Source organism: Carboxydocella sp. JDF658, from assembly GCF_002049395.1.
Classification (GTDB): Bacteria; Bacillota.
The window spans coordinates 1-57,671 of the sequence record NZ_BDLR01000004.1 but is presented as its reverse complement, the minus strand read 5'-3'; the positions used below and the strand labels follow the sequence as shown (position 1 = coordinate 57,671).

The 57,671-nt window shown below is 48.7% G+C and carries 47 protein-coding genes, 4 tRNA genes and 1 pseudogene (1 of these 52 running past the window's edge); 47 read left to right on the top strand and 5 right to left on the bottom strand.

Translation table 11 applies throughout. The features are described 5' to 3' along the window. From JDF658_RS01030 to JDF658_RS00910, 26 genes are all read left to right on the top strand, one after another. Positions 1-26 carry the end of a cytochrome c biogenesis protein ResB gene (locus tag JDF658_RS01030; RefSeq protein ID WP_079906191.1) on the top strand. It extends 709 nt beyond the left edge of the window, so 26 of the gene's 735 nt are visible here — the last part of the coding sequence; its start codon lies off the left edge, out of view; its stop codon occupies positions 24-26. Positions 27-30: 4 nt separating this feature from the next. Beyond that, a complete protein-coding gene (gene ccsA, locus JDF658_RS01025) occupies positions 31-834 on the top strand; it encodes a cytochrome c biogenesis protein CcsA (protein WP_242946577.1) in 804 nt (267 codons plus the stop codon). Between the two features lie 18 nt (positions 835-852). Continuing rightward, positions 853-2,049 (top strand): hypothetical protein, encoded by a 1,197-nt coding sequence (locus JDF658_RS01020; RefSeq protein WP_078666563.1) that lies wholly within the window; start codon positions 853-855, stop codon positions 2,047-2,049. Positions 2,050-2,147: 98 nt separating this feature from the next. Further along, complete coding sequence (locus JDF658_RS01015) at positions 2,148-3,101, top strand: 6-bladed beta-propeller (protein ID WP_079906236.1); 954 nt, start codon at positions 2,148-2,150, stop codon at positions 3,099-3,101. A gap of 17 nt (positions 3,102-3,118) precedes the next feature. Continuing rightward, positions 3,119-4,363, top strand: a complete 1,245-nt coding sequence (locus JDF658_RS01010) for a cytochrome c3 family protein (RefSeq protein WP_079906189.1) — start codon at positions 3,119-3,121, stop codon at positions 4,361-4,363. A 27-nt stretch (positions 4,364-4,390) separates the two neighbouring features. Next, positions 4,391-12,769 carry a cytochrome c3 family protein gene (locus JDF658_RS01005; RefSeq protein WP_079906188.1) on the top strand — a complete coding sequence of 2,793 codons (8,379 nt, stop codon included), beginning with the start codon at positions 4,391-4,393 and terminating at the stop codon, positions 12,767-12,769. A 58-nt stretch (positions 12,770-12,827) separates the two neighbouring features. Next, positions 12,828-14,039, top strand: coding sequence for a cytochrome c biogenesis protein ResB (locus JDF658_RS01000; protein ID WP_143311919.1), 1,212 nt, complete (start codon positions 12,828-12,830; stop codon positions 14,037-14,039). After that, entirely contained in the window at positions 14,029-14,853 is an 825-nt protein-coding gene (gene ccsA, locus JDF658_RS00995; RefSeq protein ID WP_078666064.1) for a cytochrome c biogenesis protein CcsA, read from the top strand. Before JDF658_RS01000 ends, ccsA (JDF658_RS00995) begins: the two co-directional genes overlap by 11 nt. An 8-nt stretch (positions 14,854-14,861) precedes the next feature. Next, entirely contained in the window at positions 14,862-16,046 is a 1,185-nt protein-coding gene (locus tag JDF658_RS00990) for a cytochrome c biogenesis protein ResB (RefSeq protein ID WP_078666065.1), read from the top strand. Continuing rightward, complete coding sequence (gene ccsA, locus JDF658_RS00985) at positions 16,039-16,830, top strand: cytochrome c biogenesis protein CcsA (protein WP_078666066.1); 792 nt, start codon at positions 16,039-16,041, stop codon at positions 16,828-16,830. Before JDF658_RS00990 ends, ccsA (JDF658_RS00985) begins: the two co-directional genes overlap by 8 nt. Positions 16,831-16,838: 8 nt before the next feature. After that, positions 16,839-17,156 (top strand): hypothetical protein, encoded by a 318-nt coding sequence (locus tag JDF658_RS00980; protein ID WP_079906186.1) that lies wholly within the window; start codon positions 16,839-16,841, stop codon positions 17,154-17,156. A 19-nt stretch (positions 17,157-17,175) separates the two neighbouring features. Beyond that, positions 17,176-18,630, top strand: coding sequence for a B12-binding domain-containing radical SAM protein (locus JDF658_RS00975; RefSeq protein WP_079906185.1), 1,455 nt, complete (start codon positions 17,176-17,178; stop codon positions 18,628-18,630). Positions 18,631-18,745: 115 nt separating this feature from the next. Next, a complete protein-coding gene (locus JDF658_RS00970; RefSeq protein ID WP_078666069.1) occupies positions 18,746-19,936 on the top strand; it encodes an Ig-like domain-containing protein in 1,191 nt (396 codons plus the stop codon). 134 nt (positions 19,937-20,070) lie between these two features. Beyond that, on the top strand, positions 20,071-21,405 hold the full coding sequence (locus tag JDF658_RS14190) for a cytochrome c biogenesis protein ResB (RefSeq protein WP_200805623.1): 1,335 nt from the start codon (positions 20,071-20,073) through the stop codon (positions 21,403-21,405). Positions 21,406-21,408: 3 nt separating this feature from the next. Beyond that, positions 21,409-22,242, top strand: coding sequence for a c-type cytochrome biogenesis protein CcsB (gene ccsB / locus JDF658_RS14185; protein ID WP_107753548.1), 834 nt, complete (start codon positions 21,409-21,411; stop codon positions 22,240-22,242). Between the two features lie 77 nt (positions 22,243-22,319). Next, positions 22,320-22,961 (top strand): bifunctional precorrin-2 dehydrogenase/sirohydrochlorin ferrochelatase, encoded by a 642-nt coding sequence (locus tag JDF658_RS00960; protein WP_078666070.1) that lies wholly within the window; start codon positions 22,320-22,322, stop codon positions 22,959-22,961. Next, positions 22,930-24,255, top strand: coding sequence for a glutamyl-tRNA reductase (gene hemA, locus JDF658_RS00955; protein ID WP_079906184.1), 1,326 nt, complete (start codon positions 22,930-22,932; stop codon positions 24,253-24,255). Before JDF658_RS00960 ends, hemA begins: the two co-directional genes overlap by 32 nt. Continuing rightward, a complete protein-coding gene (gene hemC / locus JDF658_RS00950; protein ID WP_079906183.1) occupies positions 24,252-25,181 on the top strand; it encodes a hydroxymethylbilane synthase in 930 nt (309 codons plus the stop codon). Before hemA ends, hemC begins: the two co-directional genes overlap by 4 nt. Then, on the top strand, positions 25,182-26,696 hold the full coding sequence (cobA, locus tag JDF658_RS00945; RefSeq protein WP_079906182.1) for a uroporphyrinogen-III C-methyltransferase: 1,515 nt from the start codon (positions 25,182-25,184) through the stop codon (positions 26,694-26,696). A gap of 20 nt (positions 26,697-26,716) precedes the next feature. Further along, positions 26,717-27,697: a porphobilinogen synthase gene (hemB, locus tag JDF658_RS00940; RefSeq protein WP_079906181.1), complete on the top strand. Its 981-nt coding sequence runs from the start codon at positions 26,717-26,719 to the stop codon at positions 27,695-27,697. Continuing rightward, entirely contained in the window at positions 27,697-28,692 is a 996-nt protein-coding gene (gene nirJ2, locus JDF658_RS00935) for a putative heme d1 biosynthesis radical SAM protein NirJ2 (protein ID WP_078666075.1), read from the top strand. The genes hemB and nirJ2 overlap by 1 nt, the downstream gene beginning before the upstream one ends. A gap of 92 nt (positions 28,693-28,784) precedes the next feature. Further along, a complete protein-coding gene (hemL, locus tag JDF658_RS00930) occupies positions 28,785-30,092 on the top strand; it encodes a glutamate-1-semialdehyde 2,1-aminomutase (protein WP_078666076.1) in 1,308 nt (435 codons plus the stop codon). 4 nt (positions 30,093-30,096) lie between these two features. Beyond that, entirely contained in the window at positions 30,097-30,363 is a 267-nt protein-coding gene (locus JDF658_RS00925; protein ID WP_078666077.1) for a hypothetical protein, read from the top strand. A gap of 17 nt (positions 30,364-30,380) precedes the next feature. Next, positions 30,381-31,157: a protein-glutamate O-methyltransferase CheR gene (locus JDF658_RS00920; RefSeq protein WP_242946576.1), complete on the top strand. Its 777-nt coding sequence runs from the start codon at positions 30,381-30,383 to the stop codon at positions 31,155-31,157. Positions 31,158-31,193: 36 nt separating this feature from the next. Continuing rightward, positions 31,194-32,252 carry a calcium/proton exchanger gene (cax, locus tag JDF658_RS00915; protein WP_079906180.1) on the top strand — a complete coding sequence of 353 codons (1,059 nt, stop codon included), beginning with the start codon at positions 31,194-31,196 and terminating at the stop codon, positions 32,250-32,252. 36 nt (positions 32,253-32,288) lie between these two features. Further along, positions 32,289-34,241, top strand: a complete 1,953-nt coding sequence (locus JDF658_RS00910; RefSeq protein ID WP_200805622.1) for a cell division protein FtsA — start codon at positions 32,289-32,291, stop codon at positions 34,239-34,241. A gap of 40 nt (positions 34,242-34,281) precedes the next feature. Here JDF658_RS00910 and JDF658_RS00905 read toward each other — a convergent pair. From JDF658_RS00905 to JDF658_RS00895, 3 genes are all read right to left on the bottom strand, one after another. Beyond that, positions 34,282-34,368 (bottom strand) — tRNA-Leu (locus tag JDF658_RS00905). A gap of 9 nt (positions 34,369-34,377) precedes the next feature. Further along, a tRNA-Pro gene (locus JDF658_RS00900) sits at positions 34,378-34,454 on the bottom strand. A 51-nt stretch (positions 34,455-34,505) separates the two neighbouring features. Beyond that, on the bottom strand, positions 34,506-35,681 hold the full coding sequence (locus tag JDF658_RS00895) for a class I SAM-dependent rRNA methyltransferase (protein ID WP_079906178.1): 1,176 nt from the start codon (positions 35,679-35,681) through the stop codon (positions 34,506-34,508). Positions 35,682-35,781: 100 nt separating this feature from the next. Between JDF658_RS00895 and JDF658_RS00890 the strand changes: the two genes are divergently transcribed. Together JDF658_RS00890 and JDF658_RS00885 are read left to right on the top strand one after the other, a co-directional pair. Further along, the gene (locus JDF658_RS00890) at positions 35,782-36,783 is read left to right on the top strand and encodes an asparaginase (RefSeq protein ID WP_079906177.1); all 1,002 of its coding nucleotides are present in this window, start codon (positions 35,782-35,784) and stop codon (positions 36,781-36,783) included. A gap of 25 nt (positions 36,784-36,808) precedes the next feature. Beyond that, positions 36,809-37,003: a hypothetical protein gene (locus JDF658_RS00885; RefSeq protein WP_079906176.1), complete on the top strand. Its 195-nt coding sequence runs from the start codon at positions 36,809-36,811 to the stop codon at positions 37,001-37,003. An 88-nt stretch (positions 37,004-37,091) separates the two neighbouring features. Here the strand turns inward: JDF658_RS00885 and JDF658_RS00880 are convergent. After that, positions 37,092-37,178, bottom strand: a tRNA-Leu gene (locus tag JDF658_RS00880). A gap of 15 nt (positions 37,179-37,193) precedes the next feature. Next, positions 37,194-37,279, bottom strand: a tRNA-Tyr gene (locus JDF658_RS00875). A gap of 91 nt (positions 37,280-37,370) precedes the next feature. Here JDF658_RS00875 and JDF658_RS00870 point away from each other — a divergent pair. The 19 genes and pseudogenes from JDF658_RS00870 to JDF658_RS00780 form a co-directional block, all read left to right on the top strand. Beyond that, on the top strand, positions 37,371-37,943 hold the full coding sequence (locus JDF658_RS00870; protein ID WP_078666682.1) for a hypothetical protein: 573 nt from the start codon (positions 37,371-37,373) through the stop codon (positions 37,941-37,943). A gap of 75 nt (positions 37,944-38,018) precedes the next feature. Beyond that, a complete protein-coding gene (locus tag JDF658_RS00865) occupies positions 38,019-38,999 on the top strand; it encodes a hypothetical protein (RefSeq protein ID WP_079906175.1) in 981 nt (326 codons plus the stop codon). A gap of 236 nt (positions 39,000-39,235) precedes the next feature. Continuing rightward, positions 39,236-40,012 (top strand): AAA family ATPase, encoded by a 777-nt coding sequence (locus tag JDF658_RS00860; RefSeq protein ID WP_078665806.1) that lies wholly within the window; start codon positions 39,236-39,238, stop codon positions 40,010-40,012. Between the two features lie 49 nt (positions 40,013-40,061). Then, positions 40,062-42,017: an anaerobic carbon-monoxide dehydrogenase catalytic subunit gene (cooS, locus tag JDF658_RS00855; RefSeq protein ID WP_079906174.1), complete on the top strand. Its 1,956-nt coding sequence runs from the start codon at positions 40,062-40,064 to the stop codon at positions 42,015-42,017. A gap of 40 nt (positions 42,018-42,057) precedes the next feature. Continuing rightward, on the top strand, positions 42,058-44,190 hold the full coding sequence (gene acsB, locus JDF658_RS00850; RefSeq protein ID WP_078665808.1) for an acetyl-CoA decarbonylase/synthase complex subunit alpha/beta: 2,133 nt from the start codon (positions 42,058-42,060) through the stop codon (positions 44,188-44,190). A gap of 80 nt (positions 44,191-44,270) precedes the next feature. Beyond that, positions 44,271-45,611, top strand: a complete 1,341-nt coding sequence (acsC, locus tag JDF658_RS00845; RefSeq protein WP_078665809.1) for an acetyl-CoA decarbonylase/synthase complex subunit gamma — start codon at positions 44,271-44,273, stop codon at positions 45,609-45,611. 15 nt (positions 45,612-45,626) lie between these two features. Then, positions 45,627-47,534 (top strand): ASKHA domain-containing protein, encoded by a 1,908-nt coding sequence (locus JDF658_RS00840; RefSeq protein WP_079906173.1) that lies wholly within the window; start codon positions 45,627-45,629, stop codon positions 47,532-47,534. 20 nt (positions 47,535-47,554) lie between these two features. Beyond that, positions 47,555-48,508: an acetyl-CoA decarbonylase/synthase complex subunit delta gene (locus JDF658_RS00835; protein WP_078665811.1), complete on the top strand. Its 954-nt coding sequence runs from the start codon at positions 47,555-47,557 to the stop codon at positions 48,506-48,508. Between the two features lie 41 nt (positions 48,509-48,549). Further along, positions 48,550-49,347, top strand: coding sequence for a methyltetrahydrofolate cobalamin methyltransferase (locus JDF658_RS00830; protein WP_078665812.1), 798 nt, complete (start codon positions 48,550-48,552; stop codon positions 49,345-49,347). 95 nt (positions 49,348-49,442) lie between these two features. Continuing rightward, on the top strand, positions 49,443-50,720 hold the full coding sequence (locus JDF658_RS00825; RefSeq protein WP_079906172.1) for an FAD-dependent oxidoreductase: 1,278 nt from the start codon (positions 49,443-49,445) through the stop codon (positions 50,718-50,720). Next, entirely contained in the window at positions 50,720-51,121 is a 402-nt protein-coding gene (locus JDF658_RS00820) for a hydrogenase iron-sulfur subunit (RefSeq protein WP_078665814.1), read from the top strand. The genes JDF658_RS00825 and JDF658_RS00820 overlap by 1 nt, the downstream gene beginning before the upstream one ends. Next, entirely contained in the window at positions 51,118-51,798 is a 681-nt protein-coding gene (locus tag JDF658_RS00815; protein ID WP_078665815.1) for a methylenetetrahydrofolate reductase C-terminal domain-containing protein, read from the top strand. Before JDF658_RS00820 ends, JDF658_RS00815 begins: the two co-directional genes overlap by 4 nt. Next, the gene (locus JDF658_RS00810; RefSeq protein ID WP_078665816.1) at positions 51,782-52,699 is read left to right on the top strand and encodes a methylenetetrahydrofolate reductase; all 918 of its coding nucleotides are present in this window, start codon (positions 51,782-51,784) and stop codon (positions 52,697-52,699) included. The genes JDF658_RS00815 and JDF658_RS00810 overlap by 17 nt, the downstream gene beginning before the upstream one ends. Before the next feature lie 21 nt (positions 52,700-52,720). Next, complete coding sequence (locus JDF658_RS00805) at positions 52,721-53,758, top strand: FAD-dependent oxidoreductase (protein ID WP_079906171.1); 1,038 nt, start codon at positions 52,721-52,723, stop codon at positions 53,756-53,758. Positions 53,759-53,857: 99 nt separating this feature from the next. Then, positions 53,858-54,238, top strand: a complete 381-nt coding sequence (locus JDF658_RS00800; protein WP_078665818.1) for a hypothetical protein — start codon at positions 53,858-53,860, stop codon at positions 54,236-54,238. Positions 54,239-54,342: 104 nt separating this feature from the next. Then, positions 54,343-55,401 carry an HD-GYP domain-containing protein gene (locus JDF658_RS00795; RefSeq protein WP_079906170.1) on the top strand — a complete coding sequence of 353 codons (1,059 nt, stop codon included), beginning with the start codon at positions 54,343-54,345 and terminating at the stop codon, positions 55,399-55,401. A gap of 11 nt (positions 55,402-55,412) precedes the next feature. Continuing rightward, on the top strand, positions 55,413-56,159 hold the full coding sequence (locus JDF658_RS00790; RefSeq protein WP_078665820.1) for a DnaD domain protein: 747 nt from the start codon (positions 55,413-55,415) through the stop codon (positions 56,157-56,159). 12 nt (positions 56,160-56,171) lie between these two features. Continuing rightward, a complete protein-coding gene (locus tag JDF658_RS00785) occupies positions 56,172-56,978 on the top strand; it encodes an ATP-binding protein (RefSeq protein ID WP_079906169.1) in 807 nt (268 codons plus the stop codon). A 32-nt stretch (positions 56,979-57,010) separates the two neighbouring features. Next, positions 57,011-57,671 (top strand): annotated as a pseudogene (locus JDF658_RS00780) (phosphoglucomutase/phosphomannomutase family protein); the annotation flags it as partial.

Below are 57,671 nucleotides of genomic sequence, written 5' to 3'. Positions count from 1 at the left end.
TTACTGGCAAAAATCGAAGGAGGTGAGCTGGTGCTCAAGACACAACTGATTTTGCTCTGGGTAAGTGTTTTCTTTTATGTTGTAGCAGCTTCACTGACAATAGCAGGCTCATGGTTTAGCAAACCAAACTGGCGGCAATGGAGCTATGTTGTAGCCTGGCTGGGATTGGTTCCTCAGACGGCGGCATTGTTGTTGCGCTGGTATCAAACCGGGCATTTTCCTTACTGGGGCACTTATGAAGTATATACCTCTTATGCCTGGGGGGCTGCACTATTAATTCAATTATTTTCGATGCTGGTACCGGCGGCGAGAAGTATAGTGGGCTGGTTATGGCCAGTGGTGTTTTTGATGATAGGCCTGGGCGCAATGGGGACCAAAGAAATTGAGGAAATACCCAGAACTTTTTATACTTTCTGGCTGGGAGTACACATTTTTTTCGCTAAACTATCATACGGTTCTGCCCTGATTGCTGCCGGACTTGGTGGGGCATTTCTCTGGCGAAGGAAAACAGCGGATCCGGCGGAGCTGGAAAGATTGGATCGTTTAAATTATAGCGTTTCCGGGTTTGCTTTTATTATGCTGGGAATTATGATTCTTTCCGGATCCATCTGGGCCTATAAGGCCTGGGGAGCTTACTGGCGCTGGGATCCGATTGAAACCTGGGCCCTCATTTCCTGGCTGGTTTATGGCATAGCCTTGCACCTTCGTTTTTACTGGGGATGGCGGGGAGTCAGGGCAGCCTGGCTCAGTATTGCGGCTTTACTTTTAATCCTCTTTGCCTTTTTCGGCATTCCGCTGTTTTATCCCACTGCTCATGAGCATTTAACCTATTAAAATAAGGGGGAGAGCAAGATGGAATTAACAAAATGGGCTGAAGAGCTGGATGCGAAGGTGGCGGCATTTATTGCCCGCAGCTGGGAGCAGGAAACTAATGAGGCTGAGTTTAATGCCCTGGCGCTGGAAATCTTCGCTTACCAGTTTGAGGCAAACGACTATTACCGCAACTTATGTGAACAATTGGGCAAATATCCTGGTCAAATCAGCCACTGGAGCCAGATTCCGGCGATTCCTACCCAGGCTTTTAAGGAGTCGGTAGTAGCCAGCATCCCGGTAGAGAAGAGTGAATTGGCCCTGTTGACCAGTGGCACTTCCGATCCCAATTTGCGGGGAAAAATTTTCCGGGACCGGTCCAGTCTGGCCAATATCATCCAGGCTAATGCGTTGCTGACGAAAAAGTACTGTTTTCCTGATCGGGATAAAATGACCATGGCCATGTTGATCCCACCGCCGGAACAGGCCCCAGGGATGGCGATGGCTTTTGGTCTGGCCCAGTTGGTGAAAAATTATGGCAAGGAAGACAGTCGCTATTTTATTTCTACGCAAGGGCTGGATGTGGATGGGTTACTGACCTTTTTGCAAGATGCGGTAAAAGGTCAAGAACCTGTAGCCCTGGTGGGTGCTACATCGGGCTTTGTCCTCTTCTTTAACCACTTGCGCCAGCTGAATCTGCGGCTGGAGCTGCCCGCTGGTTCCAGGGTTCTTGATGGGGGTGGTTATCAGGGCACCTTTGGGGCTATGACCAGAGAAGAGTTTTATCAGAACTGTCAGGAATTCCTGAGCGTGCCTGCATATATGTGTGTGAATGTCCTGGGTATGAGTGAAAGTGGTACCAATTATATCGACAATGTCCTGGCGGAAGTATTGCAGGGACGGACAAATGTGGAAAGACAAAAAATTACTCCTCCCTGGACCAGGACAGTTGTGGTTGGATTGCGTACCGGGCAGCCTTTACCGCCAGGGGAGATCGGGCTAATCCGCCACTATGATTTGACCAACCGGGCCACTGTACTGGCTGTACAGACTGATAATCTGGGCTATTTGACTGCAAATGGATTTGAAATAATAGGGCGTGCTGAACAGGTCACCTCAGTGAAGGATTTTGCTCTCGGGTTAGGACACCGTTGTTCCACGGTAGTAGATGGAATGCTGGCCCACTCCCATGCCTGTTCGACAGTAATGGACCAGATCTTGAAAAAAGCCGGAGTTTAATCCGGCTTTTTTGTTTTTGTGGCAGGAAAAGTAAAGTTTATGTCGAATAATGTAGTAAGGTAAATTGTGAACTAAATTACATCCTCGAGGTGGCAATTATGACTAAAACTATCAGCCGTGATAAACTAGTGATCATCATACTAACGCTGATTATAATCAGCATGAGCATATTCTTTTATTTCTACCTGACTAAACAAAACCCACTGGAATCGATTACGCAGCCAGTGCATTCATTGCCCCAGGGATTGTTTGCCTTTGGCAATGATAAACAAACCGGACTGTTAAAACCCCTGGGAGTGGGGGTTGATGGCAATAAAATTATTGTTGCTGATTCTGCCAAACACAGGCTAGTTTGGTTTGATCGCAATGGAAAAAAGTTAAAAAGCGTTGGCAGTTTTGGTAACGGCCCCGATAAATTTAATTATCCAGTAGCTGTTGCTGCTGGTGCTGGTAAAATTTTTGTTGCTGATTTGAATAATAATCGGATTGTAGTACTTGATAAGGAAGGGAAATACCTGGAGTCCTGGCCCAGGGATAGTAAAAACAATCTTCGTCCGGTGGCCCTTGCATTAAACAGTAAAGGTTTATTATATGTATCAGATCTATTAAGTCAGCAAGTACTGGTTTTAGATGAACAGGGCAGGGTGGTTAAAAGAATCGGAGAACCAGGTTCGGGTGAGCGAGGTTTATCCTATGCTAACGGGATAGCCCTAAATGAAGATGAGAGCTTGCTGATAGTGGCAGATTCCAACAATGGACGCTTGCAAGTTTTCAATGCGGATAACGGTAAACATGTAAAGACCATTAAGGAAGGAATAGGGTTTGTACTACCGCGGGGAATTACCTTTGACCGGGAAAGAAATGCCTGGATTGTAGTGGATACGATGCAACAGGCTGTGATAGTTTTGGATGCTAATTTTAAACTGGTCGGACAGATTGCTGGCTTTAAGGAAGGAGATCCTTTTCGCTTTCCCAATGGGGTAGCGACTGATGGCACAGGCAGAATTTATATAACTGACCGGGAAAATGACCGGATTGTAGTCTTGAAATAGAAAAAGGAGGGGTTGTTATGGTCAAGATAATTAAATATAGTACAATCACGGCCATAACAATCCTGTTGCTTCTGTTCCATACTATTCAGGCCTGGGCGGCAATTGACCCGGAAGCAACAATCCGGTTCACCGGGATGGTAGGAGGCAATAACCAGGAAACAGTCTACTGGACCAGTGTAACTGGGGCTACCAGCTACACTTTGAGCCGGACTGCCGACGGGACCACCTGGACTACTTTGTATACTGGTCCGGCAACACAATATGCGGATACTGGAGTGGAGAATTATCGCAATTACTATTACAAGGTGACAGCGACGGATGGTACTACTACTATTGAGTCTCCTATCGGGAAGGCATTTCCCCCTAATACCAGTCCCCATGACTACTATGATCAAAACTTAGGGGCATGTGCCAGTTGTCATGTTACCCACGCAGCCGAAGGCCCCAAACTTTTGACACAAAAAACAGGAACCCGTACCTGTCTGGTTTGTCATGATGGCACTCAGAGTAAGTATAATGTCTTAAATGGCACAGTTACCCTGCCAGGTTCTGTACTTGCTCCTACATCCAGTGGGCCTTTTGGTACTCTGCCACCTGCCAGCAATACTACTGCTGAGGTTTATGCTGCGGTATATTACGATTACAATGGCAGTGCTGCTATCACTGCGGTACCCACTTCGGTCCACAATGTCGGGACCCCCCATGGGGAGGCACCAGGGGAAATGATTTATGACTCATTTTTCATGGCCAGGCAGCTGGATTGCACTAGTTGTCACAACCCTCATGATAATGGTAATTATCGGTTGTTAAAAAGCTTGGTAGGGTCAAGTAGTGGAGAACAAACTAACGCTATTATTGGCTACGCCGTAACCGATACTGGTACCAATCAGGAAATACCAAAATATGTGAGTGGTACTGTATATTTCTGTGGTACCTGTCACAGTGACTTTAACCAGAAAGCCGGGAGTGGACATCGTTTGGCCAAATTTACCGAGCAAACAGGCTATGACTTGAATGCAAATTCCATAGATTTTGTTATGCATGCCGTAAATATTCCTAACAGTTACAATGGTTTGACACCGCGAGGAAATTATCCGTATGAAAATGGCAATCTGGTGGTCTGCCTGACCTGTCATCGCGCTCATGGCACTACTGTGGTTGAACAAAATATTACCAGAAGTGGGCGTTTATCTACCGCTTTAAAACGCGCCCCTGGTATGGTGATCTGTGAGGATTGCCATCAGAAAACTGATAATCCCTAAACCTGAGCGGAGAAGGAGGGGGACGGAATGAAAAAAACAGTCTTGTCTACTGGAAAATTTAATATATTCCTCCTGACCGTCGGGTGCTGGCTCGCCTTTATCAGCTGGGCCTGGGCCTGGCCGAATGGCAAACTGGATACCGCCAGTGAGAAGAATTATTGTAATTCCTGTCATGATACCAGGGGCGGGGGAACTGTGACGCTCCTGGATGTATCTGTCAACGGAACAAGTAAGGGAGCAGTGTCTGAAGTCAGCCTTACTGCTGGTCAGGCGCTTGAGATTACTTATCGGGTCACAGGATTGGGCTACGGATTAAACGGAACTGTAGCAGGTGCCGTCCAGGTACCTGCTACTTACCAGTGGCAAGTGGCTAATCCTGATACTCCCTGGAGTGATAATGGCCAATCTGATCTGACCCCCTGGGCTGTTGCCAAACAGGATACAGCCAAAAATGCGCCTTTGTATAGTCCTTTTATGTTTGTTACTGATTTTCCTGCTAATTCTACTCCGGTTAATCAGCAGGGGGTTACATTGGATGATGGTAGCAATGGAACTCCCGGAGACCGTAACCGTAAACTTCATGATGAAGTATTTAAGGTTAAACTGATTCCCCCGGCTACTCAAGGGGTTTATACTATTTATGTGCAGGGGATAGGCCGCGATAGTACCGGCAATCTGGCTTATGCTCAACAGGCAGTTACTGTGAAGGTTGTCGCTACACCAACTCTGCAGCCCCATGGCAAGTTTACTGACCCGGGGCGGCAGGACCTTTGCAAACTGTGTCATTCTACCCATTCAGCCCATGGTTATCAGCTGGTCTTGAAAGACACTGTTGCTGAGACCTGTTATGTCTGCCATGACGGTACAGCTTCAATTTATGATGTCAAAAGCCAGTTTGATGTTCAGGTTAATACCTCCCACCATAAGGTGCCGGAGGGCAAAACCTTTTGTCAGGATTGTCACAATCCCCACTTCAGCAACACAGACTCTACCAGTGCAGTAACGGGAAAGAAAAACGGCTCCATTCGCTTGCTGGCAGCCCAGCGCAATGTTAACGGGACGCTCAAAGGCCCTAATTATAGTGGCAATGATGTCTGCTGGACCTGTCACGGAGCTCCTTCGGATCTACCCAGGCCTTTTGGGATTGATCATCAGACTTTTTTTGCTAATTCCGTTCATAATATTGGCAATGACCCCAATAGTTTAATGCAATATGCCAGCGTTGATGCTAACCTGAATCCGGTGGCACCGACCAGCAGCCCCCAGACTGATGGGATCGCCATGGTGGAGCGAGAGCCCATTACTGGCGAATCTGCAACCGGAACCATGATCGCCTGTCTGAATTGCCATAAACCTCATGGTTCCTCTAATTACCCGCTTTTGCGCTGGGAGAATAAGGCCAATCTTTGTATTAACTGTCATGTTAGTAAAGGTTTTAATTATTATAAATACAGTGCCCAAAATAAAATCAACAACTCCAGCAATACCTTCATTGGTTCAATCCATGATCAGAAGTTTGCGGCCTGGAATGGCTGTATGATGTGCCATGAGCCCCATGGCTCAAAATATCAGTTCATGATTACAGCACCTTTTGTTAACAAACCTTATCCGACGGCAGTAACTCATAACCGTAATGAGTTGTGTTTTAAATGCCATGACTACCGTTATTACTGGAATAATGGTAGTAACCCCATTGTAGGGAGTCGTTTTGGAAATGGCAATGGTCGCAACTATCACTGGCACGTGAATAGTTATAAACTCTCTTGTCGCACCTGTCATGATCCCCATGGCGGGAATAACCAGTATTTTGATAAAAGCAACACCAATGCTTATAAAGATGGGGTGAAGGTTACCAACAGTAACTGGGATTTGAATAACCCGGTAATGGTCAGCTTTGACTGGTCCTATCTTTTAAATGCCGTTGGTCCAACTAATGGTAGATTGGCTTTTTATGCAACTGGTACCGATTCACAGGGGAATGCAACTGGTTATGCCTGCTACCTTAACTGTAAAGCTAGCCATAGACCCAAGGGATATTTGCGTAATCCTTATGCAGGTCCTGCCCTGAACTGTGCTGCCTGTCATGACCAGAATGAATTCGACAAAAACTCATCCCATCCCATTATTTATGCGGGTACATCCAGTGGCAAAAAGGTATCCTGTGATACCTGCCACGAACCGGATCATACCAAACATACGGGTTCTAACCCCTATGGTTTGAAAAACCCGGTCGCCTGGACCGACCCTGTCTCAGGGACAGCGGTTACGCCGGACCCGGTCAGTGTGCCCAATTTTGCTACAACCGAGTATCGCGACTGGTGTTTTACCTGTCATGGTACTACCAGGCATATTACCGAGGATTATCAGGCCAACTTTACCGGCAAGCCCCATGCCAGCTTGAGCCGGAGCAACAGTAAATATGGCACTACTGCTGATGGGGTAAGCAAGGATCAACCCTGTCTGGTCTGCCATGAACACCATGCTTCGACTAACGTGCGTTTGCTGCGGCGGGATATTGATACTACCGATACTCATGCGATTGATGCTGATACTGATGTTGGTAAGGTAAATGCCTGTCTGGATTGCCATGATGGTTATCCGGCCAAACAGGATATTCGGAAGCTCTATTATGCTGAGACTTCTGCCGGCCATTTTATCAAGTCTGTAGATTCTACCAAAAAACTGCTATGTACCGAATGTCATAGCCCTCATGGTACGACCAACGCCAAGTATCTCTGGGATCGGGACAAATACGGTACCTTGCAGTTTGCCGGAACGGCCTGGCCGACCAATAAGACCGGCAGTAGTTTTAACGTCAGGGAGTTTTGCCTGGTCTGTCACCCGACTTCAGACCAGCCCAGCCGTGTCTACTATACCGGTAATACTATCAAAGTGACTTCCAGTGACCAGCCGGCTAACAGCTATAAAATCACTATCAAACCGTTGCCGGCCAGCATTGCTTCTCATAGCAGTACATCAACGGATAAATGCGATATCTGTCATGATCCTCATAAGCCCTGGCCGGCTACAGGCTCTAATGCCGATTGCTATCTCTGCCATGGCAAACGGGGTGAGGCCTATAATATCGAGGCATTGATGGGGCAAGAAGGAACTTTGAGTGCAGGGAAAATCAGCCGTCATAAGATTTATGATCCCAACACAGCTGATACCAATGATTGTATGACCAAATGTCACCTGGCTCACCCGCATAATCCGCGTTCCAATAATATCAAGGCGGTAGATGAAAAGACCCTGTGCTTCAATTGCCATGATACAAACGGGGCACCGGGACCACAGCCGCGGATTGACATGCTGAAATATGCGGGTAAGCCCCATGATTACGTGAAACAGGAACACTCCTACAGTGACGGCAGTGGTTTCGGCAATAACTGTACCAAGTGCCATAATCCTCACGGTTCTGATTATAAGCCTTTGTTGAAGTGGGCCAATGGCGATACTCTGTGTTATCAATGTCATGATGGTCTGCATACTGATGGTAATGGGGCTACGATTAGCAATATCAAGACATTGTATCAGGCTTATGGCCATTATCTAAAAAGCGACCCAACCAAGAAGCTGAAATGTGCCGATTGCCATTTCCCGCATGGAACTTCCAATACAAAGTACCTGCGGGATGCTGATGTCAGTGAAGCCATCTATACTAATGGGGATACCAACCAGTTACGCCCTTTCCCCAGCAATATTGGCAGCAATGACAGCCGCCGTCCTTTCTGTACGGTTTGCCATTTGCCCAATAACCAGGATGCCAGTGCGGATTTTGTGCGCTGGGTTGATCCCGATCTGCCTGGCGGCCAGATTGATCTTGCTGAATTGCCCCTGGTAGGGCCCAAGAGTGGTATTACTTTGAGTGAGCATACGGCAGTAAGCACCGCTAACTGTATGGCCTGTCATAACCCCCATGACCCGCGGCCGGTGGGGTCCAACAAGGATTGTTACAAATGTCATGGCGGGTCCAGCGCTTTAGCGCCCAATATAGACCAGTTAGCCGGTTTGTGGGATGGAACTCAAAACACCTGGCCTGACGGGCAAGGTGGCAGGACGACAACCAGTACGATTGTGTCCTACCATAAAATAACTGATGCGCTGTCACCTGATACCAATACCTGTATGACCAATTGTCATAAACCTCATTCCCATAACCCGAAAGCGGATTTGATCAAAGACCGCACTGGTGCCAGTGGTGATGTAACACCACCTAATGCTCCCAGCGGTTTAAGTGCCCAGGCGCTGGCCAAGAGTCTGGTGAAGGTCAGCTGGACTCCATCTGATTCCAGTGACATTTTTGGATACTATATCTACCGTAATGATTTCACCGATGCCAATGCTATTGGGGTGATCAATAACACCAGCACTACTGGTACAGTGTCCTTCTATGATGGCGCAGTAAGAGGCACACCACCATTTACTTATAAGATTAAGGCCTTTGACAGAGCAGGTAATAGTACCTGGCTGAATACAACCGTGAACGTATCACCAGCCTATACTTCGGATACAACTGCTCCCAGTGCGCCTGCTGACTTGAAGGCGGTAGCCCTGAATAGTGCCCGGATCAGTCTGACCTGGTCGCGCAGTACTGACGCCTCCGGGGTGAAAGGATATTATATCTATCGCAGTACAGATGGCACTAACTTTAGCCGCATTGGCTTTAGCGGTACTACCAGTTTTGTGGATGCACCGGGCTTGAATAATGGCATTTTGCCCAATACAACCTACTGGTATAAAGTTACGGCAATCGATAAAACCCTGGATTTAGGCGGCACTGGTAATGAATCCGGTTATAGCAATGTTGCCTCGGTCACTACACCAACTGCAACTATACCTGTAACCAATGGACTTTACAAGTCGGGTAGCAATGTGGTCGAATTCTTTGACTATCAGAACGGTCGCACCAATATTTTCCCGGCTGGCACTAATATCCGGGTTAAGGTGACTACCAGTACCATTAATAATGCTACTACGCGGCGGGTAATTGTTTACAGTAAGACTGGCGGGCAGTTAGCAACTTATACTATGAGCCAGACCAGTACTAGCGCACCTTACACTTATGAGGTGACCTTTACCCGTTCGACCCCGGGTCTCTACTATTTCCTGGTTGAGGTCTCAAGCGGAGCAGGTACAATTAGGGCTTATGAGGCGGTGGAAATTGCAGCAACTACCGAACATTATCGCACATATGAAGATAGTGGCTATACGACAGAAAAGCTGGAGTTCCAGGCCGGGCAGGTTGTTTATGGTGAAGTTTCGGCCAATGTCAATGGTACTATCGGCACCACTACTGCAACTCTATACAGAATGGATGGAACTACAGCAGCCACTTTGACTGCCAGCAACGTAGCTTATAACGGTAACTATATCCGCTTCCAGGTGACCTGGCCCAGTGGCCTGAATGCCGGAGACTGGTATTCTTTGTATATCCGGGTACGCAACACCGGCGGCACCACGTTGGTCAATGAATACAAGCTGCTGAAGAATTATGCCGTTGATACTACTCCGCCTTCAGCGCCGACGATTAGCAGCTTGCAGCCTGGCAGCAACAGTGTAGTTGTAAACTGGTCGGCGTCCACTCCTGCCGATGATGTGGCTGGCTATAGTATCTATCGCAGCAGTGATGGGACTAACTACATCAAGGTAGGCTCGGTGGATGCGGCAAACTTGAGCTTTACTGATAGCGGCTTAAAAGGAAATACCCAGTACTGGTATCGTGTCAGTGCCTTTGATTTGAGTGGCAATGCTGCAACCGGTGCTGCTGTAACGACAACAACTGCTGCTGAGCCGGTGGATAATGTGGCTCCGCCTCCTCCGGCAGGGGTTAATGCTACTCCCATCAAGGATATTGTCACCGGCAGTATGGCCGTAGAGTTAACCTGGGCTCCGGCTAGCGCTGCTGATGGAGTAGTGGGCTATAACATCTACCGGATTGTGCCCGGGTTCAGTCAACCTTTGAAGGTGGGTTCCACTACCGGTACTACCTGGACGGACCTCTATCTCAAAGGTACCACCAGTTATAGTTACTACGTTACAGCCTTTGACCTGGAGGGGAACGAATCCAGTTTCAGTACCAAGGTAACAGCTTTGACTCTGGTTGATCCCATGGCATCACTGGAGCGAGCCCTGTGTATGACCTGTCACGACGGCACCGGCTCACCGCCTGGGGCGCCTGTAATCGGTACATCTTATAACAGTAGCAAACATAACGTGGATGTACCGGTGGACACCTTTAGTGATGGCAGCATTTACTATGGTAACTGTACCAAGTGCCATGTGCCCCATGGTTCACAGTATCCCAGCTTGCTGAAGAAAGCCAAGGATAATGAACTGTGCTTTGATTGTCACACCAACGCCTCCAGCAATTACAAATATTCCGGTCGCCGTACCTTTGAAATGTCGGCGCACAGCCGGACCACAGATTCGCCTTCCGGAACGCCCATAGTTTTCCCGAATAGCTATGGAACCGGGGGCACCAGGGATCCCAATAGTGCAGCCGATAAAGCGACTTATGCTGGTAAATGCTTTAACTGTCATACTCCGCACGGTAAGTTTGTGCCGACAGAGCATGGCGGAGATGGCGTGAGTGTTACCAGAGCTTCGACCCTGGATAGCTATCGCTTTACGGTGGGTGCTGATACCTTTATCAGTGTCAATGCTCTCTGTGAAGGATGTCATGCTGCTGTAAGTTTTGGTGCCTGGAATGGTTTTACCATTTACAACAAAACTGCCCATGGCAATAAAAATAACTTGTTGGTCCGCTGGGATAACGAATCTGCACCTGGTGAATGCACCAACTGCCATGATCCCCATGGCACCGATTATGGCAGCATGTTGAAATTGCCCATGAATACCGATGCTGTAGACAGCAATGGTAACAGTTTGAAGAACAGTGTTTGTTTCTGGTGCCATGATAAGCCAGAAGTGATTGCTCAAACTTACTGGTTCCGGGGTAAGGCAGCCTATAATGCCTCGGAACATGCCAGCAAAGCTAAGTGGTATGATTCAGCCACAGGGCAATCGGCCATGTTTGTTCCCGGTAACTGTATGAACTGTCACAGCCCTCATGGCAAGGAGGACCCGAGCAATCCGGGCAATCCTTATCCGAAGCAGTTGTTGAAAAATCCGGACAATAACGAGCTCTGCTATAATTGCCATGACAGTGTGGCCCTGGTGAAAAAGGTTTATGGAACAGGGGTTTACTGGTACGAAGCTGCTGCTCCTGGTTATCCGACCGTCTACTGGAAAGGTGGTACCAATAATAATGATAACACCATTCCAGATACCGAACTGGTGGATCCGGCTGTGAAGATAGCCGGTCAGAGCCTGTTCTCTGTCAGCTCCCATGGCTCTAATGCCAATGCCAAATGGCCGGGCGGAACAGAGGGTGGTAATTATACCCAGGCCAGTAATGCAGCAGGTGCCTGTTATAACTGCCATGATCCCCATGGCTCAGGTTACCAGAGCTCGACCTTGAAACCAGCTTCAGACCTGTGTTTCACCTGTCATGATGGTACAGGCCCCTCAAGCAAGAATGTGGCTGGTCAGTTCGATGGCACGGTAGGGCATACGGTTAAAGATCCTAATTACATTGCCCGCCATGTGCCCGGCCAGGACCCGGCTCAGATGAACTATGATGATAACTCCAAGACAGTACAGTGTGTAGACTGTCATAATACGCACATCCTGAAGACAAAAGACACTTTCGTTCGGGACAACCTGAAAGCTTCGGGGATTGACGTCAATGGTAACTTCAAACAGGTAGCTGACTTCCAGTATGAAGTATGTATCAAGTGTCACAGTACTTTTGGCAGCAAGACCACCTTGCCCACGGGCTGGTCGGATGTACGCAGTCGCTTCCAGACCACTCATGATTCGCACCACGGTGTGTTCGGGGTAAAAGGGACCAATACTTATGTTAACTCTACCACTCTTACTACTTATGGTCTCAATATCCTGAACCGGACTCCTCCGGCTGGGCAGGGAAAAGTTTTGTGCTCTGATTGCCACTATACCCATACTGGTACTGATGTCAGCAATCCATATAACCTGAAGCTCAGTACGGATACTGCAGTTAGCAGTGCGCCGCTGATTGTAAAGCACTGTACCTTGTGCCATAAGCCGACATCCTATGGTTACACTACAAGTACTGGTTCACGGTTCTCCAATCATAGTAAAGGGGATCACAAAACCAGCAATGGTTGTTATGAATGCCATGGTGACCCGAGTGTTAAAGGCTATATGCACGGTTTTACCTGGAACGGGTATGGCAAGTTCATTCGCGGCCGGGCAATTGCCGAATACTATCCATCTAACATTGGTTCTAAGAACGGGTGCTACTTGTTACAGGGAACCTGTGGCAGTCATACCACCAGAACTTCCCGAACCAGTGGCAGTTAATTTCATTACAGAAGGGCCCAGCCTCTGAGCCGGGCCCTTCTCTTCACAAGGTGATGTTATGTTGATCTATCAATTACTAAAATCCAAAAAAGTGGCCTATATCTTGATCATTGTCCTGGGCCTGTATATTTTCCTGGGTGTAGCCCGCGGTCTGCCCAGCGGACAGTATGATACCGGTTTTTTTCGCAGCACACCTCTACAAGTTTTGCTGGTTTTACTGCTTATCAACACAGCAGCCTGCATGGTAGCACAGATACGTAAGCGATGGCGCTTGTACAGGAAATTAAGGATTACCGAGAGGAAATACCGCTGGCGGGAGCGGTTATGGGTAGAAGGAACTGCCAGGGACTGGCTGATCCGGCAGGGGTTCCGGCCTTTAGGTCCCGTAGTTTGGGCTCGTCGCCTCTATGGGTTGACTTTTATCATTCTTTTTCATTTCTCCTTCTTATTAATAGGACTTGGTTATCTCTGGAGTGCCTGGGGCCGTATCGAAGGCCTGGTTCCGGTTACGGCAGGGGAACAGGTACCCTTGACCAGGGAAAGCTTCTCCCTTTTGCAACAGGGGCCCTATGGTCGCCTGAATACGGAACAGTGGCGACTGGAAGTGGAGCAAATTCATGTTAACTATCCAGCCCAGGGCTGGCCCCAGGATGTCCAGGGGCAATTTAAGCTCTGGCACAATGATGTTCAAGTCAAATCAGGAAAGTTAAGCAAGGTACCCCCTGTGAGCTACTATGGCCATGATTTCAATGTCTGGGATTTCGGTTTTGCTCCCTATCTAGAACTCAGCCAGGGAGACCAGCTCCTGCTCAGCGGCTATGTCTCCCTGGCCACTATCACCAGGGGAGACCAGAAGTTCAGTCGTGACTCTCTGATATTGCCTGATGGGAGAGAAATAGAGATAGAATTTTTACCCCGGGGGCAGGATGCAGACTGGGGAAAACCGGACAAGTTTATGTACCCCAGTGAACCGCTGGTAAAAATCAGTTCAGGAGGACAGTCCCTGGTTTTACCATTGCACAGTTCCGGTGACCTGGGGCAATTTAAAATTAAAACAGGTGATTTTCGCTATTATCTCCAGGTGAAAATTATTAAAGATTATGGCATGGTTCTGATTTTTATAGCCTTCTGGCTGGGTTTAGGAGCTCTAGCAGGGCATTATCTGTTGCCCGCTTCTTTTGCGTGCATTGGACATGAGGGGGAAAAGGAAGTAATATATTTATATACCTGGTCCACATTTCCCCTGAGGAGGACAGAGAATGAACATTGAAGTAGCAGAAATCACTCTTTTCTGGCTGGCAGTTATTTTATATGCGGCTGCAACTGTGCTGGCAGCAATTGGAGTCGTGTGGACCAAGCAGAATTTACAGCGGGCCGGCAATATAATCTTTGTCCTGGCGCTTGTTCCCCATGGGATAGCGATAATTCTGCGCTGGCTAGCCACAGGTCATGGTCCCTATTTACAAACTTACGAGATTGTTTCCTCTGATGCCTGGGTTGGAGCTGCTCTGTTCATGCTCTTGCTCTGGCGCCTGCCCAGGCTAATGCCAGCAGCATTATTCGTTTATCCACTTACCTTGGTGTTTTCTGGCTGGGCCCTGCTTTCGTCCCGGGAAATCAGCCAGATCCCGGCTACCTTTCAGACTATCTGGCTAATCATTCATATCATTTTTGCCAAATTCGCCTATGGTAGCGCGCTGCTCAGTTCTGCCCTGGCTGCTATCTATTTGTTGAAAACAGGCAGCACAAAGTCCGGCTGGCTGCAGCGGGTGCCAGAACCAAACTGGCTGGATTACTATAGTTATCGCCTGACGGCCTTTGCTTTTTTAATGGTGGGAGTAATGATTGTGGCCGGGGCTATCTGGGCCAACCAGGCCTGGGGGTACTACTGGGCCTGGGATCCCATTGAGACCTGGTCCCTGATTTCCTGGCTGCTTTATGGTTTATACTTGCATTACCGCTTTACTGGAGGCAAGCCGCGGCGGGCTGCCCTGCTGAACTTGCTCTCTTTATTAATCTTATTGATCACATTGTTTGCAGTTCCTTACCTTTATGATACTGTTCATTCAGAATATATGAGTTGAGGTGTGCCATGAACATCCGCCGACTTACCATTGCTCTCTGGTTTATTTTGCTGGTTTTTATCCTAATCCTGGTTCTGGTTCCTCAGGAAAACATCTACGGGGCCAATGGTATCGCTAAATGGGTGGCCAGCAACGGAAGCTGGGCAGTCTGGGTTGACCGGCTGGGATTAACTCATTTTGCTGCTACCTGGCCTTTTAAACTGGGGGTAGGAGTTTTTGCCCTGGTGGCACTTTATTCACTCTTGCAACAGTTTGCACTGGCGTATCAACAATGGTGTCGCGGCGGCATTGGTGGCCGCTGGCAGCCAGTGAAGTTGAAGCAAAAACCAGCAGATAATTGGTGGCAAAAAGCAGGGCTAAAACAGGTTAACCAGGGCTGGCTGCGCCATCCTGTTAGCCTTTTTGCCATTCCCCTTTTTCATCTGGCGCTCATCCTGATTATCATTGGCGGCGCAGTCACCTATCTTTTGCGCGTTCAGGCTACTGTCTCCTTGACTGAAGGACAGGCCTTCACCGGCCAACAACAGCTGGAAGAAATAAAAAAGGGCCCCTGGGCGGACATTAAATTTCCGGCAGAATATCTGGGCCTGGATAAGTTTGATGCTAATGCAACTGAACCGGCAGCCTATGTGGTCAGACTAACCAGCAAGGGAGAAGTGCTGGCCCGGGAAAAAATAGCTGTGAATGAGAATCTGCAATGGCATGGCTATACTCTCTATCTGGCCCGGAGCGGTTATGCTCCCGGCCTGGAAGTGAAAGAAGGCTCCAAGGTGTTGCTGGCTGGCTATGTTGCCATTAAGGAAGAAAGCGGGCAGGGTGAAATAAAGCTGCCCGGTGAACAAGCCCTTTCCCTTGCTTATGATCAAAAAAACCAGCAGCTGTTAGTCAATGGTCTGCCATTAAACCAGGGGGAAACCAGAACCTTACCGCAAGGCCTAACTGTCGCTTTTATCGATTTGCGTTACTGGGCGTCATTTTTGCTGGTAAAAGACCCGGGGCTGTACTGGATTGTGGCTGGTAGTTCCGCAGGTATAATCGCTTTGTTCTTCTGGTTATTCCGGCCGCCGCTGGAAATAGTACTGAACGAAGAAAAAGGGAATTGGATTTTGAAAGCCAGACGGAAACAATGGCAGAGCGGGATAGTGGCTGAACTGCGGCAAGTAATGCAAAAAGGAGAGGTACTGGGTGAGTAAAGTCGAAGTTATTTTCTACTGGCTGGCTGTACTGTTGTATGCTGGCTCCCTTTTTATGTCAGCTGTAAAAATCATCTGGAAAAAAGAACAGGGCAGGCTGGATTTGTACTTAGCCACTGCCGGTTTTCTTGCGCACACTGCGGCTTTACTCTATCGCTGGTACCGGGTCGGTCATGGGCCGTATGTCGATTTTGCGGAAGTAGTTCCTGCTGATGCCTGGGCGGGCATGGCTGGTTTCCTCTGGCTTTGCTATTATAAGCCCCGCTTTAGAACTTTGCTTTTATTTGTTGCGCCGGCTACTATGCTGGCTTTGGGAGCGGCAGTTTTAAATTCAGACCAGATGGAAAGCATTCCTCTAACCTACCGTAGTTTCTGGCTCTACCTGCACGTGTTGTTCGCTAAACTGGCCTATGGCAGTGCCTTGCTGGCGGCAGGTACAGGAGCCTACTATTTGCTGCACAAGCGGAAAGGCAACAATGTGGCTGAAGTAGATGATCTAACCTATCGTTTCCTGGCCCTGGCCTTTTTAATGCTGGCTATCATGATGATTACCGGGGCCCTCTGGGCCAACCAGTCCTGGGGCCGATACTGGGCCTGGGACCCTGTAGAAACCTGGGCGATGATTAGCTGGTTGATTTACGGCCTGGTACTGCATTTACGCTTCACTTATGGCTGGCGTGGCGAAAAAGCGGCCTGGCTGGCGATAGGGGCATTTGTTCTGATTATATTTGCCTATTTTGGCGTCCCATACATCTATCAATCCATTCATGAACATTTGAAATAGGTGAGAAGATGAAAGACTGGTTAATTGTTATCAACAGTTTTATCCATGATACGGCAACAGGGCTGTGGCTGGCAGGGCTGTTTCTGCTGGGGAAAATCAAGGCCAGTTATGGTCAGGACGCTCTTTTCTGGGAGCTTAACACCTGGGTTTGGCTAGCGCTAGTGCTCATTCTGGTCACCGGTGCCCTGCGCGGTATCAGTTTCCGTTATTATGGCTGGACCGGGGATGTAGCGCGGGAGCGCAAACGCTTATTGCTGATTAAACACGGTATATTAGGGGTAGTATGGACTGCAGGTTTAATTTACCACTGGCAGTTATTACACTAGCAGCAGGAGGTGAGCGGTAATGAAAGTTTTGTTAATCACTCCGTCTTATCATGCCGGCGTGGTGGAAGCAGCTGGTTCCTGGCCTAACCTTGGTCTAGTTTACCTGGCCGGGCATTTGAGGGCGGCCGGGCATGAAGTGGTTATCTATGATGCTATGACTAAAGGGCATGACCTGGCGCAGATTAAAGCCAGGATTGAACAGGAAAGGCCCCGGGTAGTTGGGACCACCTCCTATACAGCCTCAGCGCCAGCTGCCAGCCAGGTTTTACAAGTGGCTAAAGCCGTTGATCCATCGATTCTGACAGTGTTTGGCGGTATCCATGCTAACTTTATGTACGAGGAAATGTTGAAGGACTGGCCCTGGGTTGACGTAGTAGTGCGGGGAGAGGGAGAAGAGACCCTGCCGGAATTGCTGGACAGCTGGCCTGATGAAAAGAAACTGGCTCAGGTAAAAGGCATTGCCTGGCGCAACCAGCGGGGAGAAATCATCGTTAATCCAGCCAGACCTTTTCTGCCTGACCTGGACCGGCTGATTCCGGCCTGGGATCTGGTTGATTGGGAGGACTACACTTTTTATGTTCTACCCGGCTCCCGTCTGGGTTTGGTCAATTCCAGCCGGGGTTGTCCCCATCAGTGCGCCTTTTGTTCTCAGCAGAAATTCTGGCAACAGAGCTACCGGGAACGCAGTGCAGAGAGCTTTGTCAGTGAACTGGAGCATCTGAAACAGACCTACGGGGTCAATGTGGTGATGCTTTCTGATGAATATCCTACCCGTAACCGGGAGCGCTGGGAAAAAATCCTGGATCTGCTGCTGGAACGACAGGTGGGCATGTATCTCCTGCTGGAGACCTGTGTCAGCGATGTTTTGCGGGACCGGGATATTCTTGATAAATACCGGGCAGCGGGGGTTATCCATGTCTATGTAGGGGTAGAGGCTACCGACCAGGCCAGTCTGGATCAATTCAAAAAATCCATCACCTGTGAACAGGGCAGAGAGGCTTTGGCGTTACTTAATGAGGCCAATATTATCAGCGAATGTTCCTTTGTGCTTGGAACCCCGGAAGAAACGCCGGAACATATAGACCAGACTCTGGAATTAGCCAAGCACTACAATCCGGATTTCGCCCACTTCTTATTGCTGGCACCCTGGCCTTATGCTGACCTTTATCCTGAATTGAAACCATTTATTATTGAGCAGGACTACAGTAAGTATAATTTTGTTGAGCCGGTGATCAAGCCCAGGCAAATGGAAGCAGAGGAGCTGGCTCAGGCTGTCCTGAAATGTTATAAAGAATATTATCTGGAAAGAATTGAAACTTATCCAGCTATTCGTGATAGGTTTAAACGGGAATATATGCTGCGTTCTCTCCAGGTTATGATCAATAATTCCTTTTTACGGCGCCATATGCAAAGGGAGGGGCCTTTGCCTGCTGCCATGCAAAAAGCGCTGGAGCTATTGGAATCCGGAATATAGACCGGATTCTTTTTTGTCGAAAAAAAATAAAAGATTTTTGACTGTTTGCGACAATTTTCTCATCCCCGAAAGAGTATAATTGCAACAGAAAGCACAATCCTCAGGGGGATGGAAAATGCGGCGCTGGTTATTGATATTTATGCTGGCTACAATTTTGACTGCTGTAAACTGGAGCGGGCTGGTACCCTGGGCAGATGAGTTATTGAGTTTACCAGCAGAAATGCCTGAACAACCACAGGTGGAGCAACCAGCGAGCCAAACAGCAGAGACATCTGCAGGTAATCCTGTTGCTGAAGATAACACAGAGTCCCAACCGGTTGTGGCTGATTCAGGAGCCACAGAGCAAACCAATCCAGCAGGTACAGGTGAGACTCCACCGCCGCCTCCACTCCCGGAGACGACTGCTGGGGAGGAAAGGATTGTGGCTGTTAGTGAAGATATATATGATAACCAGCCGGATACAGTACAGGTGGGTAGCACACCAGAGCCACCAACCGGTCTAACAGCTGTCGCTACCGGACCAAATACCGTAGAGTTGTCCTGGAATGGAATAACCGGGGATGATGTTCTATATCAGGTCTATATGGCAAAAGAGGGGAATTACTTCAACTGGCTCAAGAATGTGACTACAACTGGAACGACAGTTACTGACTTAATGCCCCTAACGACTTATAATTTTTATGTTCAGCAGGTCGTACAGGGGCAAATCTCTCCCCCTGGTGAAATAGTAACAGTTACTACACAGGCGAACAGCTCGCCGCCAATGGTCACAAGTAAAAAACCAACCGGGACAGGGGTAAAAAGAAATGAGCGGGTAGAAGTAGTCTGGAATGATTGGCTGGATCCAGCAACTATCACACCCAGCAACTTCTATGTAACTGTTAATTTTTCCGGTGTAAAATTACCGGGCAAATATGCCTGGGATGAGAAAACTCGCACCATGTATTTTACCCCGGCTCAACCCTGGTCTGCTAACACATCCTATAAAGTGGTAATAAACTCAGGTATCAAGAGTACCTCTGGTCTGGCAGCAGGTTTCACTTCCTGGGTGTTTACTACAATTAACTCTCCTTTTGTTAGCCCTCACGGCAATTACCTTTTTTCCACTGCTCCCTGTGCCCTGTGTCATTCTGCCCATGCAGCCGGTGGAAGCAAGCTCATAATTAATCAGGCTATTGCCGGCCTCTGTCAGTCCTGCCATGATGGCAGTGGCAGTGTTGTGCTCTTTTTTGATGCGCCCCAAATGGGACATGGCCTTGATTCCAATTGCTGTGCCTGCCATAATCCCCACAGACCCAAACCCTGATACCCGGCTGAAGCTGGGTATATTTTTCGTGTGTGAAGCAAGTCACAAAAATTTCAATTTTTTTTCGACAGGATTATTAGGAAGAGGGGAGAATATTTGATACGGAAGTAGACTTAATGAAAGGATGGGGAGACATGCAAGAACAATCCAAACCAGCACAACGCAGCGGTATAGAGGAGGTCTGGCGCTTTTTCTCCTCGATGAAGCTGGCTCTGTTTGTGCTTCTTATTCTGGCTGTGGCATCAGTGGTAGGAACCTTACTTCCCCAGGACCCACAGACCAGGCAGCCGGTTTATGATATTTACCACAGTTTCTGGTACCGGGGCTTACTGGGGTTACTCAGCATGAATTTGCTGATCTGCAGCCTGGAACGAATTAAACTGATCAGAAAAGCTCTCGGGGAACCCAATACAAAAATTTCAGAAGCTTTTGTTAAAAATTTAAAATTGGCAGGGACCGTACGTCATAAAGCCAGTTTGGCTGAGACGGAAAAAGTCTGGGTTGAAGCACTGGCAGCGAAAGGCTACCGGGTTTTTGCCGATGAGAATGAGGGTAAAAAGATACTGGCAGCAGACCGTGGCCGTTTTGGAGTACTGGGTAGCTTTATTACTCACCTTTCCTTTTTAGTGATTGTCCTGGGAGCTATTTATGGTAATTTTACCGGTTTTGAAACTTATCTGGCCGGTGTGGAAGGCCAAACCATCAGTATGTTGTCCTTGCCAGACATTAAAAACTTTGATCCTGAGGAGAATTTCTCCATTCGCATTAACCGTGCCTGGGAAGAGGGGAGCACATCCACACCGGGTATGGTCAAGGACTGGTATAGTGATCTTTCTGTGATTGAAAACGGAAAAGAGGTATTTCGTAAACGGATCGAAGTTAACGATCCTTTGAAATGGAAAGGCGTTAAGTTCTATCAAAGCAGTTTCCAGTCTGGTCTGCCCGCCCTGAACTTTACCATTGAGGATGAAAAGGGGCAGAAACGGGAAGTAACGGGATTGGAAGGGGAGGTCTTGCCACTGGATAACAACCTTTACCTCAATATCCAGGGGTATGTACCGCAATTCGACCCCAATCAGCCCCAGAACCCGCAAGCTCCTAATGGTAAGCCGGCTGTCCTGTATCAAGTGTTTAAAAACAATCAGCAAATTGCCTATTCATATCAGTATATCGGCCAGGCGGCTCAGGTTGAAAATTATAAAGTGACAGCAAATGGAATCAAAACCGTTAATATGACAGGCTTATCGGTACGGCGAGATCCCGGAGTACCTATTGTTTGGGCAGGTAGTATACTGATGGTGGTGGGGATTTTCCTTTCCTTTATGTTGCAGCACCGGAAAATCTGGGTAGTGCTAAAGCAGGCTGGTAATACTATCATTGCTGAGTACGGGGCTCAGGTTGACAAAAATAAACTGGGGCTGGAGCAGGATCTGGATGAGATTCTGACAGCAGTGCAAGAAAGGGGATAAGCTGTGAGTGAGCTGTCTTTATATTATCTAACCATTGGTTTTTATCTGATTTCCTCCCTGTGTTACCTGGGATATTTATTGACTAAAAACGATACTATTGGTAAAGTGGCAACGGGTACTGCTTTTGCAGGTCTACTTTCTAATTTTGCCGGGCTGATCATGAGAACGGTAACCACCGGGCATCCACCTTTTACCAATATGTATGAGTATTCTTCTTCTTTTGCCTTTGGTGTAATGCTGATCTATCTCTTTGCTGAGTGGAAGTACGATATGCGCATCGCCGGGGCTTTCGTAGTTCCCGTAGCCTTTGTGCTGGAGATTTCCACCATGATGCTGGGTTTGCCTTTTGAAGGCAGCAAAGAATTGATGCCTGCTCTGCAAAGCAACTGGCTGCATGCCCATGTGGCTACTGCCATTATTGCCTATGGTGCCTTTGCTTTTTCCTGTGGTTTGGCCATTATGTACCTCTGGAAAGAAAAAATGGAGGCTGTGGGCAGCACCAGCTGGTTTAACCGGGAGTTGCCCAGGGCAGCTTTGCTGGATGAGCTTTCCTATCGCTTTATTGCCTTTGGTTTTCCTTTGATGTCCCTGGTCATCATCACCGGGGCAGTCTGGGCAGAGTTTGCCTGGGGTCGCTACTGGAGCTGGGACCCTAAAGAAACCTGGTCCTTGATTACCTGGTTGGTCTACTCTGCTTATTTGCATGCCCGTTTAACCTATGGCTGGAAAGGGCGCCGGGCAGCCTGGATGGCGATTATTGGCTTTTTAACTGTGCTGTTTACCTACTTCGGAGTTAATATCCTGTTGCCAGGTTTGCATTCTTATTCCGGGGCGTAAAAAATCGCATGTAGGCAGGATTTTTACGAAATATGACGAATTAATTTTTATTCCCTGATAGTTTAGGAGGGGCTGAGGTGCTGTATCCAATTTTTCTCCGTCTGGACGGCAAGAAATGTCTGGTAGTTGGCGGAGGCCAGGTGGCAGAACGGAAAATAGCTGGCTTGCTCCAGGCAGGAGCAGGGGTACTGGTAGTCAGCCCTGAGGTAACAGAAAGAATTGAAGGATGGGCCGGCGCCGGTCGCGTAATGTGGTACCGGCGCCTTTTTCAACCCGATGATGTGGAACAGGCACATCTGGTCTATGCAGCCACAGATGATGCTGCGGTTAATGCCAGGATTGCCCGGGAGTGCCAGCAAAGGAAGATCTGGGTCAATGTGGTTGATGACCCGGAACGGGGGGACTTCTATCTGCCGGCAGTTCTGAGGCGGGGCCATTTGCAGCTGGCTGTCTCCACGGGAGGACAGAGTCCGGTGTTTGCCCGCAAATTAAGGGATCATCTGGCGCGATCTATAGGACCTGAGTATGGAGAGATCAATGATTTGCTCGGTGAACTCAGGCAAATTTTACTTGCCAGAATTCCTGACCCAGGGGAACGCCAGAGGATTATGGAGGGTTTACTGGCGGAGGGATTCTGGGAGGATCTGGTCCGGGGAGAAATGGAGAAGGTAAAGGAGCGGATAAAAAATGTTTTTGGTGACTGTTGGCCTCAATCATAAGACTGCTCCGGTGGAAATCAGAGAAAAACTGGCTTTTACTGAAAGCCAATTGCCTGAGGCCTTGCAAACCTTGAAACAATATCCGGCCATTGATGGGTGTGTACTGCTATCCACTTGTAACCGTACGGAGATTTATGCGGCTTGCACAGATATGACCCAGGGGTTAAAATCCATAAAAACTTTTCTGATGGAATGCTTGCATGAAGAAGAATGTGAAATTGATAACTTCCTCTATATTCATACCCTCTATGACTGTGTCCATCATCTGTTTCGAGTTGCATCCGGACTGGATTCGATGATACTAGGTGAGACCCAGATTCTAGGCCAGGTGCGCCAGGCCTATCAAATTGCCAGTGCGGCGGAAAGCACCAATAAAATCATTAACACTCTGTTTCATAAGGCTATTGCTGTTGGCAAACGGGTAAGAACTGAGACGGAAATCGACAAAAATGCTGTTTCTATCAGCTATGCTGCAGTAGAGCTGGCTCGCCAGCTGTTTGGCACCCTGGAAGGCAAGGCCATTCTGATCATTGGTGCCGGGAAAATGAGTGAGCTGACGGCCAAACACCTGGTGGCTAACGGAGTTACCAGTGTGCTGGTTTCCAACCGCTCTTACGATAAAGCAGTGGAGCTGGCTGAGAAATTTGGCGGCAAGGCAGTGAAATTCGATCAATTAGTGGAATGCCTGATTCAGGCTGATATAGTAATCAGTGCTACCGCCGCCCGCCATGCCATTATCTTGCCGGAAATTGTGCAAAAAGTTATGCAAACCAGACAGTACCGGCCCATATTTTTAATTGATATTGCCGTACCCCGGGACATCGATCCGGAAGTGGCCACCATTCAGGGAGTAACCCTCTTCGATATTGATGATTTGCAAAATGTGGTAGATCGCAATTTACAGGAACGGAAAAAAGAGGCCGTCAAGGCCCAGAAAATAGTGGATGAAGAAATCAAGGAGTTTTTCAGCTGGTTAAATACCCAGTTTGTGGTGCCAACCATTGTAGCTCTGAAACAGTTTGGAGAAGAAATCAAACAACGGGAGCTGGAAAAGGCGTTTAATAAACTGGGCGATTTAACGGAACGAGAGCGCAATATTATCCAGGCTCTGGCCCATAGCATCGTTAACAGTATTTTACATCGGCCAATTGTTAATCTTAAAGCTTATGCCCAGACCAGTCACGGTCATCTCTATACCGAAATTTTGCAAAACCTGTTTGATTTACAGATAGAAGGACAGAGAATAAAACCAGGCAAACCCATGGCAGCAGAAGAAGTGGAGGAATTGGTATGAGCAAAACGGTAAGGGTTGGCACCCGGGACAGCGCCCTGGCCATGTGGCAAACGGAATGGGTGGTAACCCAGTTGAGAAAATTGTACCCCGACCTGGGCCTGGAGATCGTACCCATGAAAACCCAGGGAGATAAAATTCTGGATGTGGCACTGGCCAAAATCGGTGACAAAGGGCTTTTTACCAAGGAACTGGAAGTTGCTATGCTGGCAGGGAAAATAGACATGGCGGTGCATAGCATGAAGGACCTGCCGACCCGTTTGCCTGACGGTTTGGCCCTGGGAGCCATCTGTGTCCGGGAAAACCCCGGCGATGTGCTGATCAGTCCTAAGGGTCATACCCTTGCCACCCTTCCTCAGGGGGCAAAAGTGGCTACATCTAGCCTGAGAAGACGGGCCCAGCTTCTGGCTTACCGGCCTGATTTACAAATGGTGGATATGCGGGGCAATCTGGCTACCCGCTTTCGCAAAATGGAGGAACAGCAGCTGGATGGTATGATCCTGGCAGCAGCCGGGGTTTTACGCCTGGGCTGGCAGGAACGTATCACCCAGTATATACCTTTTGAGATCAGCCTGCCTGCGGTAGGGCAGGGGTCGATTGGAATTGAAATCAGGAAAAATGATGAAGAGATTAAAGAGCTGTTACGACCGCTTAATGACAGAGCTGCTGCTAAGGCTATCCTGGCAGAAAGGGCTTTCCTGCGCAAATTAGAAGGCGGTTGTCAAATTCCGATTGGAGCTTATGGCGTTTTACAGGGTGAAGAGCTGATTTTACAGGGTGTGGTAGCTTCCCTGGATGGACGGAAATTAATCAGAAAACAGATAAATGGCAATCCTGAAGCGGCGGAAGAGCTGGGGGAAAGACTGGCCGAGCTCATGCTGGCTGAAGGAGCTGATCGGATACTGGCGGAGGTAAGGGAGCTGAGTTAGATGCAAAAAGGTTTTGTTTATCTGGTCGGTGCGGGCCCGGGAGATCCGAAACTGATCACTCTACGGGGACTGGAGTGTATCAGCAAGGCAGATGTTATTGTTTATGACCGGTTGGCCAGTCCCAAACTTCTGACTTATGCCCGTAAAGATGCTGAACTGATCTTTGCCGGAAAGGAACCGGACAAGCATACCTTTCGACAGCAGGAAATCAATGCTTTACTGGTGGAAAAGGCCCTGGCAGGGAAAATTGTCGCCCGCCTGAAGGGGGGTGACCCCTTCGTTTTTGGAAGGGGGGGCGAGGAGGCCGAGGCCCTGGTGGAGCATGGGATTGGTTTTGAAATTGTGCCAGGGATTACTTCTGCTATTGCGGTACCGGCCTACGCCGGGATACCTGTCACTCATCGGGAACTATCGGCCAGCCTGGCTATTATTACCGGCAATGAGGATCCGGAAAAGGGAAACAGTCAAATCAGATGGGAACATTTAGCTACCGGGGCAGGTACCTTGGTAATATTGATGGGCATGGCCAACTTGCCCTTAATCGTGGAGAAACTCATTGAACATGGCCGTTCACCAGAAACCCCGGTTGCCATCATTCGCTGGGGGACCAGGCCGGAACAAATAACGGTAACGGCTACCCTGGCTGATATCGTGGAAAAGGCCAGGGCTGCCGGGGTCAAACATCCGGCTACTATTGTAGTGGGAGAAGTAGTGACAATGCGGGATAAGCTGCGCTGGTATGAAGCTAAGCCCCTCTTCGGTCAGCGGATTGTGGTGACCCGGGCCAGAGAACAGGCCAGCAGCCTGACCAGCAAACTGGAAGAACTGGGTGCCGAAGTCTGGGAGTTTCCTGCCATTGAAATTACCGACCCGCTGGATTTTGGTCCCCTGGATCAGGCGATTAATGAGCTGCAGAGTTACAACTATATCATTTTTACCAGTGTGAATGGGGTTGAGCGCTTTTTCCGCCGTCTCTGGCAGCAGGGCAAGGATGTACGCGAACTGGCTGGTATCGAGATTTGCGCCATCGGTCCTAAAACCAGGGATGAGATTGAAAGGCGGGGTATTCGTTGTTCCTTTATCCCGGAGGAATACCGGGCTGAAGCCATTGTTGAGGTTATGAAGCAAACTGACCTGGCCGGGAAAAGGGTACTATTGCCCCGGGCGGATATAGCCAGAAAGGTGTTACCGGAAGAATTGCGCAAGCTGGGGGCTGAGGTTACAGAAGTGGATGCCTACCGGACTGTGGCTGGTTCCGGGGATAAAGCCCTGTTACGGCGTCTGTTGCAGGAGAAGACCATCTCCTGGGTTACCTTTACCAGCTCATCAACAGTGAAGAATTTTATTAAATTGCTAGGAGAAGATTACCAGGAGCTTTTGCAAGCTGTTAAACTTGCTTCCATAGGGCCTATTACTTCCCAGACCGCCAGGGAGCTGGGACTGACGCTAACCGTGGAGGCCCGGGAATACACCATTGACGGTTTGGTCACAGCAATTGTGGAAAGTATGGTATAATGGAGACGGAGGGAAGGAATATGGGTTTTCCGGTTAACCGCCCGCGGCGGCTAAGGCGTAATGAAACCATGCGGCGACTGGTGCGGGAAAATCATTTGCGGGTCGAAGACCTGGTTTATCCTCTTTTTGTTACTCAGGGCCAGGGCTTTCGCAAGGAAATTGAATCCATGCCAGGGGTAGCCCAGCTTTCAGTGGATCTGGCAGTGGAAGAAGCGCAGAAGGCAGCTGAACTGGGGATCCCGGCAGTTATCCTGTTTGGTATTCCCGCCTACAAGGATGAAACAGGCAGCAGTGCCTGGGCCGAGGATGAGGCGGTGCAAAGAGCTGTGCGGGAAATCAAAAAGACAGTATCGCAGCTGCTGGTGATTACCGATGTTTGCCTCTGTGAATATACCAGCCATGGGCATTGTGGCCTGCTTCAGGGCCAGGAAGTGGCCAATGATCCTACCCTGGAGTTACTGGCCCGCACAGCTCTCAGCCATGCCCGGGCCGGGGCGGACATCGTGGCTCCGTCGGATATGATGGACGGCAGGGTGGCAGCCATTCGCACCATGCTGGACCACCATGGCTATCAGGATGTTGCCATCATGTCCTATGCGGTTAAATATGCTTCTGCTTATTATGGCCCTTTTCGGGAGGTAGCCGAATCGGCACCGCAATTCGGAGATCGCAAGGCTTATCAGATGGATCCGGCCAATAGCCGGGAAGCATTAAAAGAGGTTGCCCTTGATCTGGAAGAAGGAGCCGATATTGTCATGGTCAAGCCAGCTCTGGCTTACATGGATATAATCCGTCAGGTCAAGGATGCGGTGGTGGTACCAGTGGCAGCCTATAATGTCAGCGGTGAATATGCCATGATCAAGGCTGCGGCCCGTCTGGGCTGGATAGATGAAAAACGGATTGTGCTGGAAACGATGCTTGGCTTTAAACGGGCCGGGGCTGATATAATCCTGACCTATCATGCCCTGGATGTAGCGAAGTGGTTGAAGGAGGGCTATTAATGATTATTTCCTGGAATACTACTAATCAATGCAACATGTATTGTGAACATTGCTACCGGGATGCAGGAGCCAAAGCTTCAGAGGAATTGTCCACCGAAGAAGGCAAGGCTTTGCTGGAGGAAATAGCTAAAGCTGGCTTTAAGATAATGATTTTCAGTGGTGGCGAGCCTCTCATGCGGCCGGATATTTTCGAGCTGGTGGAACATGCCGTTAAGCTGGGGCTGCGGCCGGTGTTTGGTACCAACGGTACTCTGATAACTCCGGAAGTGGCCCGCCGCCTGAAAGAAGTAGGCACTATGGGTGTGGGTATTTCTCTGGACAGCATTGATGCAGACAAGCACGATAAATTCAGAGCCTATCCTGGCGCCTGGCGGGATGCTCTCAAGGGCATGAAAAATTGCCGGGATGCCGGCTTACCGTTCCAGATCCATACCACAGTAGTAGACTGGAACTATGATGAAGTGGAAAAGATCACTGACCTGGCGGTGGGAATGGGGGCGGTGGCTCACCATATCTTCTTCCTGGTGCCTACCGGCCGGGCTGTTAACATTGAAGAAGAATCTTTGCGGGCAGAACAATATGAAGCTCTGCTAACCCGGATCATGAAAAAACAGCAGGAAGTGGATATTGAACTGAAGCCAACCTGTGCTCCACAGTTCATGCGCATTGCCAAGGAAATGGGCATGGATTTGCGTTTTGGCCGAGGCTGTCTGGCCGGAACATCCTACTGTATCATTTCCCCCAAAGGAGATGTGCAGCCCTGTGCCTATCTGAATATTCCGCTGGGGAATGTAAGAGATATTCCTTTCAGCAAAATCTGGGCAGAAAATCCGGTGCTGCAGGAATTGCGTACCCTCAACTATTCCGGTGGATGTGGTGTGTGCAAGTACAAGAAAATCTGTGGCGGATGCCGGGCCCGGGCAGCTTTCTACAATAACGGGGACTACATGGCAGAGGAGCCCTGGTGTCTCTATCATGGGCGCAAAGGCTACTAAAAAATGGGAAGGTGGGAAAAGCGGACAGGGGAGTTAATCTCCTGTCCCTTATCTCCATCTAAGGCCAGCCAATAGAAAGGGAGGATCGGATCGTGCATAAGGGTTTTAACCGCTCGCTCGAATTGTTTGCTGAGGCACAGCAGTATATTCCCGGTGGAGTAAACAGTCCTGTCCGGGCTTTTAAAGCAGTAGGAGGTCAGCCTGTCTTTTTTGTCCGGGGACAGGGGTCAAAAATTTATGATGTAGATGGCAATGAGTATATTGATTATGTGGGTTCCTGGGGGCCGTTGATTCTCGGACATTGCCATCCGGCTGTGACTGAAGCTTTACATAAATGGGTTGATCTGGGCACCAGCTTTGGTGCTCCCACGGAACTGGAAACCCGTCTGGCCCGGATGGTGATTGAGCGCGTGCCATCTGTGGAAATGGTGCGGATGGTTAACTCCGGTACGGAAGCTACTATGAGCGCTTTGCGGTTGGCCCGGGCCTACACAGGTCGCAATAAAATCGTTAAATTTGAAGGTTGTTATCACGGGCATGCGGATTCGCTTCTTATCAAGGCAGGTTCCGGGGCTCTCACCCTGGGAGTACCCACCAGCCCTGGAGTGCCAGTCAATATTGCCAGTAATACCATTACCGCCCGGTTTAATGACCTGGCCATGCTGGAGGAGATTTTTGCCCTGGAGGGCAAAGATATTGCGGCGGTAATCATCGAACCGGTACCTGGCAATATGGGGGTGGTACCGCCTCAGCCTGGCTACCTGGAGGGTGTGCGGGAACTGACCCGGCGTTACGGAACCCTGCTAATCTTTGATGAAGTGATGACCGGTTTTAGGGTGGATTATCACTGTGCCCAGGGCTTGTTCAACATTGAGCCTGATTTGACCTGTTTCGGTAAAGTCATTGGTGGCGGCTTGCCGGTAGGAGCTTATGGTGGCAAAAAGGAAATTATGTCCATGGTTGCTCCCGCTGGTCCTGTCTATCAGGCAGGCACGCTATCCGGTAACCCTCTGGCCATGGCTGCCGGGATAGCCACTCTGGAACAATTAACCCCTGTAGCATATGAGGAATTGGAAAGAAAGAGTGCCAGACTGGCAGAGGGAATGGCCCGAGCCGCAAAAGAAGCAGGGCTGGAATTGACTCAGAATCGGGTGGGTTCCATGGTATGTACCTTCTTTACCAGTCAGCCGGTGGTGGACTTCCAGTCGGCCAGCACCTCAGATACACAAGCCTTTGCCCTCTTTTTCCAGGAGATGTTAAAACGCGGGGTTTACCTGGCACCCAGCCAGTTTGAGGCAGCTTTTGTTTCTCTGGCTCATACTGAGGAAGACATCGACCGGACGATTGCCGCTGCCGCAGAATCATTCCGCATAGTGAAAGAACACTGGAAGCGGGGGTAAGAAAATGAAGAAATACCGTCACCTGATCTCAGGTCTGATTGTGGTGGCCATTCTGGCTGTTCTGGTGGTTTCCTTTTTTGCCAATGCCAAAGGCAATCCCCATGGGGAAGACTGGCTGGCCAAACACGGGGAAACTGTAATGCGTAACCGTAACCCGGAAAAAAACTGTCTGAAGTGTCACAGCAAGAAACTGGGGCAGACCAAGGAGAATTTCTGTGACAGGTGCCATCAGGAGCGGGGAGTCAAAGTTCAGTGGCCACAGGCGCAGTAAGTGGAGGGAAGGAGCAGGTGGATCAGTATATTGAGTTTGCCAAACAGATAAACCGCTATTTCGGGGTAGACCTGTTACAGTATAAGCGGCCCCAGATGGAGCGTAGAATTCTGAGCTTGATGCGGACGGTTGGGGTGGATTCCCTGGAGAAATATGTGCAGGTTTTGCGGGGGGATCAAGCCCAGCTGGACAAATTCATGAACCATTTGACCATCAATGTTTCGGAGTTTTACCGCAACCCTGCTCAATGGCAGCAGCTGGAAAAACAGATTTTACCAGAGCTATTGCAGCGATCCCCGAATTTGAAAGTTTGGAGTGCCGGCTGTTCTTCAGGAGAAGAACCTTACACAGTCGCTATGATTTTGAATGAGCTGGCACCTCAGGGGCGGCACCAGATTATCGCTTCTGATATCGATAGTGCTATTCTGGAACGGGCCCAGGAGGGAAGATACAACATAAAATCTGTAGCAGGGCTTCCCGAACCCTACTTCAAAAAATACTTTGACCGGGATGGAGAAGTGGTCCTGGTAAAACCAGAACTAAAGAAGTGGGTTAAATTTAAAAAACATGATTTGCTGAAAGATCCCTATGAGATTTTGTGTGATTTGATTATTTGTCGCAATGTAGTGATCTATTTTACCGAGGAAGCCAAAAATACCATCTATCGCAAGTTTTATAATGCCCTCAAACCGGGAGGAGTTCTGTTTATCGGCAGTACTGAACAGATTTTTCAGGCCCAGGAAATAGGGTTTAAATCAGTGGCACTCTTTTTCTACCAGAAAGCGGCGGGATAGATCTTTCTACCCGCCCTTTTTCCGAGGAGGGTTGAAATGAATATTTTCTACTGGCTGCTAGCATTTGTCCCTGTATCCATAGCACTGGAATACTGGCATTTTTCTGTCGGCTGGGTGTTGCTTACTGCCTGCCTGGCCATCCTACCTCTGAGCGCCCTGATGGGTAAAGCTACGGAGGAATTGGCCCACTTCACTGGACCGCGGATCGGGGGTTTCCTCAATGGCACTTTTGGCAATGCCGTTGAGCTGATTATCACCCTGATTGCCATCAAAAAGGGCTTGTTTGAAATGGTAAAGGCATCCATCACCGGTTCTATACTGGGCAACCTGTTGCTGGTACTGGGTTTTGCCCTGTTATATGGTGGGATAAAACACCGGGAACAATCTTTTAACCAGCAGGCAGCTGGTGTGAATTCCACCATGCTGGCTCTGGCCGTTGCCGGTCTGGTTATTCCGGCTGTGTTTATGTATTCAGCCCATCAACCCCATTCCGACAGGGCTGTTCAGCTTAGCATTGGTGTAGCTGTCGCCCTCTTTCTCGTCTATTTGGCGGCTCTGTTTTTCTCCCTGGTTACTCATCGTGAAATCCTGGCGCCAGTATGTGAGGTGGAAGAGGAGAACGAACCTTGCTGGTCATTGAGAAAAAGCATTACTATTTTGGCCGGAGCTACTGTGCTGGTGGCTGTCACCAGTGAGGTTCTGGTCAGCGCTTTGGAAGAGGTTATTGCTACCTGGCACTGGTCTGAGCTTTTTGTCGGGGTAATACTGGTTCCTATTGTTGGCAATGCAGCTGAGCATTTCTCTGCAGTGCTGATGGCTGGCAAAAACCGAATGGATGCAGCCCTGGAGATTGCAGTGGGTTCCTCGATTCAGATTGCTCTCTTCGTTGCCCCGGTGCTGGTGTTTGCCAGTCTGATTTTTGGCAGACCCATGGACCTGATTTTTCAACCCTTTGAGCTGGCGGCACTGGCAGTATCGATTACAATCGTCAATTTAATTTCTCTGGATGGCAAATCTAACTGGCTGGAGGGGGTTCAACTGCTGGTTACTTACATAGTGATGGCTCTGGCGTTTTATTTCTTACCAACAGCATAATATTGAATGGGAGTGTATGGGAAAGGCTGTGAGAGCGTGGCAGAGGAGAAATATCAGGTGGTCCTGGATATAGGGACCAGGACATTAATTGGTTTAATCCTGAAACAAGAAGAAAAGGGTTTGAAAGTGGTTACCTGCCAGCGCTGGGAACATCCTGATCGCGCCATGCTGGACGGGCAGATTCATGATATACCGGCTGTAGCAGCGGCAGTAAAGCATGTGGTCGGGCAGCTGGCCAAAAAAGCGCGGCGTCCCATAAGGAGCGTGGCCGTAGCGGCAGCAGGACGTTCTTTGCGTACAGAGCGAGTACGGCTGGAAAAGGACTGGGATTGGGGAAAGCCGGTTCAGGCAGGAGATATCAGTGAACTGGAAGAAGAGGCCTTACAGCAAGCTCGTTCTAATGTTACCAGGACCAGACTGGACTGGCATTATCAGTGTGTTGGTTACAGCATAGTACATTACTATTTATCTGGACAGCCAATTGCCAACCTTGTCGGTCAGAGAGGGAACCGGATCGGAGTCGAGCTGATTGCTACCTTTTTGCCCCGGGAAGTAGTGGATTCCTTACAGGCTGTGCTGGATATGACGGGATTGAGTATGGATAGCCTGACTCTGGAGCCAATAGCTGCTGCCCGGGTTGTAATACCTCCTGCGATGCGGCAGTTGTCTCTTGCTTTAGTGGATATCGGAGCCGGAACTGCCGACATAGCGGTTACCCAGCAAGGAGCAATCCAGGGATATGGGATGGTTCCTGAGGCAGGAGATGAAATCACCGAAGCTCTAGCCCAGCTCTTGCTACTGGATTTTAATGAAGCAGAACGTCTTAAACGCTGGCTGAATCAAAAAGATAAGCTGGAATACACTGATATCCTGGGCCAAAAACACCATGCTGAGAGCAGTGAAATAATAAAACTGCTGGAACCCAGGGTACGAGAGCTGGCCCAGAAGATAGGTCAACAAATTTTAGCAATAGCCCCTAAAGGGGTACAGGCGGTCCTGCTGGTCGGGGGCGGTGCCCTGACTCCGGGCCTGGCGCCGTTGCTGGCTGATGAGCTGGGTCTCAGCAGTAACCGGGTAGGCATCAAAGGCAAGGATGCTTTGCAGCAGTGGGTAAACAAGTGGCCGAAAGATTTTGATGGCCCCGATATGATTACCCCTCTGGGGATCGGTTTAACAGCTTTAGCAGGGGAAAGTCTCAAACGCTTTCGTTGTTCTGTTAATGGCCAGGATATCGATGTGTTTGGCTGGCAATCTCCCCAGGTACTGGAGGTATTACGGGAGGCTGGAGTACCCCTGCGGGAAATCTTAGGCAAACCTGGAATGGCCTTGAGTTTTACCCTGAACGGGCAATTGCGCCTGGTCAAAGGGGAAGCCGGTCAGCCAGGTCAAATCTGGCTGAATGGCCAGCTGGTGGATTATTCGGCGCGAGTTAGGCCCGGGGACAGGATCGATTATTCTCCGGGGCAACCGGGGGCAGATGCCAGGGTCCGCGTCAAGGAGATTTGGGAGGGGGAAGTATATAGCCGGTTCTGGTTTAATGGTCAGGAGGTACGATGGCCCTGGACAGTAAAGATTAACGGCCAGACGGTGGCCTGGGATAGCTTTATACCTGATCTGGCTACGGTAGAAATAGGACTGGATTTAACTGTAGCCCAATTTTTACAAGGGCAGCAGATAGAGATCGGAAAAGGGGAAATATATCTTAACAAGCAACCTGCTGGTCTGGAGGCAAAAATCAGGCCCGGAGACTGGATTGAATATGAGGTGCGCCGGGAAACAATTATCGTGGATCTGGAAGGACAGGCTCGGGAAATAGAGTGGCAGGAAGGGATGCTGGTTGTGCACGCTCTGGACCTGGTAGGATTCGTTCCCAAGCCCCCCTGGCCGGGAGCAAAAGCCATATTGCTGGTAAATGATAAAATCAGCCAGTTTTCCCAGGCCCTGCAGCCAGGTGATCTAGTTAAGCTTTACTGGCAAAAGGAAGAATAAAAACCGGTTGGTATAACCAACCGGTTTTACTTTCAATTAATGGTGCGGACAAGAGGACTTGAACCTCCACGGGCGTAAGCCCACTAGAACCTGAATCTAGCGCGTCTGCCAATTCCGCCATGTCCGCACATTTAACTGGTCGGAGCGACTGGACTTGAACCAGCGACCTCCACCACCCCAAGATGGCGCTCTACCAAACTGAGCTACGCCCCGACTGACATTGATTATATTAGCGCAAAAACCCCGGATTGTCAAGAGTTTGTTTTAAAGAATTTCTAGGATTAAGAACTTCAAGTAATAGGTCTCTTTGGCAGCCAGCAAAATGGGGTGATCTTTGGATTGTCGCCTTAACTCCAGCAGGCGCACTTGCCGTCCTACATCAAGAGCAGCGCTTTCAATTACTTCCAGAAATAAGTCCTCCTGCATGTGATAAGAACAGGAGCAGGTGATCAAAATACCGGAAGGTGGTAGTAATTTCATTGCCCTTAAGTTAATTTCCTTGTAGCCCCGTACGGCGCCTTCCAGAGTTTGCTTACTTTTGGTAAAAGCAGGGGGATCAAGAATTATAACATCAAAGCGGCGTTTTTCCCTGTCCATTTCCCGCAGCACATCAAAGGCATTGCCTACTTGAAAACTGCAACTGTTTTCTAATCCATTCAGGGAGGCATTTCTCCGCGCTGTTGCAATGGCGTGCTCCGATATATCCAGAGCCAGAACGGAGCGGGCACCATAGTGGGCAGCATGAACAGTAAAGGAGCCAGTGTGACAAAAACAATCCAGCACTATTCTGTCTTTGACATAAGGGGCAATGGCAGCCCGGTTCTCCTTCTGATCCAGGAAATAGCCGGTTTTTTGGCCATTTTCCATATCGACCAGGAAGGAGAGACCGTTTTCTTTGATTATTACTTCAGGTTGAAACTCTCCATAGAGGACACCTTTAACTTGAGCCAGGCCTTCTAGCTCCCGAACATTGACGTCATTGCGTTCATAGATTGCCCTGGGCTGCAACAGTTCCACCAGTAATTCGGTAAGGAGCTGCTTTTGTTTTTCCATGCCCAGGGTTAATACCTGCATGACCAGGTAGTCTTCAAACTTGTCAATGATAAGCCCGGGCAAGAAGTCTGCTTCGCCAAAAACCAGGCGGTAGGAAGTTGCCTCGGGCATTACTTTTTGCCGGTGTTTCAGGCAATACAGCAATTTTTGTCGAAAAAATTCCCGGTCGATAGTTTCATCTTTGCGGGTAAGCAGCCTGACAGCAATCTGGGAACGGGGATTGTAATAACCGCGGCCGATAAAACGGCCACGGAAATCTACGACATCGACAATTGAGCCAGGCTCAATTCTGGGGTCGACCGAAGCAATTTCGGTAGCATAGACCCAGGGATGACCGGTAGACAGGCGCTTTTGCCGGCCCGGGGCCAGGGTTAGAGTTGGATACAAGTATAATCCCTCCCGCTTACTTAATGAAATTGTTCACAGGTTTATAAGTAGGATTTTAGCAGAAAACAGCGAAATAATAAAGTTAGATGGCAAGGAGGTCATGAATAAAGTGGAAATATTAGCTCAGGTTTTGCGCAACGGACTTGAAGAGAGTGTTCATACCGGACATATTGTAGTTACTGACCACAATGGAACTATCCTTGCGGCTGTCGGAAACCCTGACTATAAAACTTTCTGGCGTTCAGCAGCCAAGCCAATACAGGCTCTGGCGGTAATCGAAGCAGGCGCAGTGCAAACCTTTGACCTGGAACCGGCGGAAATAGCTTTGCTTTGTGCCAGTCATAATGCTGAGCCGGAGCATATCCGGGTAGCTCAGCAGTTGGCTGCCAAAATCCAGGCTGATGTAACAGAACTGCATTGCGGTTTACATTACCCAACCCATCGGCCAACAGCTCAAGAAATGCGGCAGCGGGGAGAACAACCCCAGCCCTGGCACTCCAACTGTTCGGGCAAGCACCTGGGCATGCTGGCCCTGGCTCGTTGTAAGGGTTGGGATACCCAGGGGTACTGGCTGCCTGAACATCCCGTTCAGCAAGAGATGCTTAATATGGTAAGTAACTATACGGACCAGGCGGTAACAGATATTGGCCTTGGGGTTGATGGCTGCGGGGTGCCGGTCTTTCATTTGCCCCTTAAAAGTATGGCAATGGCTTATGCTCGACTGGTTTCGTCTCAGCGCACTTATGTGGCTGATACAGTAGTAAGGGCAATGATCTCCTCTCCTTACTATGTCGCAGGTAGTGACAGGATATGTACTGATTTGATGCAGGTTACCCGGGGGCGTTTACTGGCCAAATCGGGATATGAAGGAGTCTATTGCGTCGGCCTGGTTGACCAGGGCCAGGGCCTGGCGCTAAAAATCGCAGATGGTAATCCGCGGGCCCTGGGGCCGATATTAATCGAGGCCTTACAACAGCTGGGCTGGTTGACTTCTACCGAGAAAAATAAACTGGCTTCCTACTGGCAAGTTGAAGTTAAAAATTTTCATAATGCTGTAGTTGGGACCATCAAGCCGGTATTTAAACTGGCTTTTCACAGATAAAAACATCAAAGGGGAGGAACAAAAGATGACGGTAGAAAAACTGGCAGGCAAAATTCAGAAGGAGCTGGGTGAGCTGGTTGATCTGGACTGGCAGGATCCGGACCTGGAACGGATTCTGACGCGTCTGATGCGGCATGCCAAACAGGTAGGTGACAGCCAGCTGCAGCAAAAAGTACTTACCTATTATAATGATTATTTGTTTCTAATTGGTGAAGTTTAATATTTGGAGGCCAGCGTTTGGGGGTAGACGCTGGCCTTTTCTCTGGTAAAATAAAAATCCCCATCTTAGGGGATTTAGTTTGCAGATTTGGTGCGGACAAGAGGACTTGAACCTCCACGGGCGTGAGCCCACTAGAACCTGAATCTAGCGCGTCTGCCAATTCCGCCATGTCCGCATGTATTATATTTTATGGTGGAGGAGGTAGGATTCGAACCTACGAAGGCGTCAGCCGGCAGATTTACAGTCTGCTCCCTTTGGCCACTCGGGAACTCCTCCGTGAGACATTTGAAATTATAACGCACTCTTGCTGCTTCGTCAAGCAGGAAAATCATTTTTTTTGTAGAAATTTTGTTTGGAGGTGATAGGAATGAAAAAAAGAAAATATACATTAGCTATTGTAGTAGTCATAACACTAATCGGAATTGGTCTCCTTTATTATTTTTTGGGGCTGAAGCAGCCGCAACAGGTTAAAGAGGAAAAAGTGCCTGCAATTACTATGGGTCAAATCATACTCTACAATCAGGGCAATGATATCATTATGGGCAGTGACCACCCCCTTTATCCTAAAGTCAAGAAGTTGTTAGAAGAAGCTGTCTATTTTGCGGAAGCTGGCCAGTTCAAGAATGCTATCATACCCGAAGGGGATGTAACAGATCCAGCTAAAGCCAAAGAGATTATGAAAAACAGCGGCGGCTTGCCTCCCAATATTAATGTGGTCAAGAGTGCTGTACCTTCCTTTGGCGCTTTTCTGATGGATGTTCAGCAACTCCAAAACCGCAACAAGTTAAAAATCAACGGTGATCATATCGTAGTGGCAATAGGTGGGAAGAGTGCAGGAACACTCTTTGTCAGAAAGAGTTTTGAAGACCAGAACTGGCAACTATATCAGGTTCCCAGACCCATCATTATGAAAATGGTGGAAGTGGTACGAGCTAAATAATGGACTGGTAGTCATATTGAGCTGGACTGGCTTATATATATGTTAACGAAGTAGGACGATAAAGGGGGCCAGTCTATGCTCAGAAATAAAACTGGATTATTTGTTTTGTTATTATTGTACCTGGCTTTGGCTCAACCGGTTCTGGCGAATCCGCCTGATGAGGAAAAAAGGCAGGCAGAAGAAAGACGTTTACAACACACAATCATCATTGACATTACCGGTGACAGTAAAAAAATCAGCAATTTATCGGCGGTTAGAGCTTTAGCCGGGGAAGGTATTTGGCTACAAATACCTGATCCCGATAATGTGCGAGATATGAAACCCGCAGCTGAACTGCAGGCATATCTTTATCTGGCCGATTCCCTTTACAGTAACCAGGAGGCTACTCAAGCTTATGACAAGATTGTTCAGGATGCGTCTGAGGAAATCCTCAACCGGGCTAAAGTTTCCTGGGCAGCCGAAAAACCGGAGTTTTTGAAGGTTCAACTTGTTGCCAGCAGTCAACATTTGAGCAGATTAAACAAGCAATTGCTGAATCTCTATGGCTCAATCTACCAGGCTGGCGTCTGGCCCGGAACGCTGTTAGTAATAAATATTAAAGACTCAAGCAATTACCTGTCAATCTGGAAAGGGCCTGGGCTTATGCCTCGTGACCAGAGTTTAATATTACCGGGAGAAATTTACAATCAGGTACTGGAGGCCTGGGTAAATCGACGGCTGTCAAGTCCACCGTTACCGTCGCTGGCATTAGGACAGAATAGTGAACTGCGGTTATGGCAGAAAGAAATTTCCCTCTGGCAACAATCTCTGGCCCGGGTTTACGAGATGCTGGCTGAAAAAGAAAAAGTAATCAGAGACAACGAGACTACTATAAAAAACATTGCCACTCAGCAGGCCAACTGGCAACAAAGGGAACGGGAGCTGCACAATAGATTAACTAAAAATTTGAGGCAAATCCTGTTCTGGCGCGGTGTAGCAGGAGCGCTGATTATTCTTTCTATTTTGTTGTTAATTGTTGAATACAGGATACTCCGAAAAAGATATTTGCTTTTTTAGCCCGCAAGTGCGGGTATCTTTTCTTTTTGTATTTATTTTCAGAATTTTTTGGGAACTAGCAGGGAATTAACAATTTGTGTCGAAATATAATTATTAATAACCCGACCTGACCATTTGTATAACAGAAACAACATTTCAAGATTATTTTTCAACACCTAGCAGGATTTTTGTTGACAACGACGAAATAATTAAGTTAATATTATTAGAAATTTTCTGAAATAGGGGGGGGTGATGGAATGAAGCTAGCCATCTCAGGAAAAGGCGGAGTAGGTAAAACGACGATTGCATCAACGCTGGTAAGGATTTTTGCTGAAGATCATCCCCGGGTTTTTGCCATTGATGCTGACCCTGATGCCTGTTTGGCCCAGGGGGTTGGCATCGAGCGCCAGGTTGCTCAGGAACACCGGCCGGTCATCGAACTGAAGGAAATCATCGATGCCAAGAACGCCGGCGGGGGCGCTTTTTTCACCTTGAATCCAGATGTGGATGAGATTCTGGAGGAGTATTGCCTGAAAAAGGACAATATTAACTTTTTGCGGATGGGGGGCTTGAAAAAAGGCGGTGAAGCCTGTTATTGTAAAGAAAACAGTTTTCTTAATTCTGTTGTTAATTCCCTGTTGCTGGACAGAAATGATGTGGTTATCCTGGATATGGGGGCCGGTATAGAACATTTATCCCGGGGCACAGCCCGTGGAGTGGATGCCATGCTGGTAGTGGTAGAACCTTCCCTGAACAGTGTCGGCACTGCTCTGCAGGTGAAGAAAATGTCCGAAGATCTGGGAATTAACCGGGTTTATTTTATCGGTAATAAAGTCAGAACTGAGAAGGAAAAAGAGTTTTTAAGCAGTAAACTGCCTCAGGATTTATTGTTAGGTATTATTCCCTATGATGACGAGGCTGTGGACACTGCGATGGAAGACGGGGTTGCCATCAGCCCGCAAGGGATTATCTATAAAACTTTAAAAGAGATTAAGAAAAGGCTGGAGGAGGAGGTAGGGAACAGGGATATTTAATTAGCATGGTTTTAACCTGTAACAAACGATTAAGGAGGTTTGGAAGGGAATGAGCGAACAAAAAAAGTCCATTGACCCCGGTGTGTTGCAGATGCTGAGCCGGGCTAGTGAATTGAACATTTTTACCGCTTTTGATCGGGCCAAAGCCCAGTCGCCTCAGTGTGGTTTCGGCAGTAATGGTATTTGTTGCCGGATTTGTATCCAGGGCCCGTGTCGGATTATGCCCAAAAAACAGGGTGGCAACAAGGGTATTTGTGGAGCTACTGACTATACTATTGTGGCTCGTAACCTGGTACGCGCAGTAGCGGGTGGTGCATCTGCTCACTCCGATCATGGTCGGCATATTGCAATGGCATTACTGCATGTTGCTGAAGGCAAGACCAAGGACTATGAAATTAAGGATATCAACAAACTGAAGAAAATCGCCGCAAGAATCGGTATCGAAACCGAAGGGAAAACCCCTGAGCAACTGGCCAAGGAAGTGGCTCTGGCAGCTCTGGAAGATTATCAGCGACTCAGCGGTTTCGGTGAGGCCACCTGGGTTAAAACAACTGTTACCGAAGGCCGGGTCAAGAAACTGCGGGAAACCAAGACCATGCCTGCAGGTATCAATAGTGCTATCGTAGAACTGTTAAGCCAGACTCACATGGGTATGGATGCTGATCCTGTATCCATTATCTTTGGTGGTCTGAAAGCTGCTATGGGTGACTATACCGGCATGCATATCAGTACTGATCTGTCTGACGTGATTTTCGGCACTCCTGTCCCCACTGTCACTGAAGCTAACCTGGGGGTAATCAAGGAAAACAAAGTCAATATCGCTGTTCACGGTCACAACCCCCTCTTGAGTGAACTGATTGTCCGGGCTGCCAAGGAAATGGAAGCTGAAGCCAAAGCTGCCGGGGCTGAAGGCATCAACTGTGTAGGTATCTGCTGTACCGGTAACGAGGTTCTGATGCGCCAGGGTGTGCCCATTGCCACTAGCTTTGGCTCTCAGGAACTGGCCATTATGACCGGGGCCTTAGATGCCATGGTAGTAGATGTTCAGTGTATTATGCCCGGCTTGCAGGCGGTCTGTGAATGCTTCCATACCAAATTGATTACTACTTCCGATATCGCCAAGATTCCTGGTGCCTATCATGTTTATTTCAATGAAGAAGATGCCATGGAAAATGCCCGCAAGGTTATCCGTCTGGCCATTGAAAACTACAAAGAAAGAGATGGTCAAAAGGTCTATATCCCGCAAATCAAGAACAAGGTTGTCGGTGGCTGGAGTCTGGAGGCATTACTGGAGATTTTCGCTGCCATCAATCCCGAGCGTCCGATCAGTGTCTTAACTGATGCCATTTTGAATGGTGAAATCAAGGGTGTGGCGCTTTTCGCCGGTTGTAACAACCTGAAAGGTGTGCAGGATGAAAAACACATTGGCGTGATTAAGAAAATGGTAGCCAATGATGTGTTCGTAGTGGCAACAGGCTGTTCAGCGCAAGCTTTTGCTAAACATGGCCTGCTGAACGGTGAGGCGGTTGAGGAATTTGCCGGTCCTGGCCTGAAGGCTTTCCTGAATCGCTTGAATGAAGCCAATGCCGGTAAGATCAGCGAAAAGCTTCCTTTGGTTTTCCATATGGGTTCCTGTGTTGATAATAGCCGGGCCAGCGACTTGTTGATGCTGATGGCGGATGAACTGGGGGTAGATACACCAAGAGTTCCCTGGGTGGCATCTGCGCCTGAGGCTATGAGTGAGAAGGCCATTGCCATTGGTAGCTGGTGTGTAACTCTGGGCATGCCTGTTCATGTCGGTACCCTGGTTCCTGTGGAAGGCTCCAAACTGGTCTATGGAGTGGTCACCAATATCGCTGAAGATGTCTTTGGTGGCTACCTGATTCTGGAACAGGATTATGAAAAGGCTGCTGAAAAGATGCTGAACAAACTGGAAGAACGGGCATGGCGTCTGCGCATCCGCAAAAAGGCTTTGGCCCAGGCTGCTGAACTGGCTGGTAAGTAACATCTCAACAGCCCATATTGGAAGGTAAGGAGGAGGAAAGATGTCACAGACTTTGTTTAAAGATGCATATGAGGGAGCGATAATCGCTCTTGGCTATGCGAAAATTTTGCTGGACAAAGCTCTGCAGGAGTATGGTCCGGAAGCGCCTATCGCCTATCCGGATACGGCCTATAAATTGCCGGTTATGCTCTCCCTGAGCGGGGAAGAAGTGACCAAACTGGGTGATCTGCCGCCTATTCTGAGCCGGGTGGAAAACCAGTACCTGAGAGAGGCTCTTACTTTTGAAAATGCCAAACTGGCCGGAGAAGCCACCCTCTATGCTGCCGAAGTAATTGAGGCTATTAAGTATGTTAACGGCAATGATCCCTATGCGGGTGACTATTTCACCGGTTTCCTCAATGACCGGATTTTGCGGAAATTCGGTGTACCTCTGGTTGACTTTACTATTCCCGGGGTTGCAGTTATTGTCGGTAAGGCCCGCAGTACAGAAGAGCTGGCTGCAATGATCAAGGACCTGCAATCCAAAGGCATGATGTTGATGCTGTGCAATGAAGTGATCGAACAGTGTATTGAGGCCGGCATCAAACTGGGTACAGATTATATTGCTTTCCCGCTGGGGGATTTCACTCAGGTTATTCATGCTGTTAACTTCGCCTTGCGCGCTGGTCTGGCTTTCGGGGGTATCAAACCTGGCCGCCGGGAAGAAATGCTGGACTACCAGGCTCGCCGGGTTCGTGCTTTCGTCCTCTTCCTGGGCGAACTGGATCAGGTGCGGATTGCTGCCGGTTTTGGTGCCATTGACCTCGGTTTCCCCTGCATCACCGACCAGGATCTGGAGGAAGAGCTGCCTGACTGGTTTGTGACTGAAAAGGATTACAAGAAAATGGTCCAGGTGGCCATGGAACTGCGGGGCATCAAGCTCAAAATCGTGGATATTCCCGTACCGGTCACCATCGGTCCTGCCTTCGAAGGGGAATCCATCCGTAAGAAAGATATGTATGTGGAATTCGGCGGTGGCCGTAAGCCTGGCTTCGAACTGGTGCGGATGATGCCACTGGATGATGTGGAAGACCATAAGATCGAACTGATTGGACCTGATGTGGATCAGATGGAAGAAGGCAAGGCCTATCCTATCGGAATTATTGTCGATGTAGCTGGCCGCAAGATGCAGGAAGACTTCGAGCCAGTGCTGGAAAGACGGATCCATTACTTCATCAACTATGGTGAAGGTCTCTGGCACGTGGCCCAGCGGGATCTGTGCTGGTTGCGGATCAGCAAGGGCGCTTATGAGAAAGGCTTCCGTATGAAGCATTTCGGGGAAATCCTCTATGCCAAGTTTAAGTCCGAGTTTCCGGCCATCGTCGACCGGGTGCAGGTAACCATTATCACTGATGAGGAAAAAGTTGTGGAAATGCGGGAAGTGGCCCGGGAGAAATATGCCAAGCGGGATGCTCGCTTGCGGGAGCTGACCGACGAAGGTGTAGATACCTTCTACAGCTGTACTCTGTGTCAGTCCTTTGCTCCTACCCACGTTTGCGTGGTTGCTCCCGAACGGGTTGGTCTCTGTGGTGCGGTTAGCTGGCTGGATGCCAAGGCTGCCTATGAGATTAACCCCCATGGTGCTAACCAGCCCATTCCCAAGGGTGAGTGTGAAGACCCGATTAAAGGTCGCTGGAAGTCTTTCGATGAGTTTATTTTCAACAACTCCCAGCGCACAATTGAGCATGTTAACTTCTATACCATTATGGAATACCCCATGACTTCCTGTGGTTGCTTTGAAGCCATTCTGGCCATTGTGCCTGAGTTGAATGGTATCATGGTGGTTAACCGGGAGCATGCCGGGGAAACTCCTTGTGGTATGACCTTCTCCACCCTGGCAGGTACCTGCGGTGGTGGCGCTCAGTTGCCTGGTTTCATGGGGATTGGTAAGTCCTATATGCTTTCCAAGAAATTCATTCCTGCAGATGGCGGATTGGCCCGGATTGTTTGGATGCCCAAAGAATTGAAGGAACAGATGAGAGAGCAGCTGGCTGAAAGGGCTGAAGAACTGGGGCTGGGCCGAGACTTTGTTGACAAGATCGCTGACGAAACAGTGGGTACCACCCCGGATGAAATCCTGCCCTTCCTGGAAGAAAAAGGCCATCCGGCCCTGACCATGGATCCGCTGTTCTAAGTCAAAGATTGTTTGGGGTCGGGAGGGGGATAGACCTCTCCTGACTCCATTAAAATAAAGATTGGAAAGGGGTTTAGAGAATGGCATTAACCGGTCTGGAGATTTACAAACAGTTGCCTAAAAAGAATTGTAAAGAATGTGGGCAACCGACATGTTTGGCCTTTGCTATGCAGCTGGCCGCTGGTAAAGCTTCCCTGGAAGCATGTCCCTATGTAAGTGATGCTGCTAAAGAATTCCTGGGTGCAGCTTCTGCTCCTCCTATCGCTCTGGTTAAAATCGGAACCGGTGAAAAGGAACTGTCCATTGGTAATGAAACTGTCCTGTTCCGTCATGATAAGCGGTTCGAACATCCCACTGGCATTGCTATTGAAGTCTACGATGACATGAGTGCTGAAGAAATTGCAGCGAAAGTGGATGCTATCAACAAGCTGGTCTTTGACCGGGTTGGTCAGATTCACGAAGTGGATCTGGTGGCTGTAGTGAACCGCTCTGGTGATGCCGGCAAATTCGTAGAAGCTGTTAAAGCCGTTCAGGGCGCAACCAAGTACCCGCTGATTCTGATTTCTTCTGACGTTAATGCTATGGGCCAGGCCCTGGAAGTAGCTGCAGCTGGCAAGCCCCTGGTTTATGCTGCTACTGCTGAAAACTATGAAGCGATGACTGAACTGGCCAAGAAATATCAAGTGCCGTTGGCTGTAAAAGGCAGTAACCTGAATGAACTGGCTGAACTGGTAGAAAAGGTAACTGCTCTTGGATGGAAAGAACTGGTCATCGACTCCGGCGCCAGGGAAGTAGCTCAGGCTCTTGGTGATCTGACCCAGATCCGCCGTAAGGCCCTGAAAGAAAAGTTCCGTCCTTTTGGCTATCCGGCGATTGCCTTTGCCAGCAATCCTGAGAACCCCTTGCAGGAAGCCATCGATGCGGGAGTATATATTGCAAAATATGCCGGTATTGTGGTTATCAGCAGTGCCGATCCGGCTGTGGTATTACCGCTGATCACTCTGCGGCTGAACATTTACACTGACCCGCAGAAGCCGATTGCGGTAGAAGCTAAAATCTATGAAATTGGCAATCCTGGTCCGGATGCTCCTGTCTTCATCACCACTAACTTCTCGCTTACTTATTTCTGCGTAGCCGGTGATGTGGAAGCTTCCCGGGTACCTGCTTATGTAATACCCATTGATACAGATGGGATCTCCGTGTTGACAGCCTGGGCGGCAGGCAAATACTCACCTGAAAAGATTGCCGAAGATCTGAAAAACCTGGGCATTAAGGACAAGATCAACCATAACAAGATTATCATTCCTGGGCACGTTGCCGTTCTCTCCGGTAAGCTGGCGGAATTGTCCGGATTTGAAGTTATCGTCGGTCCGCGGGAATCCTCCGGTATACCTTCTTTCTTGAAACAGCGCTGGAATTAGGAGATGAAATAAAACATGGACCTGCATCGTGTCTACTTTCTGCCTGACGGCGTTGAAGTACAAGTCGAAGCGGGCACTACCATCTGGAAAGCCGCTCAGAAGGCAGGCCTGGCCATTAAAAGCACCTGTGGCGGTCAGGGGACCTGTGGTCGTTGTGCGGTGATTGTCCAGTCCGGTAAAGTGGAACGGGGGGCAACAGCCAATCTCTCACCACAGAAACTGAATGAGGGTTGGGTATTAGCCTGCCAGGCTAAAGTTCAAGATAACATAGTTGTTGAAATTCCTCTGGAAAGCCGTCTGGCAGAACATCAGGTGTTGACATCTGATGAAAAAAGGGCTGGTACCCTGACCGAGCAGGAAATAGATGAAAAAAGATGGTCTGGACCTGGGCTGATTTGGCGGCAAACGGTTAAGCTTTCACCTCCAAGCTTGACAGACAATACAGATGACTGGAGCCGCCTGCTGACACTACTGCGCAAGCAGACTGAAAATAGCAACATCCAGATCCGTTTGTCAGCCCTGGCTCAATTAGCCCAGGCATTACGGGAGGGGAATTGGGAGGTAACGGTGACTCTGGCTTTAGGAGCCGGGGTAACGGAAGTGGTTGACATATCTCCGGGACAGAATAATTCTCCTCTGTACGGAATTGCCGTTGACATTGGTACTACCACGGTAGTAGTACAGCTAATCAACCTCATCACCGGCGAGAGGTTAGATGTTAGAGGAACGTATAATCGTCAGGCCAAGTTCGGCGATGATGTAATCAGTCGAATTGTGCATGCGGTTGAAGTCAACGGCGGACTGGAGGAGCTAAAAGAAGCAGTTCGGTCAACGATTAATGAACTGGTACAGGGATTGTGCCGGAAAAACGGCATAAGCCCTACGGAAATCAAAGCGGTCGTATGTGCTGGCAACACTACCATGACCCATTTATTGCTGGGCATTGACCCCAATTATATCAGATTGGAACCATATATCCCCACCATCAATTTTGTACCGCCTATCCGAGCCAAGGAGCTGGATTTACTGGTTGATCCGGAAGCCTGGGTTCATGCATTGCCCAGTATAGCCAGTTATGTCGGTGGCGATATAACTTCCGGTGTGCTGTACACAGGCATGGCTGAACAACAGGAATTAACCCTCCTGATTGATATCGGTACCAATGGCGAAATGGTGCTGGGAAATGAGGATTGGCTGATTGCCTGTTCCTGTTCCGCAGGTCCGGCTTTTGAGGGAGGCGGTATCAAGTTTGGTATGCGGGCAATGTACGGAGCAATCGAGCGGGTCGAAATCGGTAGTGACGGGAAGGTAAAATTGAAGACCATCGGCAATGGCAAGCCCGTGGGTATTTGCGGCTCAGGATTGATTGACTGCATTGCCCGCCTGCGGGATGCCGGAATTATTGACCGGACTGGCAAGTTTGCCAATCTAAAACATCCGCGGGTAAGACAGGGAGAAGAAGGACCGGAATTTGTTTTAGCATGGGCAGAGGATAGTGGGATAGAACAAGATATAACCATTTCGGAAGCAGATATAAAGAACCTCATTCGTTCTAAAGGAGCGATTTTCGCCGGTATTCGGGTAATGCTGGGAATGGTAGATCTGCCATTAGAAGCGGTAGATCGAATTCTGATCGCTGGTGGCTTTGGTAACTATCTCAACATAAAAGATGCGGTTACCATCGGCCTCCTGCCGGATTTACCGGAAGAAAAGTACAGGTTCATCGGCAATAGCTCCTTGAAAGGAGCCTGCCTGGCCCTCACTTCCCAGGCGGCTCGAGCCAAAGTCGACGAGATTGCAGCTAAGATGACTTATCTGGAATTAAGTGTGGGTAATACTTTTATGGATGAATTCGTTTCGGCGCTATTTTTGCCACACACTGATTTGTCTTTATTCCCTTCTATTGAGCAGAAACATAAATAAATCCGAAAGGAGCGGGTGAAATGGCTGTTACCATCCTGAAAGAACGCTGGACTTCCAAAGTCGCGGAAGTCACTATCGGCGAAGGGCCTAAAGCAGTTAAAGTTGGTGGAGACTCCACCTTACCCTATCTGACTTTTGAAGGGCAAGTTCCTAATGCTCCGGTAGTTGCACTGGAAGTATCTGATGTCTATCCGGAAGATTGGCCGGAAATCCTGAAGAACGCCTGGGGAGATGTACTGTCTGATCCCGTGGCCTGGGCGAAAAAGGCCGTTGAATTTGGTGCTGATGCGGTGGCATTGCGCCTGGATAGCGCGCATCCTGACAAAGGCAATGCCAGCGCTGAAGATGTAGCCAGAACTGCCAAGGCGGTTGCAGATGCTATCGATGTACCCTTGATTGTCCTGGGCTGTGGGGTTGAAGAAAAGGACGCAGAAATTTTCCCCACTGTGGGGGAAGTGCTGCAAGGCAAAAACTGCCTGATTGGCTGCGCCACTCAGGAAAACTACAATTCCATCGTAGCTACTGCCCTGGTTAATGGTCATTCTGTAATTGCTTCATCTCCGCTGGACATTAACCTGGCCAAGCAGCTGAACATTCTGATTACAGAAATGAATCTGCCTTCTGACCGGATTGTTATAGACCCATTGATCGGTGCTCTGGGCTATGGTATTGAATATGCTTACTCCATTATGGAACGGGCCCGTTTGGGTGCTCTGACCGGTGACAAGATGCTGGCCATGCCCATCATCTGCTTTGTTGGTCAGGAATCCTGGAAGGCCAAGGAAGCCAAGGATGAAGGTTCTCCTGAAGGTTATGATTGGGGCGGACAATATACCCGGGCTATCCTGTGGGAAGTTATGACCGCTACCACACTGCTTCAGGCAGGGGGGCATCTCTTCCTCATGCGGCATCCTGATTCCCTGAAACAGTTTAAGGACCATGTTGCTGCTATCAGCAAGGGTGCACAATACTAAAAGAAAGGCCTTGGGCCGGGAGAAAAAGGGAGGTTTACTGAATGTTTGAAATTATCGGTGAAAGAATTAATGGTTTGTTCAAGGATATTCGGCAGGCTGTTGCTGAACGGGACCCCAAACCCATTGAAATGTGGGCCATCAAGCAGTACGAAGGGGGCGCCCACTGGCTGGATATCAACACCGGACCCATTGCCAGTCAGGAAGAACAGGCAGAAATCATGGCCTGGATGGTAAAAACTGCCCAGAGTGTGGTTGATTTGCCGGTTGCTATCGACTCTACTTCCGTACTGGCTATTGAGGCTGGCTTAAAGGCTGCCAAAGGCAAAGCCATGATCAACTCAACCACCGCTGAACAGGCGAAAATGGATGCCCTGTTCCCGCTGGCCAAGCAGTTTGAAGCAGCTATTATCTGTTTGGCCATGAATGAAAAAGGTGTACCCAAGGATGCTGAGTCCCGAATCGCTCTTGCCGGAGAACTGGTGGTCAATGCTGATGCTTATGGCATTCCTATGACTGACCTCTATATAGACCCCCTCATTCTGCCGGTGAATGTGGCTCAGGACCATGTGCCGGAAGTGCTGGAAACCTTGCGTCAAATCAAGATGCTGGCCAGTCCCGCACCGCGGACTACTATAGGCCTGTCCAATGTGTCCCAGAAGAGCCCCAACCGGCCCTTGATAAACCGTACTTTCCTGGTCATGGCCATGGCTGCCGGCCTGGATTCCGCCATCATGGATGCCAATGATAATGACCTGGTGGATGCAGCAGCTACTGCCAGCATTCTGTTGAACCAGACCATTTACTGTGATTCTTACCTGAAAATATTCCGCCAGCGCTAAGAGGCGGGTGGTTGATGAGAGCTTCCCATCCCCGGGAAGCTCTCTACCTCTATGGTTCAACTTGAGGTTAGAAGGAATTGAGGTGTGTCGGAGGGATGAGGGAAAAGATTGCGGTTAATCAGGATGTGGTAATCATTGGCGGGGGCATTTCCGGCATGGAAACTGCTGCTGCGCTTAGACGCCTTGGCCACCGGGTATTTTTAGTGGAAAAAAGCGATCAGCTGGGAGGGGTTTTTGCCGAACTGGCTTCACTGGTAGAAACCAGGGAAAAACCAGCTGAAATTGTTGAAAAATTAAAAAAACAATTACTTACTGATAGTGATGTGGCTGTTTTCCTGCAGAGCCAGGTAGTTGACTGTTTTGGTGTAGCAGGAAATTTCCGGGTACTGATTTCCGGGCCTCAGGGTCAGCAGGCCATTAATGCCGGGGCTGTTGTAATTGCCATTGGCCTCCAGACGGTACTCTGCCCGGCCAAATATGGTGGTTTGGGAATGAATGACCGGGTTTTAGGGCTGCTGGGCCTGGAAAAGGCCATAAAACAGACAGAGGTCAAGGGGCAGACCTATGTTTTCATCCTGGGCAAAACTACGGAAAATTTCTATATGCCCTATATTTCCACCTTGAAAAATGCCCTTCTTTTGCGGGAGACCTATCACAAAGATGTGCATGTATTTACCAAAAACATGAAGGTGGCCCAGGAAGGACTGGAAGAGTTATTTGGCCGGGCCAGGGCAGCGGGAGTAAATTTTTACCGTTATGAAAAGGATGTGCAAATTATTAAGCAGGGGGATAAGATCGAGGTAGCCTATCAGGATCCCTTCCTGCAGACTACAGGGAATAGCTTCAAGGTGGCGGCTGACTGGCTGATTATTCCGGAAGAGATTGTGCCCAACGAGGATGCCAGGGTTTTAGGACAGATTTTCCGTATTAGGCTGGATGCCTATGATTTCCGGGGTGAAGATAATGTTCATATTGGTCCACAGTTCACTTCCCGGGAAGGTATATATGTAGTTGGAAATACCCATGCTCCCAGCACTTACCAGGCGATTTTGATGGATGCGGCTCTGGTTGCGGGGGAAATTCAGCAAAAGCTGCCTGCTGCTGAAGTGGAAGTAATAGCAAACTATCCCAGAGTAGAGGCGGCAAAGTGTGTTGTTTGCCTAACCTGTTATCGCTGTTGCCCGCATGGTGCCATTGAAATTAAACATGATTATGCCAGCTATAACAACCTGTATGGTTCGGTGGCTTATATGAATCCTATTGCCTGCAGAAGGTGTGGAATCTGTGCGGCTGAATGTCCAGGTAAGGCCATTACCATGCCAGGCTATGAGGACCAGGAAATTCTGGGACAGTTAAAGGAGGCGGTAAACTGATGGCCAGGATAATTGCATTTTGCTGTGAAAATTCCGGTTGGCTGGCCTATCAGTCGGCCCGACCCAATTTGTCCTCCCAACTGAAGGTCAAAGCTATCAAACTACCCTGTTCAGGGAGGCTGGATGTGCTTTACCTCTATAAGAGCCTGGCAGCAGCTGATGGGGTAATGGTGCTGGCCTGCCAGAAAGAGAACTGCAAGTTCCTTCGGGGTAATAACCGGGCAGAACAGCGCTGGCAGGGAGTGGCCAAGATGCTGGCCTCTATGGGCGTAAATGCGGAAAGAATGGCTTTTGTCAATCTGGCAGCTAATATGGGCCCTCAACTTGCGGAAGAAATACTGGCTTTTGCTCAACGTTTGGCAGCCTTAGGGGATAAGCCGGGGAAGGTGGTAAATAAATGATAGTAGCTGATCGTAAACCATTGGAAGAGATCTTACAGTCTGTCTCCAATTATAAAAAGATTTTATTACTGGGTTGCCGGGGCTGTGTGACTGTCTGCCTGGCCGGTGGTGAAAAGGAAGTAGGTATACTGGCAGAACAGCTACGCCTGGCCCGGCAGGAAAACGGGCAACCTTTAGAAGTTTTAGAGGCTACGGTAGAAAGACAATGCGATTATGAATTTATAGACCAGGTCAGGGAAATGGTACCGGAAGTTGAGGCTATCCTTTCCACTGCCTGTGGTGTAGGGGTGCAGGGGGTTGCAGAACGATTCCCGGCGGTAAGGGTGCATCCGGCCCTGAATACCAAGTTTATGGGCATTAACCTCAAAGTAGGGGAATGGGCGGAAAGATGTCTGGGTTGTGGCAATTGCGTACTCAGCATTACCGGAGGAGTTTGTCCTATCGCCCGTTGTTCCAAAAACCTGCTCAATGGTCCCTGTGGCGGTTCCCAAAACGGTAAATGCGAAATCTCCAAAGATATTGATTGTGGCTGGCAGCTTATCCATGACCGTTTACAGCGCCTGGGTCTGGTGGAGCGCTTGCTGGAAATTCAGCCACCGAAAGACTGGACTACAGCCCGGGATGGAGGGCCGAGAAAACTGGTAAGGGAGGAACTGTACCTTGAAAGCGGGGAGTAAACTGGAACAACTGTTACGCAGGGGCGAGTTTGTGGTTTCCGGTGAGATTGGGCCACCGAAAAGCTGTGATGCCAATGTAATCAAAAAACACGGAGAGCACTTACGCAATGCCGCTGATGCTTTCAATTTAACAGATAACCAGACGGCGATCGTACGGATGTCTTCTATAGCTGCCGGCAAAATCCTGGTTGATATGGGAATTGAGCCCATTATCCAGATGACCTGCCGGGATCGGAACCGCATCGGATTGCAGTCAGACGCCCTGGGGGCGGCAGCTCTAGGGATAAAGAATATTCTTTGTCTGTCCGGTGACCATCAGCGTTTTGGTAATCACCCCATGGCCAAGAACGTCTGGGATCTGGATTCCATTCAGCTTTTACAGACTCTGGATGGAATGCGTAAAGGCTATTTCCAGTGCGGGGAACAGATGAAAAGCGAGCCTCCCAAGTTCTTCCTTGGCTGTGCAGCTAACCCCTTTGCTGACCCCTTTGAATTTCGGGTAACCCGTCTGGAGAAAAAAATCAATGCCGGTGCCGATTTTGTCCAAACCCAGTGTATTCTGGATATGGAACGGTTTGAGCGCTGGATGGAGCTGGTACGAGAACGGGGATTACATGAAAGGGCCTATATTCTGGCCGGCGTAATGCCGATTAAGTCTGCCAAGGCGGCCAGATATATGCAGAAAAATGTGGCAGGGATGATGGTTTCGGAGGAAATCTGTCAGCGCCTGGAAAAGGCGGAGGATGTAAAGGAAGAAGCTGTTAATCTGGTGGTTGAGCAGATTAAGTATTTACGCAATATGAAGGGAATTGCCGGGGTACACATTATGGCGGTCGCCTGGGAAGAGATTATTCCGACCATTGTGGAGAGGGCAGGACTTTTGCCGCGCCCGACTATTTAGAGCCGGCAAGGAGGGAGTAAAGTGAGTAACAATAACTTGCTGGTGATAGGAAGCGGTATTGCCGGTCTGACAGCTGCCCAGGCGGCAGCTAAAAATGGTTTTACCGTTCATCTGGTAGAAAAGGATGGGGTCCTGGGCGGTAAGGCGGCCACCTATGCCTGCAAAGCGACAAACAACTGTGCTAAATGTTCTGCCTGTCTGGTCTTGCAGGCCAGAGCAGCAGTGGAGGCTGAAGAAGGAATTAAGGTCTATCTGCATAGCCGTGTCAGCCGCTGCGGGGGACAACCTGGCAACTACCAGGTGCAACTCAAGACTCCGGCCGGGGAAGTGGAAATCCAGGTAGCCGGAATTATCGTAGCAGCCGGATTCTCTCCTCTGGCTCCTGAAAAGCGGGGTGAGCTGGGCTTAGGCTGGCAGCGGGGAGTGATTTCGGCTCTGGAGCTGGAACAGGCTCTGGCCAGGGAAGGGAAGTTTGTCAAAGCCTATCCCGGAGTGCAGAAAATCGGGTTTGTTCAATGCGTAGGCAGCAGGGATCTGGCTTTAGGCAATGAATATTGTTCTCAGGTTTGCTGCATGTATGCTCTGCGTTTGGCCCGCAAGATCAAGCATGAGCTTCCAGATTCTGAGATCGCAGTTTTTTACATGGATATTCAAACTTTTGGCCGCAGTTTTGACAAGTACCTGAAGGAAATTGAGGAAGTAGCTCAGATTAAACTGGTCCGGGGCATTCCTGCTAAAGTATTTTCCTTCCCTTATGAAAAGGTGACAGTACGTTATACTGATTCCCTGTCCGGAAGAGTAGAAAGCGAGCAATTTGATTTGCTGGTATTATCTACTGCTATTACTCCTGAAAATGAGCTGACTGAACTGGCCCAAACCCTGGGGATTGAACAGAACCGGTTTGGTTTTCTGGCCAATCTGGAGCCAGGAAATTACCAGAGCTCGAAAAAAGGGATTTATGTCTGTGGCACCTGTCAGGGACCGAAAAGTATCAGTGACAGCATAGCACAGGCCAGGGCGGTTGTAGGGCAGTTGCTAACTGACCTGGCTGCAAGATAAAGGGTGAGGGTCCCTTGCTTTTTCCAGGGTAATCTTTTATAATATAGCTAAACAAAGGGGGTTGCTGTACCTAACTTGGGCGAATAAGGAGGAAACAACATGCGGATTATTTTCAGCAAGAGTGGCGAACATTTGCCGTATATTCTGGCCAGTGCCGTCTGGCATTACTTGCAGCACTCCGATAAAATTCTTAATTCCACTCATGATCAGGAAGAAATCGCAAAAATTCTGGCTGAGCAGAAAATAATCAAAGAAGTTATAAATCCAGCCGTGAAAAACCCGGTGGAAGGGGAACGGTTTGCGGTTGAATGTGAAGATGCTGCTCTGATCAATCTGCTGGTGCGCATTTTACAATACTATCTGGATGAAACCAAGGATATCCTAAAAACCATAGAAGATCCGGAAATCACCAAACGGTGCCTGTTAGATGTGGAAATTATTGAAAAAGAACTGATTACAGCCATCAAGATTGCTGGTTAGACGAAGCCTGTGTGCTTCGTCTTTTAATTTGCGGGAAAAGTGGCAGGAATTTATTCAAGTGGTGACGAATTAGTTTTAGTAGGTTGGAGAGGGGGAGCGTAGCGATGGAAAAAATTGCAGTCAGAGACTTGCAGCCTGGAATGATCATGGCTGAAAGCATACTAGGAGACAATGGTATGATTCTGGTAGCTGAAGGTACGGTATTAACTGAAAGTTTGATTAATCGGCTTCAGAATATGGCGCTCTCCCAGGTGGCTATTTGCTCCCCGGGCACATTGATCACAGAAGCAGGAGAAGTCCTGGTTGATAAAGTTTTACAGATGGCACAAGGGGTGCTGGATAAATATATACCGGTACGACTTTATCAAGAGCGGGAAAATATAGAAGGGATCTATCAAAATGCGCGCTATTACCTGGAAAAAGTCATCAAGAATGAAAAAGTCAGTAAGTTTTATCTTGATTTAAGAGCCATCGATGATTTTACTTTACAGCATTCCATCAATGTGGCGGTTTTTTCCGCCCTGGTAGGGGTAGGGATGCATCTGACCCCTGAAATGATGGAAGAAATGGTTACAGCGGCCTTGCTTCATGATATTGGGCGTACCAGGATGGAGCCGGAACTGTTACAACAAGATCTGGAAAATCCCTTACAAGTAAATCCAGTCTGTGCAGAGCATACCAATATTGGCTATAAAATACTTAGAGAAGAAGGGTTTTCGCCAGCGATTGCCAGGGTGGCTTTGTACCATCATGAACGCTGGGATGGCAGCGGTTTTCCTCAGCATCTAAAAGGAGAAAAAATTGACTTATTTTCTCGAATTATAATGGTTGCCGATGTTTTTGATACCTATACCGGTCCTTTAGGGGGTAAGATGCGTTGTTTACCCCATGAAGCTATTGAATTTTTGTACGGTGGCGGAAATCTTTATTTTGATGCCCGGGCAGTAAAGGCTTTTATCCAGTTTATTCCGGTATATCCTCTGGGGACGGTAGTGCAGTTGAGCAGTGGGGAAATTGGAATTGTGGTTAATGTAGAGAAGAATGTGGCCACTCGCCCCATTATTAAGGTTTGTTATGACAAAAACAAACAAAAGCTGGCGGCCAGCTATCAACTTGATTTAGGTCTGGAAAAAACCACATTTATAACGAAAGTTTTATGGTAGGGTGAGGGTAAATGGACATCAATATTACCGCCAGTTTTGCAGCGGAGTTGACTGGCAATGGCAACATCAGTATTCCTGCCCTTTTATTGAAAGGCTTAGGACCACTGGATATAACTCCCGAGCAATTTCTGGTAATTACTTTGCTGCTTTATTTTCGACAGCAGCAAAATTTTTTTCCGACATCCCAGGAGCTGTCTGAGCTTTCGGGGCTATCGGAGACTACCGTTCAGCAGACGCTGGCCACGTTGATCGAAAAAAAGTTGCTGAGCATTAAACCCAAATTTATTGTTGCCAGGCAGGCACTGGAAGAAGAATATTCTCTAGAGCCGCTTTATCAGGCCCTGGTTAGTATTTGGGCCATTGAAAGAAAACAGGAACTGGCAGCGATTAAGCAAAAACTGCTGGAGGATCAGAAACAGGATCTGGTAGCCTTAGGACGTTTATTTGAACAGGAATTTGGTAGACCCCTTTCGGCCATGGAAATGGATCAGATTGCCAACTGGGTAATAACCGAGGGCTACGAACAGGATCTGGTGGTAGAGGCATTAAAACGCGGGATTTTACGCGGGGTACGCAACCTGAAATATATTGATAAAATCCTGCTTGACTGGCGCAATCGCGGCCTGGATAGCCTGGCTAAAGTCAAGGCGTTTGAAGAACAAATCGCCAGACAAAAACTGGGAGGTAAAGAACGTATCCGCAAAGAAAAACCGGTTGAACCGGCTCCAGATAGCAAATATGAACAGGTCTGGACCTAAGGAGGGACGGGAATGGAACCTGTGGGCTCGATTTTGCAGAAAAGGATAAGGGAACTGGGTGCCTATATTAATAAAAACAAGCAACCGAAAGAAATAAAGTATAAATGTGAACTCTGTCAGGATAGGGGCATCATTTTACTGGATGATTCAACTGGAAAGGTCTGTGATTGTACTGGTTTCCAGAAAGAACGTCAGGACCACCTGTTTCGCTTTTTAGCGGAAGCGGACTGGGAAAATTTTGACCTGAGTTTTTATCGCAGTGATAAGATTGAGCCTGGTAGCAAACTGGCCTATCGCCAGCTGGCTGAACAGGCTCTTAGTAGTGCCCGCGATTTTGTTAACCAGGTTGTCCAGGGATGCGCTGGCGATGGCCTGGTGATATATGGTCCCGTGGGAAGTGGCAAAACTCTGCTGGCAGCCTGTATTGCCAGGGACTTAATCAGGCAAGGCAAAAATGTAGTATTTCTAATTGTGCCGGAGCTGCTGGATGATATTAAAGCCACTTTCTATGATGATGAGAACGGGGAAAGCAAAATCATGATTCAGGCCAAGCAAGCTGAGATTCTCATTTTGGATGACCTGGGGGCCCATAACTATTCCGAATGGGTACGGAATAAACTATATTCTATTATTAATTACCGCCTTCTCAATCATTTACCGACAGTGGTTACTACCAATTTTACTTTGCCGGAACTGGATAAATATATCGGTGAAAGGACTACTTCCCGGCTAGTGCAAATGTGTAAGGGTGTCAAGCTGGCGGTGGATCTTGATATCAGGTATCAAATCAGGCGCATAAAGGAGAGGAAAAAGAGATAAATTAGGAGAGGAATTGTTTGGGAGGGATGTAAATGAGCATTCGTTTTGGGACTGATGGCTGGCGGGCTATTATGGCTGCTGATTTTACTTTTGCCAATGTAGCCATTGTCGCCCAGGGTATTGCTGACTATCTGCTGGAAACGGAAAAAGCACAGAAAGGGATAGTATTAGGCCATGATACCCGTTTCCTGGCGGAACAGTTTGCTGATCAGGTGCAGGCGGTGTTAACGGCTAATGGCATTCCTGTCTACCGGTTGCAGGGGCCCACTCCGACACCGGTTACAGCTTATGCCATTCGGGCTTTGAATACTGCCGGAGCAATTATGTTGACTGCCAGCCATAACCCGCCCCAGTATAACGGGATTAAATTTATTCCGGAATATGCGGGGCCAGCCAGTCCGGAGATTACCGCTCAACTGGAAGAAAAAATTGGCAAGGTAATAGCCGGTGGTGTAAATCATCAGCTGCCAAAACCGGAACTGGTGCATTCCGTTGATATCTGGGACAAATACTGGGAACATATAGATACAATCATTGATTTTAACCAGATTTGCCGGATTAAAGGGAAGATCGTTCTTGACCCCATGTTTGGGGCAGCGGCGGGTAAAGTGGCTGCAAAATTGCAAAGCTGTGGGTTAGAAGTAATAGAAATCAACGGTTACAGGGATGCCTTTTTTGGAGGAGGTTTACCGG

Excerpts from the sequence above, each read along its gene's own strand:
- JDF658_RS01020 (WP_078666563.1), top strand. The coding sequence starts at position 853 with ATGGAATTAACAAAATGGGCTGAAGAGCTGGATGCGAAGGTGGCGGCA.
- JDF658_RS01015 (WP_079906236.1), top strand. The coding sequence starts at position 2,148 with ATGACTAAAACTATCAGCCGTGATAAACTAGTGATCATCATACTAACG.
- JDF658_RS01010 (WP_079906189.1), top strand. The coding sequence starts at position 3,119 with ATGGTCAAGATAATTAAATATAGTACAATCACGGCCATAACAATCCTG.
- JDF658_RS01005 (WP_079906188.1), top strand. The coding sequence starts at position 4,391 with ATGAAAAAAACAGTCTTGTCTACTGGAAAATTTAATATATTCCTCCTG.
- JDF658_RS01000 (WP_143311919.1), top strand. The coding sequence starts at position 12,828 with ATGTTGATCTATCAATTACTAAAATCCAAAAAAGTGGCCTATATCTTG.
- ccsA (WP_078666064.1), top strand. The coding sequence starts at position 14,029 with ATGAACATTGAAGTAGCAGAAATCACTCTTTTCTGGCTGGCAGTTATT.
- JDF658_RS00990 (WP_078666065.1), top strand. The coding sequence starts at position 14,862 with ATGAACATCCGCCGACTTACCATTGCTCTCTGGTTTATTTTGCTGGTT.
- JDF658_RS00980 (WP_079906186.1), top strand. The coding sequence starts at position 16,839 with ATGAAAGACTGGTTAATTGTTATCAACAGTTTTATCCATGATACGGCA.
- JDF658_RS00975 (WP_079906185.1), top strand. The coding sequence starts at position 17,176 with ATGAAAGTTTTGTTAATCACTCCGTCTTATCATGCCGGCGTGGTGGAA.
- JDF658_RS00970 (WP_078666069.1), top strand. The coding sequence starts at position 18,746 with ATGCGGCGCTGGTTATTGATATTTATGCTGGCTACAATTTTGACTGCT.
- JDF658_RS14190 (WP_200805623.1), top strand. The coding sequence starts at position 20,071 with ATGCAAGAACAATCCAAACCAGCACAACGCAGCGGTATAGAGGAGGTC.
- hemA (WP_079906184.1), top strand. The coding sequence starts at position 22,930 with ATGTTTTTGGTGACTGTTGGCCTCAATCATAAGACTGCTCCGGTGGAA.
- hemC (WP_079906183.1), top strand. The coding sequence starts at position 24,252 with ATGAGCAAAACGGTAAGGGTTGGCACCCGGGACAGCGCCCTGGCCATG.
- cobA (WP_079906182.1), top strand. The coding sequence starts at position 25,182 with ATGCAAAAAGGTTTTGTTTATCTGGTCGGTGCGGGCCCGGGAGATCCG.
- hemB (WP_079906181.1), top strand. The coding sequence starts at position 26,717 with ATGGGTTTTCCGGTTAACCGCCCGCGGCGGCTAAGGCGTAATGAAACC.
- nirJ2 (WP_078666075.1), top strand. The coding sequence starts at position 27,697 with ATGATTATTTCCTGGAATACTACTAATCAATGCAACATGTATTGTGAA.
- JDF658_RS00925 (WP_078666077.1), top strand. The coding sequence starts at position 30,097 with ATGAAGAAATACCGTCACCTGATCTCAGGTCTGATTGTGGTGGCCATT.
- cax (WP_079906180.1), top strand. The coding sequence starts at position 31,194 with ATGAATATTTTCTACTGGCTGCTAGCATTTGTCCCTGTATCCATAGCA.
- JDF658_RS00890 (WP_079906177.1), top strand. The coding sequence starts at position 35,782 with ATGAATAAAGTGGAAATATTAGCTCAGGTTTTGCGCAACGGACTTGAA.
- JDF658_RS00885 (WP_079906176.1), top strand. The coding sequence starts at position 36,809 with ATGACGGTAGAAAAACTGGCAGGCAAAATTCAGAAGGAGCTGGGTGAG.
- JDF658_RS00870 (WP_078666682.1), top strand. The coding sequence starts at position 37,371 with ATGAAAAAAAGAAAATATACATTAGCTATTGTAGTAGTCATAACACTA.
- JDF658_RS00865 (WP_079906175.1), top strand. The coding sequence starts at position 38,019 with ATGCTCAGAAATAAAACTGGATTATTTGTTTTGTTATTATTGTACCTG.
- JDF658_RS00860 (WP_078665806.1), top strand. The coding sequence starts at position 39,236 with ATGAAGCTAGCCATCTCAGGAAAAGGCGGAGTAGGTAAAACGACGATT.
- cooS (WP_079906174.1), top strand. The coding sequence starts at position 40,062 with ATGAGCGAACAAAAAAAGTCCATTGACCCCGGTGTGTTGCAGATGCTG.
- acsB (WP_078665808.1), top strand. The coding sequence starts at position 42,058 with ATGTCACAGACTTTGTTTAAAGATGCATATGAGGGAGCGATAATCGCT.
- acsC (WP_078665809.1), top strand. The coding sequence starts at position 44,271 with ATGGCATTAACCGGTCTGGAGATTTACAAACAGTTGCCTAAAAAGAAT.
- JDF658_RS00840 (WP_079906173.1), top strand. The coding sequence starts at position 45,627 with ATGGACCTGCATCGTGTCTACTTTCTGCCTGACGGCGTTGAAGTACAA.
- JDF658_RS00835 (WP_078665811.1), top strand. The coding sequence starts at position 47,555 with ATGGCTGTTACCATCCTGAAAGAACGCTGGACTTCCAAAGTCGCGGAA.
- JDF658_RS00830 (WP_078665812.1), top strand. The coding sequence starts at position 48,550 with ATGTTTGAAATTATCGGTGAAAGAATTAATGGTTTGTTCAAGGATATT.
- JDF658_RS00825 (WP_079906172.1), top strand. The coding sequence starts at position 49,443 with ATGAGGGAAAAGATTGCGGTTAATCAGGATGTGGTAATCATTGGCGGG.
- JDF658_RS00820 (WP_078665814.1), top strand. The coding sequence starts at position 50,720 with ATGGCCAGGATAATTGCATTTTGCTGTGAAAATTCCGGTTGGCTGGCC.
- JDF658_RS00815 (WP_078665815.1), top strand. The coding sequence starts at position 51,118 with ATGATAGTAGCTGATCGTAAACCATTGGAAGAGATCTTACAGTCTGTC.
- JDF658_RS00800 (WP_078665818.1), top strand. The coding sequence starts at position 53,858 with ATGCGGATTATTTTCAGCAAGAGTGGCGAACATTTGCCGTATATTCTG.
- JDF658_RS00795 (WP_079906170.1), top strand. The coding sequence starts at position 54,343 with ATGGAAAAAATTGCAGTCAGAGACTTGCAGCCTGGAATGATCATGGCT.
- JDF658_RS00790 (WP_078665820.1), top strand. The coding sequence starts at position 55,413 with ATGGACATCAATATTACCGCCAGTTTTGCAGCGGAGTTGACTGGCAAT.
- JDF658_RS00785 (WP_079906169.1), top strand. The coding sequence starts at position 56,172 with ATGGAACCTGTGGGCTCGATTTTGCAGAAAAGGATAAGGGAACTGGGT.